At 68.8% G+C, this 55,070-nt stretch carries 55 protein-coding genes (2 of these 55 cut by a window edge); 36 read left to right on the top strand and 19 right to left on the bottom strand.

The features are described from left to right. The 3 genes from DFO45_RS22095 to DFO45_RS22085 all read left to right on the top strand — a co-directional run. On the top strand, positions 1-273 hold the 3' end of the coding sequence (locus tag DFO45_RS22095) for a nickel-dependent hydrogenase large subunit (RefSeq protein ID WP_133866549.1). Its footprint begins 1,242 nt before the window's first position; the window shows 273 of its 1,515 coding nt (coding positions 1,243-1,515); its start codon lies beyond the left edge, outside the window; the stop codon is at positions 271-273. 10 nt (positions 274-283) lie between these two features. Beyond that, complete coding sequence (locus DFO45_RS22090; protein WP_133866548.1) at positions 284-796, top strand: NADH-quinone oxidoreductase subunit B family protein; 513 nt, start codon at positions 284-286, stop codon at positions 794-796. 228 nt (positions 797-1,024) lie between these two features. Further along, positions 1,025-1,315, top strand: a complete 291-nt coding sequence (locus DFO45_RS22085) for a hypothetical protein (protein WP_043879752.1) — start codon at positions 1,025-1,027, stop codon at positions 1,313-1,315. Positions 1,316-1,369: 54 nt separating this feature from the next. Here the strand turns inward: DFO45_RS22085 and DFO45_RS22080 are convergent, their stop codons facing one another. Both DFO45_RS22080 and DFO45_RS22075 read right to left on the bottom strand, forming a co-directional pair. Next, complete coding sequence (locus DFO45_RS22080; protein WP_133866547.1) at positions 1,370-1,642, bottom strand: hypothetical protein; 273 nt, start codon at positions 1,640-1,642, stop codon at positions 1,370-1,372. A gap of 3 nt (positions 1,643-1,645) precedes the next feature. Further along, positions 1,646-2,245, bottom strand: coding sequence for a hypothetical protein (locus DFO45_RS22075; protein ID WP_133866546.1), 600 nt, complete (start codon positions 2,243-2,245; stop codon positions 1,646-1,648). A gap of 260 nt (positions 2,246-2,505) precedes the next feature. Between DFO45_RS22075 and htpG the strand changes: the two genes are divergently transcribed. The 6 genes from htpG (at position 2,506) to DFO45_RS22045 (ending at position 8,855) form a co-directional block, all read left to right on the top strand. Continuing rightward, positions 2,506-4,413, top strand: a complete 1,908-nt coding sequence (htpG, locus tag DFO45_RS22070; RefSeq protein WP_133866545.1) for a molecular chaperone HtpG — start codon at positions 2,506-2,508, stop codon at positions 4,411-4,413. Between the two features lie 83 nt (positions 4,414-4,496). Further along, on the top strand, positions 4,497-5,348 hold the full coding sequence (locus tag DFO45_RS22065; protein ID WP_166657224.1) for a transglutaminase family protein: 852 nt from the start codon (positions 4,497-4,499) through the stop codon (positions 5,346-5,348). 124 nt (positions 5,349-5,472) lie between these two features. Beyond that, positions 5,473-6,642, top strand: coding sequence for a tRNA 2-thiouridine(34) synthase MnmA (gene mnmA, locus DFO45_RS22060; RefSeq protein ID WP_280960293.1), 1,170 nt, complete (start codon positions 5,473-5,475; stop codon positions 6,640-6,642). A 106-nt stretch (positions 6,643-6,748) separates the two neighbouring features. Then, entirely contained in the window at positions 6,749-7,390 is a 642-nt protein-coding gene (locus DFO45_RS22055) for a class I SAM-dependent methyltransferase (RefSeq protein WP_133866543.1), read from the top strand. 109 nt (positions 7,391-7,499) lie between these two features. Next, complete coding sequence (gene gshB / locus DFO45_RS22050; protein WP_012172868.1) at positions 7,500-8,444, top strand: glutathione synthase; 945 nt, start codon at positions 7,500-7,502, stop codon at positions 8,442-8,444. A 99-nt stretch (positions 8,445-8,543) separates the two neighbouring features. Beyond that, complete coding sequence (locus DFO45_RS22045) at positions 8,544-8,855, top strand: polyhydroxyalkanoic acid system family protein (protein ID WP_133866542.1); 312 nt, start codon at positions 8,544-8,546, stop codon at positions 8,853-8,855. Positions 8,856-8,937: 82 nt separating this feature from the next. Here DFO45_RS22045 and DFO45_RS22040 read toward each other — a convergent pair whose 3' ends face one another. Then, entirely contained in the window at positions 8,938-9,732 is a 795-nt protein-coding gene (locus DFO45_RS22040) for a class I SAM-dependent methyltransferase (RefSeq protein ID WP_133866541.1), read from the bottom strand. Between the two features lie 162 nt (positions 9,733-9,894). Here DFO45_RS22040 and DFO45_RS22035 point away from each other — a divergent pair, with 162 nt between their 5' ends. Continuing rightward, positions 9,895-10,743 carry a helix-turn-helix transcriptional regulator gene (locus DFO45_RS22035; RefSeq protein WP_133866540.1) on the top strand — a complete coding sequence of 283 codons (849 nt, stop codon included), beginning with the start codon at positions 9,895-9,897 and terminating at the stop codon, positions 10,741-10,743. Between the two features lie 73 nt (positions 10,744-10,816). After that, a complete protein-coding gene (locus tag DFO45_RS22030; RefSeq protein WP_043880628.1) occupies positions 10,817-11,161 on the top strand; it encodes a phosphopantetheine-binding protein in 345 nt (114 codons plus the stop codon). Between the two features lie 3 nt (positions 11,162-11,164). Here the strand turns inward: DFO45_RS22030 and DFO45_RS25015 are convergent, their stop codons facing one another. Continuing rightward, positions 11,165-11,332, bottom strand: coding sequence for a hypothetical protein (locus DFO45_RS25015; protein WP_166657223.1), 168 nt, complete (start codon positions 11,330-11,332; stop codon positions 11,165-11,167). A gap of 172 nt (positions 11,333-11,504) precedes the next feature. On the opposite strand from DFO45_RS25015, the gene DFO45_RS22025 reads away from it, so the two are divergent. Further along, the gene (locus DFO45_RS22025) at positions 11,505-13,037 is read left to right on the top strand and encodes a YifB family Mg chelatase-like AAA ATPase (RefSeq protein WP_133866539.1); all 1,533 of its coding nucleotides are present in this window, start codon (positions 11,505-11,507) and stop codon (positions 13,035-13,037) included. Between the two features lie 84 nt (positions 13,038-13,121). Here DFO45_RS22025 and metH read toward each other — a convergent pair whose 3' ends face one another. The 3 genes from metH to DFO45_RS22010 form a co-directional block, all read right to left on the bottom strand. Beyond that, positions 13,122-16,868, bottom strand: coding sequence for a methionine synthase (gene metH / locus DFO45_RS22020; RefSeq protein ID WP_133866538.1), 3,747 nt, complete (start codon positions 16,866-16,868; stop codon positions 13,122-13,124). Positions 16,869-16,955: 87 nt separating this feature from the next. Continuing rightward, the gene (metF, locus tag DFO45_RS22015; protein WP_133866537.1) at positions 16,956-17,870 is read right to left on the bottom strand and encodes a methylenetetrahydrofolate reductase [NAD(P)H]; all 915 of its coding nucleotides are present in this window, start codon (positions 17,868-17,870) and stop codon (positions 16,956-16,958) included. Continuing rightward, positions 17,870-18,886 carry a metalloregulator ArsR/SmtB family transcription factor gene (locus tag DFO45_RS22010; RefSeq protein WP_133866536.1) on the bottom strand — a complete coding sequence of 339 codons (1,017 nt, stop codon included), beginning with the start codon at positions 18,884-18,886 and terminating at the stop codon, positions 17,870-17,872. The genes metF and DFO45_RS22010 overlap by 1 nt, the downstream gene beginning before the upstream one ends. 280 nt (positions 18,887-19,166) lie before the next feature. Between DFO45_RS22010 and DFO45_RS22005 the strand changes: the two genes are divergently transcribed. Continuing rightward, positions 19,167-20,399, top strand: a complete 1,233-nt coding sequence (locus DFO45_RS22005) for a L,D-transpeptidase (protein WP_245518222.1) — start codon at positions 19,167-19,169, stop codon at positions 20,397-20,399. Positions 20,400-20,491: 92 nt separating this feature from the next. Further along, positions 20,492-20,938 (top strand): GNAT family N-acetyltransferase, encoded by a 447-nt coding sequence (locus tag DFO45_RS22000; RefSeq protein ID WP_166657222.1) that lies wholly within the window; start codon positions 20,492-20,494, stop codon positions 20,936-20,938. A 43-nt stretch (positions 20,939-20,981) separates the two neighbouring features. Here DFO45_RS22000 and DFO45_RS21995 read toward each other — a convergent pair whose 3' ends face one another. The 4 genes from DFO45_RS21995 to guaB all read right to left on the bottom strand — a co-directional run bounded on the left by DFO45_RS21995 (position 20,982) and on the right by guaB (position 25,839). Continuing rightward, positions 20,982-22,481, bottom strand: coding sequence for a tripartite tricarboxylate transporter permease (locus tag DFO45_RS21995; RefSeq protein ID WP_012172856.1), 1,500 nt, complete (start codon positions 22,479-22,481; stop codon positions 20,982-20,984). A 9-nt stretch (positions 22,482-22,490) separates the two neighbouring features. Then, on the bottom strand, positions 22,491-22,961 hold the full coding sequence (locus DFO45_RS21990; protein ID WP_043879746.1) for a tripartite tricarboxylate transporter TctB family protein: 471 nt from the start codon (positions 22,959-22,961) through the stop codon (positions 22,491-22,493). Positions 22,962-23,109: 148 nt separating this feature from the next. Further along, positions 23,110-23,982, bottom strand: coding sequence for a tripartite tricarboxylate transporter substrate-binding protein (locus tag DFO45_RS21985; RefSeq protein WP_245518226.1), 873 nt, complete (start codon positions 23,980-23,982; stop codon positions 23,110-23,112). A 354-nt stretch (positions 23,983-24,336) separates the two neighbouring features. Beyond that, positions 24,337-25,839 carry an IMP dehydrogenase gene (gene guaB, locus DFO45_RS21980; protein WP_043879744.1) on the bottom strand — a complete coding sequence of 501 codons (1,503 nt, stop codon included), beginning with the start codon at positions 25,837-25,839 and terminating at the stop codon, positions 24,337-24,339. A gap of 321 nt (positions 25,840-26,160) precedes the next feature. Here guaB and DFO45_RS21975 point away from each other — a divergent pair, with 321 nt between their 5' ends. The 14 genes from DFO45_RS21975 to DFO45_RS21910 all read left to right on the top strand — a co-directional run bounded on the left by DFO45_RS21975 (position 26,161) and on the right by DFO45_RS21910 (position 41,373). Next, on the top strand, positions 26,161-26,730 hold the full coding sequence (locus DFO45_RS21975) for an NnrU family protein (protein ID WP_043879743.1): 570 nt from the start codon (positions 26,161-26,163) through the stop codon (positions 26,728-26,730). Between the two features lie 30 nt (positions 26,731-26,760). Next, positions 26,761-27,591: a 3-methyl-2-oxobutanoate hydroxymethyltransferase gene (panB, locus tag DFO45_RS21970; RefSeq protein WP_043879742.1), complete on the top strand. Its 831-nt coding sequence runs from the start codon at positions 26,761-26,763 to the stop codon at positions 27,589-27,591. 128 nt (positions 27,592-27,719) lie between these two features. Next, on the top strand, positions 27,720-28,436 hold the full coding sequence (locus DFO45_RS21965) for a tetratricopeptide repeat protein (RefSeq protein WP_133866534.1): 717 nt from the start codon (positions 27,720-27,722) through the stop codon (positions 28,434-28,436). An 11-nt stretch (positions 28,437-28,447) separates the two neighbouring features. Continuing rightward, a complete protein-coding gene (locus DFO45_RS21960; RefSeq protein ID WP_043879741.1) occupies positions 28,448-28,678 on the top strand; it encodes a hypothetical protein in 231 nt (76 codons plus the stop codon). 119 nt (positions 28,679-28,797) lie between these two features. Next, complete coding sequence (gene der / locus DFO45_RS21955; protein WP_133866533.1) at positions 28,798-30,159, top strand: ribosome biogenesis GTPase Der; 1,362 nt, start codon at positions 28,798-28,800, stop codon at positions 30,157-30,159. Between the two features lie 68 nt (positions 30,160-30,227). Further along, positions 30,228-31,223 carry a L,D-transpeptidase gene (locus DFO45_RS21950; RefSeq protein ID WP_012172847.1) on the top strand — a complete coding sequence of 332 codons (996 nt, stop codon included), beginning with the start codon at positions 30,228-30,230 and terminating at the stop codon, positions 31,221-31,223. After that, positions 31,223-32,143: a penicillin-insensitive murein endopeptidase gene (gene mepA / locus DFO45_RS21945; RefSeq protein WP_133866532.1), complete on the top strand. Its 921-nt coding sequence runs from the start codon at positions 31,223-31,225 to the stop codon at positions 32,141-32,143. The genes DFO45_RS21950 and mepA overlap by 1 nt, the downstream gene beginning before the upstream one ends. 177 nt (positions 32,144-32,320) lie before the next feature. Further along, entirely contained in the window at positions 32,321-33,484 is a 1,164-nt protein-coding gene (gene lptF / locus DFO45_RS21940; RefSeq protein ID WP_012172845.1) for an LPS export ABC transporter permease LptF, read from the top strand. A 6-nt stretch (positions 33,485-33,490) separates the two neighbouring features. Then, positions 33,491-34,582 carry an LPS export ABC transporter permease LptG gene (gene lptG / locus DFO45_RS21935; RefSeq protein WP_012172844.1) on the top strand — a complete coding sequence of 364 codons (1,092 nt, stop codon included), beginning with the start codon at positions 33,491-33,493 and terminating at the stop codon, positions 34,580-34,582. Continuing rightward, entirely contained in the window at positions 34,579-37,056 is a 2,478-nt protein-coding gene (locus tag DFO45_RS21930) for an LPS-assembly protein LptD (protein ID WP_012172843.1), read from the top strand. The genes lptG and DFO45_RS21930 overlap by 4 nt, the downstream gene beginning before the upstream one ends. A gap of 160 nt (positions 37,057-37,216) precedes the next feature. Beyond that, positions 37,217-38,125 carry a peptidylprolyl isomerase gene (locus DFO45_RS21925; RefSeq protein ID WP_012172842.1) on the top strand — a complete coding sequence of 303 codons (909 nt, stop codon included), beginning with the start codon at positions 37,217-37,219 and terminating at the stop codon, positions 38,123-38,125. After that, positions 38,125-39,132 (top strand): 4-hydroxythreonine-4-phosphate dehydrogenase PdxA, encoded by a 1,008-nt coding sequence (pdxA, locus tag DFO45_RS21920; RefSeq protein WP_133866531.1) that lies wholly within the window; start codon positions 38,125-38,127, stop codon positions 39,130-39,132. Before DFO45_RS21925 ends, pdxA begins: the two co-directional genes overlap by 1 nt. Before the next feature lie 83 nt (positions 39,133-39,215). Then, on the top strand, positions 39,216-40,067 hold the full coding sequence (gene rsmA, locus DFO45_RS21915) for a 16S rRNA (adenine(1518)-N(6)/adenine(1519)-N(6))-dimethyltransferase RsmA (protein ID WP_133866530.1): 852 nt from the start codon (positions 39,216-39,218) through the stop codon (positions 40,065-40,067). 79 nt (positions 40,068-40,146) lie between these two features. Continuing rightward, on the top strand, positions 40,147-41,373 hold the full coding sequence (locus DFO45_RS21910; RefSeq protein ID WP_133866529.1) for a histidine-type phosphatase: 1,227 nt from the start codon (positions 40,147-40,149) through the stop codon (positions 41,371-41,373). A 36-nt stretch (positions 41,374-41,409) separates the two neighbouring features. Here the strand turns inward: DFO45_RS21910 and gmk are convergent, their stop codons facing one another. The 7 genes from gmk to fabD all read right to left on the bottom strand — a co-directional run bounded on the left by gmk (position 41,410) and on the right by fabD (position 48,071). After that, positions 41,410-42,096 (bottom strand): guanylate kinase, encoded by a 687-nt coding sequence (gene gmk / locus DFO45_RS21905; RefSeq protein WP_133866528.1) that lies wholly within the window; start codon positions 42,094-42,096, stop codon positions 41,410-41,412. A gap of 11 nt (positions 42,097-42,107) precedes the next feature. Beyond that, the gene (locus DFO45_RS21900) at positions 42,108-42,995 is read right to left on the bottom strand and encodes a YicC/YloC family endoribonuclease (protein WP_133866527.1); all 888 of its coding nucleotides are present in this window, start codon (positions 42,993-42,995) and stop codon (positions 42,108-42,110) included. Positions 42,996-43,049: 54 nt separating this feature from the next. Beyond that, the gene (gene mltG, locus DFO45_RS21895) at positions 43,050-44,246 is read right to left on the bottom strand and encodes an endolytic transglycosylase MltG (RefSeq protein WP_133866526.1); all 1,197 of its coding nucleotides are present in this window, start codon (positions 44,244-44,246) and stop codon (positions 43,050-43,052) included. Positions 44,247-44,402: 156 nt separating this feature from the next. Then, entirely contained in the window at positions 44,403-45,665 is a 1,263-nt protein-coding gene (gene fabF, locus DFO45_RS21890) for a beta-ketoacyl-ACP synthase II (RefSeq protein WP_012172835.1), read from the bottom strand. A 76-nt stretch (positions 45,666-45,741) separates the two neighbouring features. Continuing rightward, entirely contained in the window at positions 45,742-45,978 is a 237-nt protein-coding gene (locus DFO45_RS21885; protein ID WP_012172834.1) for an acyl carrier protein, read from the bottom strand. Positions 45,979-46,323: 345 nt separating this feature from the next. Next, the gene (gene fabG / locus DFO45_RS21880; RefSeq protein ID WP_012172833.1) at positions 46,324-47,061 is read right to left on the bottom strand and encodes a 3-oxoacyl-[acyl-carrier-protein] reductase; all 738 of its coding nucleotides are present in this window, start codon (positions 47,059-47,061) and stop codon (positions 46,324-46,326) included. Between the two features lie 53 nt (positions 47,062-47,114). Further along, a complete protein-coding gene (gene fabD / locus DFO45_RS21875; protein ID WP_133866525.1) occupies positions 47,115-48,071 on the bottom strand; it encodes an ACP S-malonyltransferase in 957 nt (318 codons plus the stop codon). Between the two features lie 186 nt (positions 48,072-48,257). Between fabD and DFO45_RS21870 the strand changes: the two genes are divergently transcribed. Together DFO45_RS21870 and DFO45_RS21865 are read left to right on the top strand one after the other, a co-directional pair. Further along, the gene (locus DFO45_RS21870) at positions 48,258-48,647 is read left to right on the top strand and encodes an MbcA/ParS/Xre antitoxin family protein (protein ID WP_133866524.1); all 390 of its coding nucleotides are present in this window, start codon (positions 48,258-48,260) and stop codon (positions 48,645-48,647) included. Then, on the top strand, positions 48,607-49,374 hold the full coding sequence (locus DFO45_RS21865) for an RES family NAD+ phosphorylase (protein ID WP_133866523.1): 768 nt from the start codon (positions 48,607-48,609) through the stop codon (positions 49,372-49,374). Before DFO45_RS21870 ends, DFO45_RS21865 begins: the two co-directional genes overlap by 41 nt. Position 49,375: 1 nt before the next feature. Here DFO45_RS21865 and DFO45_RS21860 read toward each other — a convergent pair whose 3' ends face one another. Beyond that, a complete protein-coding gene (locus DFO45_RS21860) occupies positions 49,376-50,416 on the bottom strand; it encodes a hypothetical protein (RefSeq protein WP_133866522.1) in 1,041 nt (346 codons plus the stop codon). A gap of 427 nt (positions 50,417-50,843) precedes the next feature. Here DFO45_RS21860 and rpsF point away from each other — a divergent pair, with 427 nt between their 5' ends. The 6 genes from rpsF to DFO45_RS21830 all read left to right on the top strand — a co-directional run. Next, positions 50,844-51,296, top strand: coding sequence for a 30S ribosomal protein S6 (gene rpsF, locus DFO45_RS21855; RefSeq protein WP_012172828.1), 453 nt, complete (start codon positions 50,844-50,846; stop codon positions 51,294-51,296). After that, positions 51,296-51,553, top strand: coding sequence for a 30S ribosomal protein S18 (gene rpsR / locus DFO45_RS21850; RefSeq protein WP_012172827.1), 258 nt, complete (start codon positions 51,296-51,298; stop codon positions 51,551-51,553). The genes rpsF and rpsR overlap by 1 nt, the downstream gene beginning before the upstream one ends. 144 nt (positions 51,554-51,697) lie before the next feature. Beyond that, positions 51,698-52,654 (top strand): DUF2232 domain-containing protein, encoded by a 957-nt coding sequence (locus DFO45_RS21845; protein ID WP_133866521.1) that lies wholly within the window; start codon positions 51,698-51,700, stop codon positions 52,652-52,654. Between the two features lie 55 nt (positions 52,655-52,709). Continuing rightward, complete coding sequence (gene rplI, locus DFO45_RS21840; protein WP_133866520.1) at positions 52,710-53,273, top strand: 50S ribosomal protein L9; 564 nt, start codon at positions 52,710-52,712, stop codon at positions 53,271-53,273. A gap of 156 nt (positions 53,274-53,429) precedes the next feature. Then, a complete protein-coding gene (locus DFO45_RS21835; RefSeq protein ID WP_166657221.1) occupies positions 53,430-54,953 on the top strand; it encodes a lipid II flippase MurJ in 1,524 nt (507 codons plus the stop codon). A 5-nt stretch (positions 54,954-54,958) separates the two neighbouring features. After that, positions 54,959-55,070 carry the 5' portion of an alpha/beta hydrolase gene (locus tag DFO45_RS21830; protein WP_133866518.1) on the top strand. It continues 752 nt past the right edge of the window, so 112 of the gene's 864 nt are visible here — the first part of the coding sequence; its start codon is at positions 54,959-54,961; its stop codon lies beyond the right edge, outside the window.

Below are 55,070 nucleotides of genomic sequence, written 5' to 3'. Positions count from 1 at the left end.
CTCAGCAATATGCCCGACGGGGGCGACCTGTCTTCGCCGCTGCCGCAGTCCGGCGCGGCGCGCGAGGGCGTGGCACTGGTGGAAGGGTTCCGGGGCGACGTCTTCGCCTTTGTGCGGCTGGATGCGGCCGGGCGCGTCGCCCATGCCCATCTGCGCGATCCCTCCTGGTTCCAGTGGCCGGTTCTGGAGGCGGTCATCGAAGGCAATATCATCGCCGATTTCCCCCTCTGCAACAAATCCTTCAACTGCTCCTATGCGGGGCACGACCTGTGAGGCGGCGCGGATGCGGACACTCCTGATCGATGCCCTGCTGAAAGGCCCGCTGACCGAGCCGGCGCCGGCGGCGGATGATGCGGAGCTGCTGGCCTTCGGCGCGCAGCTCGAAGGGGCGGCGCGGCGCAGGCTCGGCCGTGGTCTTACCATCCGGCAGGTGGATGCGGGCTCCTGCAACGGCTGCGAACTCGAAATCCATGCCCTCTCCAACGCCTATTACGATCTGGAGCGCTTCGGTCTGCGTTTCGTCGCATCGCCCCGCCATGCGGACGTCCTGCTGGTTACGGGGCCGGTGACGACCAACATGCGGGAGGCGCTGGTGCGGACCTATGAGGCGACGCCCGGCCCGAAATGGGTGGTCGCGGCCGGAAGTTGCGCCTGTGACGGTGGCCTGTTCGCGCAGAGCTATGCCTGCGCCGGGGCGCTGGAGAATGTCATTCCGGTCGATCTGCGTATCCCCGGCTGCCCGCCTGCCCCGCTCAGCCTGCTCAAGGGCCTGATCGCCCTTCTGCAAAGGGATTAGCCAACACGTCCCGGTGCATTTCCGCGCACGGGCTCCAGTCTTGTTCCGGGATCTGGAAGATGTGGTTAAGCGCCTCGTCGAGGCCGCACAGTCACGCCATCATACAACTTGGTCACGGCTGTGAAATGCCCTGAAATCTCGCGATCCGAAGCGTGGAGGAATGCTCGGGCGGAACCGGATGTTGAGGAAAGGGGTTGTTCAGGCAAGACGGAAAGACAGGAGTCATCCATGATGAAGCCCTTTGCCGCCCTTCTTGCCGCGGCAACCCTTTCGGCGCCCCTCATCGCGATGCCGCTCTCGACGGCCTCGGCCGATAGCTGGCGCCAGATCACCATCGACCGCAGGGCGCCCCATCACCCGCCGGCCTATCGTCCCCAGGCCCGCAGTCATCAGTATCGCCACTATGTGGCGCCGCGTCACGCTCCGCCGCGCCATTACGGCTGGCGCGAACGCCACGAGTGGCGGGAGCGGAACGCCATGCGGGGCGCTCCGGGTTACGGCTGGGGTTATTATCGATAAGCTCAAGCAGACGGCGGCCGGAAGGCCGCCGTGTCTGTATGGTCTGGCGCGCGTTCAGCGCCGCTCGGGGCGGACGAGGCCGCGGGCCTCCAGCACGCTCAGGATGGCATCTGCGCTGGCATAGGCCGACGACCGGCCACTCGTGCTGGCATCTCCCCAGATCAGGTCCGGAAAGAAACGCTCATAGACGAGGGCGGCGACTTCCTCACGCAGGTCGTCCGGAGCCGTGTCATGGGCACTCATATCGGCCCGCACCGGCCTGTCGTCATGGCTGAAGCGCCGGGTGAAAGGCCACATGGGCGTGTCGCGCGCGATGGAGAGCGACATGCCTCAATGCTCCGGCGTGATGGCGCCCAGCACCGCCGCCTGCACGGTGGAGACGGCGGCGGCCGTGGTGTCGATGGCGCCGCTCACCATGCGCCGGCCGTCATCCACCCAACCGAGCAGCATCGGCTTCTGCGGGGCAGCGACCGCTTGCGGCGCAGGCGACGACGCGGGCGCCGAGGCGAGCACCACGGCGGCGGTCTTTGCGCCCGTCAGCGCCGGATCTCGGCTTTCGCAGGCGCTGGTGCAGCGATCGTAGCGCTCCACGCCGGCCACGGTGCTCCAGCGGCTGGGGCTGCTGCTCACGACGCGTGGCCGCGCGGTCGGCAAGGGCGCGGCGGGCTCCGCGGTGGCAACCGCAAGCTTGGGCGCCTCGGCTGCGGCCTGCGCCTTCGGCGGCAGCTGCGGCCCGAAATCGAAGGCCGGCGCATCGGCGAGAGCGATGGTTCGGGCGGGTGCCGGAGTTTCCTGGGGCATCAGGTGGCCGGCGGCGAGGGCGCCGATGCCGAGGCTGAGGCCGATACCGGCGCGAAGGGCGATCCGCTTCAGGGCCGGGGTGGTCGAGGGGGACTGGGGCATCCGGGGCAGGCGCGTGAAGGGGGGCATCACCAACTCCGCTTTCGTTCTGACGGCGACTAAAGCGGAGCATTGGGGCGGACCTCGGACCGAACGGTGTCCGCGGCGTTTCCGTCGTCCTGAAATTTGTAACCGGGTATGTCCGCGCCCGCGTTATTGCGGCAAACCTGTGCCGAAGCGCGGGCCTTGAAAAGGCGGGCGCGCGGGTCCATCTCCTGCGCCATCGGGTTACCGGGCCGCGTGCCCGGTCCCGAATCCCTTCCTTCGACAAGACGTGAGACGGACCCCGCATGACGACCGCCGAAGCCGCCGCCCCCGAAAGCCGCACCTTCGAGGCCGATGTCGCCAAGCTCCTGCATCTGATGGTGCACTCGGTCTATTCCGACAAGGACGTGTTCCTGCGCGAGCTGATCTCGAACGCCGCCGATGCGTGCGAGAAGCTGCGTTACGAGGCCATCACCACTCCGGCCCTGCTGGGCGAGGACGCCCGCCCGCGCATAACGCTGGCTATCGATGCCGAGGGCGGCCGCCTGACCGTGGAAGACAATGGCATCGGCATGAGCCGCGACGAGATGGTCGAGGCGCTCGGCACCATCGCCCGCTCCGGCACCAAGGCCTTCATGGAGCGCATTGAGGCGGCCGCCGGCGGCGAGAAGGCCGAACTCATCGGCCAGTTCGGCGTCGGCTTCTATTCCGCCTTCATGGTCGCGGAGAAGGTGGATGTCATCTCCCGGCGCGCCGGTGCCGATACGGCCAACATCTGGTCTTCTGATGGCAAGGGCGCCTATACGGTCGGCGAGATCGACGTGGCGCAGGCCCCCGCGCGCGGCACCCGCGTTGTGCTGCACCTCAATGAGGACGGCAAGGCCTATGCGGATCGCTTCCGGCTGGAGCGCATCGTCAAGGAGCAGTCCGGCCACGTGCCGGTTCCGATCTATATCGTCGAGAAGCTGGACGCCGAGCCCGAGGAGATCGCCGATGGCGTCGCCCTCTGGACCAAGTCGAAGAGCGACATTTCGGCCGAGGACTATGCGGATTTCTACCGCTCCGTCGCCGGCCAGTTCGACCAGCCGGCGCTGACGGTCCATTTCCGCGCCGAGGGCCGGCACGAATACACCGCCCTCGTCTTCGTGCCCTCCACCAAGCCGTTCGACCTGTTCGAGCCCGAGCGCACCGGCCGGGTGAAGCTCTATGTGAAGCGAGTCTTCATCACCGATGACGCGGAGCTTCTGCCCCGCTACCTGCGCTTCGTGCGCGGCGTCGTGGACAGCGCCGACCTGCCGCTCAACCTGTCGCGCGAGATGCTGCAGGACAGCGCCATCCTCGCCGCCATCCGAAAGGGCGTGACCGGGCGTGTTCTGACCGAGTTGGAGAAGCTCGCCCAGAGCGATGCCGAGGCCTATGCGGGCATCTGGTCCAATTTCGGCGCGGTGCTGAAGGAAGGCCTGTACGAGGATTACGAGCGGCGCGCCCAGCTCCTGAACCTCGCGCGCTTCAAGACCACCACCAGCGGCACGGCCGCCGATAGCGGCTGGCGCACGCTGAAGGACTATCTGGCTGATCTGAAGGAAAACCAGACCGCCATCTATTACATCACCGGCGACCTCGCCCGCGTGGAACATGCCCCGCAGCTGGAAGGCTTCCGCGCCCGTGGCGTGGAGGTGCTGCTGCTGCCCGATCAGGTGGACAGCTTCTGGGTAACGGCGGGCGTCGATTACGAGGGCAAGCCCTTCAAATCGGTGACGCAGGGCGCCGCCGACCTCTCCCTCATCCCGCTGCCGAAGTCGGATGAGGCGGAGACGCCGGAGCCTGAGGCGAAAGATACGGGCGACTTCATCGCCTTCGTGAAGGAGACGCTGGGCGATCAGGTGGCGGATGTGCGCGCCTCGGACCGCCTCACCACCTCCGCCGTGTGCCTCGTGGCGCCGGAGAGCGGCATCGACCGGCGGCTGGAGAAGCTGCTGGCGAGTGCCGGCCGGCTCGGTGATGCGGCCAAGCCCGTGCTGGAGATCAATCCGCGCCATCCGCTGGTGGCGGCGCTGGCGGCGCATGGGGCCTCGGACAGCGATTTCCGCGCCGATGCCGCCCACCTCCTGCTCGATCAGGCCCGCGTGCTTGATGGCGACCAGCCGTCCGACCCGCAGGCCTTCGCCGAGCGTCTGATGCGGGTGATGCAGCGCGGCCTGCCGGCCGCCTGAGCCGGCGCGGCACACGGCCCGGCGTCCACGGCGTTTGACAGCCGGGCCTTGGCCATGCGCCGATGGGCGGAATGGAGCGTGGCATGCGCGTCTGGATCTCCCATCGGACCAGTTACTTCTACCATCAGCCGGTGGCGCTCGGTCTCCACCGGCTGATGCTGCGTCCGCGGGAGGACCGCGAGCATCGTTTGCTCGCCTTCACGCTGGACATTACCCCCGATTGCCGGGTCGCCTGGGCGACCGATGTCTATGGAAACGCCGTGGCCACGGCCGCCTTCGAGGGCGAGACGCCCGTCCTGGTGGTGGAAAGCCGCGCGGAACTGAAGCTCGTGGGCGCCCCCGGCGACGTGCCGCAGCTCGATCCCTTCGCCCAGACCTATCCCTTCGCTTATTCCGGCCCCGATTGGACGGTGGCCGATCCTTTTGCCTTGCCGGTCTATTTCGATCCGCAGGCCCGGCTCGCGGCCTGGGTCGGGGCCATCGTAATGGGGCCGGCGGTGCCCACCCTCGCGCTTCTTCAGGACATCAACACCGCCGTGCAGCGGTCCGCCCGCTATGAGGTGCGCGCGCAAGGTGGCACGCAGGGGCCGCTGGATACGCTCGACCGGGGCATCGCCTCCTGCCGGGATTTCGCCGTGCTGTTCGCGGAAGCCGTGCGCACGCTTGGTTTCGCCGCGCGGCTTGTCTCGGGCTATCTCGCCAATCCGGGCGGTAGCGCGCCGGGCACGGCCTCGACCCATGCCTGGGTGGAGGTGTTTCTGCCCGGTGCCGGCTGGGTGGCGTTTGATCCCACCCACGGGACCATGGGCGGGCACAATCTGGTGGGCGTTGCCGCCGGCCGTACCATGGAGGAGACGACGCCGGTCTCCGGCACCTATGCGGGCCGCTCCGATGCGCTCCGCCAGATGCTGGTGGAGGTGGAGGTCACCGCCTGACGCAGAGGTGGGCGGCGTGGTCTGAATTGCGCCGCACGGTTGCCTTTCTATATTAGTCACGCCTGACAGCGGGCATGGAGCGCCGGAGCGCCCTGCCGCCGTGACCGAGAGATGAACCATCGTGCTGCCTGACCTCACCGACATCGGGACCGATCCCGCCTCCACCCGCGTGGTGGTGGCCATGTCGGGCGGCGTGGATTCCTCGGTGGTCGCGGGGCTTCTGGCGCGGGCGGGCTTCGACGTGGTGGGCGTGACGCTCCAGCTCTACGATCAGGGCGAGGCGGCGCGCCGCAAGGGCGCCTGCTGCGCCGGGCAGGATATTTACGACGCCCGCGACGTCGCCGACCGCCTCGGCATTCCCCATTACGTGCTCGACTATGAAAGCCGCTTCCGCGAGGAGGTCATCGAGCGCTTCGCGGACAGCTATGCCGCCGGCTTCACCCCCATTCCCTGCGTCGACTGCAACCGCACGGTGAAGTTCCGCGATCTGCTGGCCACCGCCGAGGACCTCGGCGCCTCCGTCCTCGCCACCGGCCATTATGTGGCGAGCCGCGCGCTGCCCGACGGCCGGCGGGGCCTGTTCCGCGCGGCGGAAGAGAATCGCGACCAGAGCTATTTCCTCTATGCGACGACGCAGGCGCAGGCGACCAAGCTGCGCTTTCCGCTCGGTGGCATGAGGAAGAGCGACGTGCGGGCGCTGGCGGCCGAACTCGGCCTCCCGGTGGCGGACAAGCCGGACAGCCAGGACATCTGCTTCGTGCCGGGCGGCGATTATGCCGAGGTGGTGGAGCGGCTGCGCCCCGAGGCGGGGGAGGCGGGCGACATTGTCCATCTGGACGGGCGCGTGCTCGGCCGGCACCGGGGCGTGATGCATTACACCGTCGGCCAGCGGAAGGGCCTCGGTATCTCGACGCCCGAGCCGCTCTATGTGGTCGCCATCGACGCCGCGCGCCGCGAAGTGCGCGTCGGCCCGCGCGAGGCGCTGGCGGTGCGCTCCATCGGCCTCACGGACATCAACTGGCTGGGCGACGTGCCGCTGCTCGACGCCTGCGCGGCGGAGCAGGACATCTATGTGAAGGTGCGCTCCACCCGCCCGCCGACGCCGGCCCGCCTCCTGCGCGACGCCGACGGTGCGCCGTCGGTGGAGCTCCTGGCGGGCGAAGAGGGAGTTGCGCCGGGACAGGCTTGCGTCTTCTATGACGCTGCGTCCGGTGCCGCCCGCCTGCTCGGCGGGGGCACCATCGTGCGTGCGGAACGGGCCGGGCGTCATCTGGCCGCCGCGCAGGTGGCGTAAGCGAACCTATCGAATCGCAACCGGCTGCGGTTGCCGGGGTTATAAGGGTGGCTGGAGGCGGGCCGGCAGGTTTCGGTCGCCCCCGCAAAGCTGAAGGATGTGCGGGATGGCGGTTCAATACGATCTTGAAGGGCAGAAGCGCGCCTATGCGAAATGGGCGCCCATCTATGACAAGGTCTATGTGAAGCTGCTGGCCGATGCGCAGCGCAAGGCGGCGACCGCCGCCGCCGCCTGCGGCTCGGACATTCTGGAAGTGGGCGTCGGCACTGGCCTCGTCCTGCCTTATTACCCCGCCCACTGCCGGGTGACCGGCATCGACCTCTCGTTCGACATGCTGGAAAAGGCGATGGAGAAGAAGGTCGACCGCAAGCTCTCCCATGTGGGGCTGCTCGCCTCCATGGATGCCTGTGCGCTCGGCTTTCCCGATGCCCGCTTCGATGCCATCACCGTGCCCTTTGTCATCACGCTCGTGCCTAACCCGGAGAAGGCGCTCGACGAGATGCGCCGTGTGCTGAAGCCGGGCGGCGAGATCATCATCGCCTCCAAGCTTGGCGCGGATGCGGGGCCGACCATGCATGTGGAGAGCATGCTGGCGCCGATGATGAAGAAGGTGGGCTGGAGCATCGCCTTCAAGGCCAGCCGCCTGCGCAACTGGGCAGCCACCCACCCGGACATGAGCGTCATCGACATCTCGCCGGTGTTCCCGGTGGGCTTCTTCAAGATGGTGCGCATCAAGAAGGCGCGTTGAGCCGTCCGGCGGGGCAGGGCGCTGCAAAGCGCCGCCCTGCTCTGGCGGTCAGGGCCTCGGGCCTATAGATAGGGTTCATCCCTGCCCGGGCCTTTCGCCGGAGCCTTTCATGAGCCTTCAGGTTGCGGTCCAGATGGACCATATCGCCCACATCAACATTGCGGGCGACTCCACCTTTGCCCTGCTGCTGGAAGCCCAGCGCCGTGGTCATCGCCTCGTCCACTACACGCCCGACCGCCTCGCCATGCGCGACGGAGCGGTGTTCGCCACCGTCGAGGATCTGACGGTCGCCGACGAGGCCGGCAAGCACTTCACCCTTGGCGAGAAGCGCCGGGTGAAGCTGTCGGACTATGACGTGGTGCTGCTGCGGCAGGACCCGCCGTTCGACATGGCCTATGTCACGACCACCCATCTTCTGGAGCGGATCCACCCCAAGACGCTGGTGGTGAATGATCCGGCCCATGTGCGAAACGCGCCGGAGAAGATCTTCGTCACCGAATTCCCCGAGCTGATGCCGCCGACGCTCATCACCCGCGACCTCGAGGAGATCAAGGCGTTCCGGGCCGAGTTCAAGGATGTCGTCATGAAGCCGCTTTACGGCAATGGCGGCGCGGCGGTATTCCGCATGGCCGAGGGCGACCTCAATTTCGGCTCGCTCTACGACCTGTTCTCCACCACCTTCCGCGAGCCCTGGGTGATCCAGCGCTTCCTCCCCGAGGTGAAGCACGGCGACAAGCGCATCATCCTCGTGGACGGCGAGGCGGCGGGTGCCGTGAACCGCGTGCCGAGCGAGGGCGACCTGCGCTCCAACATGGTGCGCGGCGGCGCGGCCCGGCCCACGGACCTCACGGACCGCGAGCAGGAAATCTGCGCCCGCATCGGCCCTTCGCTGCGCAAGATGGGTCTGATCTTCGTGGGTATCGACGTGATCGACGGCAATCTCACCGAGATCAACGTCACCTCGCCCACGGGCCTGCGCGCCATCAAGCGCCTCGGCGGCCCCGATATCGCCGCCCAGATCTGGGACAAGATCGAGGAGAAGCGGCGCGCCTGAGCGCGATCCGAGCGGATTGAATCAATCCGCTCGGTAAATCGCTCTCTAAACTCAAGGAAGAGCACGCGCCCTTCGATTGCCAAGAGACAAGGACCACGCATGGCCCCGCCGCTGACTGTATCCGTTCCCCACAAGCTCGGCCGCGAGGAAGCCGTGCGCCGCCTCCAGCAGGGCACGAGCCTGCTGCGGGAGAAGTTCGGCAATCAGGTGCAGATCCTCGAAGAGACCTGGGTCGACTCCAACCTCGATTTCCGCATCGCCGCCATGGGCCAGCAGGCCTCCGGCAAGATCGAGGTGGCGGACGATCAGGTGCATCTGGCGGTGGAACTGCCCTATCTGCTCCACCTCGCCGGCACCAAGATCAAGGAAATGGTCCAGAAGCAGGGAGCGCTGCTGCTGGAGAAGAAGTAAGCGCCTCGGGCGGCAGCGCGCGGCAGGCCTCTTTTCAGCCTGCCGCGTCTCCTTTGTAGCCTCTTCAGCTGTGCGCCCGCTCTCAGAGCGGCCGGAACACCAGCGTCGCGGTATCGAGGGTGAAGGTGCCGTCGGGCTCGATCTCGAAATAGGCCCGCACTTCCTTCGGCGCGCCTTCTTCCAGCGCCCGGATGGCGTCGGCGAGCACAGGCGGCGTGCGCATGCGCGCGATCCAGGAGGCGAATTCCAGCCGCAGGCGGCGGGTCTCCATCCCTTCCAGCACCAGCCCGGCCTTTTCGGCGGCGCTCACCCATTCCGGCACCGAATAGTCGCGCACATGGGACGTGTCGCGCAGCAGCTCGATGCTCTGGACGAAGGTGTCGAAAAGCGGATGGGGCGGGGCGACCACATCCATGAAGATCACCTTGCCCTGCGGCTTCACCACGCGCCGCGCCTGCCGCAGGCCCGCCCCGAGATCATGCCAGTGGTGGGCGCTGTAGCGCGAGACCACCCAGTCGAAGCTCGCGTCCGCGAAGGGCAGGTCCTCGGCGCGGCCCTGCTCGGTGGCGATATTGTCGAGCCCGCGTCCCTGCGCCTCGTCGACCACGGCCTGCAGCATGGAGCTCGAGAGATCGTAGGCCATGACGTGCCGCACCAGGGGGGCCGCCGTGAAGCTTACATGGCCGCCGCCGCAGCCCAGATCCAGAAGGCGATCGACGCCTGCGCCGGAGAGACGGGCGGCGAGATCGGTAAGGTCCGCGCCCTTGGCATGCACTTCGCTCGCCACATAGGCCTGCGCCTGCGGGCTGAAGTGCGCCGAAACGAGACCCTCGTGGCCCTGAGGGGCGGGGTGGCTGGCGGCGGAGGAAGCGGTCATGGGGCATGTCCTGATAGGGGCAGCAGCTTGCCACCCAACGGTCTAGCACGGCTCGCCCCGCCACATCCCGCGACATGGCGCGGAGGCGTGACGAGCGCCGCAAAGCTGGAACGCTTCTGAAACCGGTGCCAGAGGGAAAATTATACTGGTATAAAAACCACCATGCCGCATGCCTCAGACGCCGCCCGCCGCCGCGCCCTCGCCGATTTCGTCCGCACCCGGCGCGAGAAACTGGACCCTGCGGCCCATGGCTTCACGGACCTCCGGCGGCGGCGGACGCCGGGCCTCCGCCGCGAGGAGATGGCGCAGGTCGCCGGCCTCTCCGCCACTTGGTACAGCTGGATCGAGCAGGCGCGCGAGATGGCGCTTTCCGCCTCGGCCGTCTCCCGCCTCGCGCAGGCGCTCGGCCTGTCGCCCGCCGAACGGGCCTATCTGTTCGATCTGGCCGGCCGCGAGGACCCGCACCCGCCGGCGCCTGATGCCTTCCCGCCCCACGGCGCGCTCGCCCGCCTCGTCGCCGGCATGACGGAGCCTGCCTATGTGCTGGACGGAACATGGACGGCGCAGGTGTGGAACGCTGCGGCCGCCGACCTCTTCCGGGGCTGGCTTGATGGGGCGGCGGAGCGCAACCTGCTGCGCTTCCTCTTCCTCGATCCCGCCGCCGTGGCGCTGATCCCCGACCATGCGGAGCGCACGCGCCGGGTGCTGGCGGAATTCCGCGCCGATACGTCGCGCCACCTCGCCGAACCCGCACTCGCGGGACTGGTGGCGGGCCTGATGGCAGACTCTCCGCTCTTTGCCCGCCTGTGGCATGCGCAGGGCGTGCTGGGACGGGAAGGCGGCCTGCGCACCTTCTGCGCATCGGACGGTGCCATCCGCAGTTTCGAACAGGTCACCCTCGCGGCGCTGCCGGGCGGGCGCACCAAGCTCGTGATGCTCGCCCCTGCCGTTGCGGACGGCGGCTTAGAGCCTGTGGCGGCTCCATTTTTCGGGCCTTCGGAGTCAGCCTGAACCAAGGTTCGGGTGGTACGGCCACAGGAGCATCGTTTGCCCTGTTCATCGATGCTTGATGCGCGGGGAAGGCATGCGCGGCTCCGAAGAGGTCAAGAACTGGATGAACATGTTCCGCTGGATCGTAAAACTGATCCGCGACGAATATGGGATTCCCGAGGACCAGCTCACCCGTCATGCCAGCATCGAGAAGGATCTCGGGCTCGATCAGGAGCAGGTCGAGCAGGTGATGGAAACGGTGAGCGAGGCGTTCGAGATCCGCTTTCCCGACGATTCCCTTGATGAGCTGGTGAAGCTGGAGGAGCTGTGCCTGCTGGCCAGCTGGCTGGCCGGCTTCTACAAGCAGCCCCCGTTCCTTGATGGCGAGTTCGTGGTGCGCGCCATGGCGATGAACCCGCGCGCCACGGCTGAGGCCTGAAGCTCAGGCGAACGCCGCATAGCGCAACGCAAAGGCCGCAATCACCAGCGGTGCCAGGACCGCGATCTTCAGCAGCATGCGCGTGAGCGGGCCGGGAAGGCCGGCGGGTGCGTGGCGTGCGGCAGCGATGAAGAGCCGGGCGGCGGCGGTGGCGGGCGCATGATAGGTCATGGCGGTGTCCTTTCCCCGCCCTTGTCGCGCCGATCGCCATAAGCGGGCCATCGGGAAGCCGGCCCTTGCGGATAAAGGCCCCATCAAGCGTTGTTCGCAATCTGTTCTTGTCTCATGCAATCCGCCCGTCTAGGCTTGCAACCTTGAGGTTGGCTTGTGAGGGGGCGCAAGCGTGATCCAACGCGTCGCAACCGTCGCCTTCGAGGGCGTCGAGGCCCGGCCCGTGGACGTTCAGGTCCATGTGGCGGCGGGGTTGCCGGCCTTCACCATCGTCGGGCTGCCGGACAAGGCCGTGACCGAGGCCAAGGAGCGGGTGCGCGCCGCGCTCATCGCCTCCGGCCTCGCGCTGCCCGCCCGGCGCATCACCGTGAACCTCGCCCCCGCCGACCTGCCCAAGGAAGGCTCCCATTACGATTTGCCCATCGTGCTCGGCCTGATGGCCGCCATCGGCGCCATTCCGAGCGATGCGCTGAATGGCTTTACCGTGGTGGGGGAACTGGGCCTCGACGGCTCCATCGCTTCGGTGGCGGGCGTGCTGCCAGCGGCCATCGGCGCCAATGCCCGCGGCCACGGCCTCATCTGCCCGGCGGCCTGCGGTGCGGAAGCGGCCTGGGCGAGCCCGGAGATGGAGATCCTCGCGCCATCCTCCCTCATCCAGCTCGCCAATCACGTCACCGGGCGGCAGGTGCTGGCGCGGCCCGATCCAAGGCTGCGCGACGCCCGCTCAGGAGGGCTCGACCTTCGGGACGTGAAGGGACAGGAGACGGCCAAGCGGGCGCTGGAGGTGGCGGCGGCCGGCGGGCACAATCTGCTTTATGTGGGGCCGCCGGGCTCGGGCAAGTCCATGCTGGCGCAGCGCCTGCCCTCCATCCTGCCGCCGCTGGTGCCGGGTGAAATGCTGGCGGTGTCCATGATCGCCTCGGTGGCCGGCAGCATCGAGGACGGCGCGCTGATCGACCGGCGCCCCTTCCGCGCGCCGCATCATTCCGCCTCCATGGCCGCCATGGTGGGCGGCGGGCTCAAGGCGCGGCCGGGCGAGGTTTCGCTCGCCCATCTGGGCGTCCTGTTCCTCGATGAACTGCCGGAATTCTCAGCCCAGGTGCTGGACAGCCTGCGCCAGCCGCTGGAGAGCGGCGAGGTGATGATCGCCCGCGCCAACAACCGCGTCTCCTATCCCGCCCGTTTCCAGCTCGTCGCCGCCATGAACCCTTGCAAGTGCGGGCGGGCGGGGGAGCCGGGCTTCACCTGCAAGCGCGGACCGCGCTGCGCTGAGGAGTATCAGGCGCGTCTTTCCGGCCCCTTCCTCGACCGTATCGACATCCATCTGGAAGTACCGGCGGTGAGCGCGGCCGATCTGGTGCTGCCGGCGCCCGTGGAGGGCTCGGCCGAGGTGGCCGCGCGCGTCGCCGCCGCCCGTGCCCTCCAGCGCGAGCGCTATGCGGCCCTTGGCCGACCCGACATCGCCACCAATGCGGAAGCCACCGGCACGCTGCTGGACGAGGTGGCCCGCCCCGACGCGGCCGGTGCGGCACTTTTGCGGGACGCGGCGGACGCCATGCGCCTCTCCGCCCGTGGCTATCACCGCGTGCTCAAGGTCGCCCGCACGCTCGCCGACCTCGCCGGGGCCGAGACGCTCGGCCGCGCGCATCTGGCGGAGGCGCTCGCCTATCGGGCCCTGGCGGACCGACCGAGGGCGGCAGCGTAGCGAAGCGGGAGAGGTTCACTTCGCTCAAACAAAAGGGGCGGCGATCGCGTGATCACCGCCCCTTCGTCTTGCCTCAGCCCCTGCTCACTCCGCCGCAGCGCGGCGGGTGGGGTCGTAGTTCAGGATGGGGGCGAGCCAGCGCTCCGCCTGTTCCACCGTCCAGCCCTTGCGCGCGGCATAGTCTTCCACTTGATCGCGCTCGATGCGGCCGACGCCGAAATAGGCGCTTTCCGGATGCGCGAAATAGAGGCCGGAAACCGCCGCGCCCGGCCACATGGCGAAGCTCTCCGTGAGCTCCAGCCCGATCTTGTCGGTGGCGTCCAGAAGGGTGAAGAGCGTACCCTTCTCCGTGTGGTCGGGCTGAGCCGGATAGCCCGGCGCCGGGCGGATGCCGCGATACTTCTCGGCGATCAGATCCTCATTGCTGAGGCCCTCATCGTCGGCGTAGCCCCAGAATTCCTTGCGCACCCGCTGGTGCATCCGCTCGGCGAAGGCTTCCGCGAGGCGGTCGCACAGGGCCTTGAGCAGAATGGCGGAATAGTCGTCATTGGCGGCCTTGAAGGCGGCCGTGCGCTCCTCTTCGCCGATGCCGGCGGTGACGGCGAAGCCGCCCACATAATCATGCACACCGCTTTCCACCGGCGCCACGAAGTCGGCCAGCGCGAGGTTCGAGCGGCCCTCGCGGCGGGCGAGCTGCTGGCGCAGCGTGTGCAGCGTGGCCAGCGGCGCCATGCGGCCCTCGTCGCGGAACAGCAGGATGTCGTCGCCTACCGCATTGGCCGGCCAGAAGCCGACCACGGCCTTCGCCGTGACCCACTTCTCGTCGATGATCTTCTTCAGCATCGCCTGCGCGTCGCTGAAGAGATTGCGGGCGGCCTCGCCCACGGTCTCGTCCTGGAGAATCTGCGGATACTTGCCCGTCAGTTCCCAGGAGGCGAAGAAGGGCGACCAGTCGATGAAGGGCACGAGGTCGGCGAGGTCGTAATCCTCGAACACCTTGGTGCCGAGGAAGGACGGCTTCACCGGTGTGCTGGCCTTGAAGTCGAGCTTGAGGGCGTTGTCGCGGGCGCTCTTCAGTGGCACGCGCTGCTTGTTGGCGTCGGCGCGGGCGTGGGCTTCCGCGAGCTTGGAATATTCCGCCCGGATGTCCGCCACATAGGTCTCGCGCGTGTCGGGGCTGAGCAGGTTCGAAACCACGCCCACGGCACGGCTGGCGTCGGTCACATAGACCGCCTGCCCACGATGATACTGCGGCGCGATCTTCACCGCCGTGTGGACGCGCGAGGTGGTGGCGCCGCCGATGAGCAGCGGCACATGGAAGCCCTCGCGCTCCATCTCGGAGGCGACCGTCACCATCTCGTCCAGTGAAGGCGTGATGAGGCCGGAAAGGCCGATCACGTCCACCTTCTCGGCCTTGGCGACTTCGAGGATCTTCGCCGCCGGCACCATGACGCCGAGGTCGATCACCTCGTAATTGTTGCACTGGAGCACGACGCCGACGATGTTCTTGCCGATGTCGTGCACGTCGCCCTTCACCGTGGCCATGAGGATCTTGCCCGCGGCGGACGCCTCGGTGAGTCCCATCTCCTGCTTTTCCTTCTCCATGAAGGGCATGAGATAGGCCACCGCCTGCTTCATCACGCGGGCGGACTTCACCACCTGCGGCAGGAACATCTTGCCGGCGCCGAACAGGTCGCCGACGATGTTCATGCCGGCCATCAGCGGGCCTTCGATCACATGCAGCGGGCGCGCGGCGGCGGCTCTCGCCTCCTCGGTGTCGGCCTCCACATATTCGGTGATGCCGTTGATGAGGGCGTGGGCGAGGCGCTTGTCCACGTCCCACGTGCGCCACGTCAGGTCCGCCTCGCGCTTCTCCTTGCCTGCGCCGCCCTTGAAGCCTTCGGCGAGGCTGAGCAGGCGCTCGGTGGCGTCCGCATTGCGGTTCAGCACCACGTCCTCGCAGGCCTCGCGCAGCTCGGCTGGAATCTCGTCATAGACGGCGAGCTGGCCGGCATTGACGATGCCCATATCCATGCCCGCCTGGATGGCGTGATAGAGGAACACCGCGTGCATGGCCTCGCGCACGGGCTCGTTGCCGCGGAACGAGAAGGAGAGGTTGGACACGCCGCCCGAGATGTGGGCGTGGGGCAGGTTCTGCCGGATCCAGCGCGTGGCCTCGATGAAGTTCACGCCATAGGGCGCGTGCTCCTCGATGCCGGTCGCCACCGCGAAGACGTTGGGATCGAAGATGATGTCTTCCGGCGGGAAGCCGATCTCTTCCGTGAGGATCTTGTAGGCGCGGGCGCAGATCTCGATCTTGCGCTCATAGGTGTCGGCCTGGCCCTTCTCGTCGAAGGCCATCACCACCACGGCGGCGCCATAGCGGCGCACGAGGCGCGCATAGTGGCGGAAGGCGTCCTCCCCCTCCTTCATGGAGATGGAGTTCACGATGCCCTTGCCCTGGATGCACTTGAGGCCGGCCTCGATGATGTCCCACTTGGAGCTGTCCACCATCACCGGCACGCGGGCGATGTCGGGCTCGGCGGCGACGAGGTTGAGGAAGTTCACCATAGCCGCGTGGCTGTCGAGCAGGCCCTCGTCCATGTTGACGTCGATCACCTGCGCGCCGCTCTCCACCTGATCGCGCGCCACATCGAGGGCGGCGGTGAAGTCGCCATTGGTGATGAGCTTGCGGAAGCGGGCGGAGCCGGTGACGTTGGTGCGCTCGCCGACGTTCACGAACGGGATTTCGCGGGTCAGCTCGAAGGGCTCGAGGCCGGAGAGGCGCAGGCGCGGCTCAAGGGTCGGGATGGCGCGCGGCGCCTTGCCGGCCACCGCCTTGGCGATGGCGCCGATATGGTCGGGCGTGGTGCCGCAGCAGCCGCCGACGATGTTCACAAGGCCCGAGGCGGCGAACTCGCCCACCAGCTCCGCCATGGCCTCCGGGCTCTCGTCATAGAGGCCGAATTCATTGGGCAGGCCGGCATTGGGGTAAGCGCAGACGAAGGTGTCCGCCACCCGGCCGAGCTCGGCGATGTGAGCGCGCATCTCCTTGGCGCCCAGCGCGCAGTTGAGGCCGATGGAGAAGGGCTGGGCGTGGCGCAGCGAATACCAGAAGGCGCTCGGCGTCTGGCCCGACAGGGTGCGGCCGGAGAGGTCGGTGATGGTGCCGGAGATCATCACCGGCAGGCGGCGGCCGATTTCCTCGAACACCGTCTCGGCCGCGAACACGGCCGCCTTGGCGTTCAGCGTGTCGAAGATGGTCTCGATGAGGATGATGTCGGAGCCGCCGGCGATGAGGCCGCGCGTCTGCTCCGCATAGGCGGTGGCCAGCTCGTCGAACGAGGTGGCGCGGAAGCCGGGATTGTTCACGTCCGGCGAGATGGAGGCGGTGCGGTTCGTCGGGCCGATGGCGCCGGCGACAAAGCGCGGCCGCCCGTCCTGCCTCTCCGCTTCGATGGCGGCTTCCTTGGCGAGGCGGGCGCCCGCCACGTTCAGCTCATAGGCCAGCGCCTCCATGGCGTAGTCCGCCTGGGCGATGGTGGTGGAGGAGAAGGTGTTGGTCTCGACGATGTCGGCGCCGGCGAGGAAGTACTTGAGGTGGATCGCCCGCACGTCGTCCGGGCGGGTGAGGTTCAGGATGTCGTTATTGCCCTTGATGTCCTGCGGCCAGTCGGCGAAGCGGGCGCCGCGATAGCCCGCCTCGTCGAGCTTGAGGCCCTGGATCATCGTGCCCATGGCGCCGTCGAGCACGAGGATGCGGTCGCGCGCGGCGGCGAGGAGGGCGGAGCGGGTCTCGGTCTGGCCGGTCTTGGCAGGGGCGGTGGTCATCGGAACCTCGTGGCTCGGCGGGGCCGAGAACGGCGGAATGCGGAATGAAGTGAGCGGCGCTATTCGGACAGGATCAGACGTCACGCATCATGCGGCTGTCGCCGGTGCTGCCGCCGCCTGCGCGCGCAGGCCCAGAAGATGGCAGACAGCATAGACGAGGTCGGCACGGTTGAGCGTATAGAAATGGATATCCGTGGCGCCGCGATCAACCAGATCCATCACCTGCTCGGCGGCCACTGCTGCGGCGATGAGCTTGCGGGTCTCCGGGTCGTCGTCCAGCCCCTCGAAGCGGGCGGCGAACCAGTCCGGCACGCTGGCGCCGGTGGCGGCGGCAAAGCGGGCTGCCTGCTTGAAGTTCGTCACCGGCAGGATGCCGGGCACGATCGGAATGTCGATGCCGCGCGCCCGCACCTTGTCGAGATAGCGGAAGTAGACGTCGTTATCGAAGAAGAACTGGGTGATGGCCCGGTTCGCTCCGGCGTCCACCTTGCGGGCCAGCACATCGATGTCGGCGTCCGCGTCCGGGCTTTCCGGATGCCGCTCGGGATAAGCGGAGACGGACACCTCGAAATCGCCCAGCTTCTTGATGCCGGCCACAAGGTCTGCGGCATAGGCGTAGCCGCCGGGGTGAGGCTCGTACTTGGTGCCGACGCCGGTGGTGGGGTCGCCGCGCAGGGCAACGATGTGCTTCACGCCGGCATCCGCATAGGAGCGCACCACCTCGTCGATCTCCGCGCGGGTGGCGGCGACGCAGGTGAGGTGGGCGGCCGGGGCGAGGGTCGTTTCCTTCACGATGCGCGCGACGGTCGAATGGGTGCGCTCGCGGGTGGAGCCGCCCGCGCCGTAGGTGACGGACACGAAATTGGGGCAGAGCGGGGCCAGCCGGTCGATGGAGGCCCAGAGCGTGCGCTCCATCTCCTCGGTCTTGGGCGGAAAGAACTCAAACGACACGGAAACCGGGGCCTTGCCCAGTTCGCGGCTCGCCCTGACGGGGCCCGACATCACGCAACCTCCCTTTGTGCCCCGGCCACCGCGCGCGGGTCGCGGCCGAGCCAGAGCGATACGATGAGCCGCCCCTCGCCATTGCGGTCGGGGAGCAGCGCCTTATGGGCTTCGGGCTGAAGGCCCGCCTGCGCCATCCAGCCGGCCACCGTCTCCGGCGAAAAGCCGAGGCGGCGGTGGGCATGGGCCTCGCGCAGGAATTCGAGATCGTGGGGCGCAAAATCCACCACCAGCAGGCGGCCGCCGGGCTTCACCATGCGGGCGGCCTCGCGCACGGCGCGGGCGCCGTCGTCGATGAAGTGCAGCACCTGGTGGATGATGACCACGTCGAAGCTCTCGCGCGGCAGCGCGAGGTTGAAGATGTCGCCCTGCCGGACCGAGCAGTGGCGCAGTCCCGCGCGCTCGAGATTGGCGCGGGCGATGGCCAGCATGTCGGGTGAGAGGTCGAGGCCGAGGCCGCGCTCGATGTCCGGGCCGAAGACTTCCAGCATCCGCCCCGTGCCCGTGCCGAGGTCCAGCAGGCTCTCCATGGGCTGGCCGGCGAGGATGTCGCGCACCGCCGCTTCCACGTCGGCCTCGGGCACATGGAGACCGCGGATGCGGTCCCATTCGTCCGCATGGGCGCGGAAATAGGCCTGGGCGGCGGCGGCGCGTGCGGCGCGCACGTCCGAGAGGCGCTCGCGGTCGCGCTGGAGCACGTCGTCGCCCGGCGCGAGGAGATCCAGCAGGCGGGCGGCGAGCACGCTGCCCGGCCCCTCGGTGGCGCGGCGATAGAACACCCAACTCGCCTCGCGGTGGCGCTCCACGAGGCCGGCTTCCGCCAGGAGCTTGAGGTGGCGGGAAATGCGGGGCTGGGACTGGCCCATGATGTCGGTGAGATCGGAGACCGTGAGATCCGCCTCGCTCAGCACCGAGAGCAGCCGCAGGCGCGTGTCCTCGCCGGCGGCCTTGAGGCCGTCGAGCAGGGTGGCGAAGGGGACGCGGGGTGCGTCGCTGTGGCTGCCGTCAAAAGACATAAAGATATCTTTATATTCTATTTCTGGCCCGCGCAAGGCGGTCGAAGGGAGCGGGCAGGTGTTGCTGCGACGCCGCAGCTTGCGTGAAGCCTTCACATTTGTTTGTCGGGTCCAAATGCCGGATTGCACGGGTCCGGGTGCAGGTCTACAGACCGAAGGACGGAACCAAACTCAACCTTGTGTCCTTGAGGTCACAGCCTGCATCGATGCTCCAGAACGGGACAAAGATTCAGGAGGGCGTTTCCAATTTCGACACAGTTTCGGGGTTACAACCGATCCCATGACGCTGCGCAAAACTTTCCTCCTGTCTCTCGGCGTGTCGCTGCTGGCCGTGTCGGCCCACGCGCAGTCCGTGCCGAGCGTTTATTATGTCCCGGCCTCGGACGACGAGACCGGCTCCATCACGTCCGAAGCCCCTCCGGCCGCCGTGCCGCAGCAGGGACCGGCGGGTTCCGTCCCCGGCTATGACGATCCGTATGCGCGCCCGGTGCGGCGCAGCTACGACAGCGTCGAGAGCGCGCCTCTGTCCGCGCCTCCGGGGGCCGCGCAGGCCAGCTATCCCACCTCCCAGCAGCCCGTGCAGCAGCCGGGATACCAGCAGGGTTATGCCCAGCCGGCCGCGCCGCAGGGCACCCAGCCCATGTCCATCGCGCCGCAGGGTGGCTATGCCCAGCAGCAGGGCGGCGGTTACCAGACCCAGCAGGGTGGCTACCAGCAGCAGCCCCAGGGCGGCTATGCCTCCCAGGCTCCGGCGACCGCCTACGGCCAGCCCGCGCCCGGCCAGCAGCGCGTCTATATCCAGGGCCCGAACGGTGCCCAGGCCGTTGCGGCTCCGGCCCCCGCGCCGGGCTATGCCCCGCCGCAGAGCTATGAGCAGCAGCAGTCCATGCGCGCAAACGCCTCCGCTGGCTATGTGGTGCCGGCGAGCGTGCCGCAGGGTGGCGCTTATGCGTCCAACGCCGCTGTGGTGCCCGGCACCAACGAGGCACCGTCCGGCCCGCGCATCGAGGACGTGGATCCCAGCGAGCCCGTTCCGGATCGCTTCCGCCGCCAGACGGTGGATTATGTGACCAGCCAGCCGGCCGGCACGATCGTGATCGATACGCCGAACACCTACCTCTATTACGTGCTGGGTGGCGGCAAGGCGATCCGCTACGGAATCGGCGTGGGCCGCGACGGCTTCACCTGGGCCGGTACGGAAAAGATCACCCGCAAGGCGGAATGGGCCGACTGGCGCCCGCCGGCGGAGATGATCCAGCGCCAGCCCTACCTGCCGCGCTTCATGGCCGGCGGCCCGGGCAACCCGCTCGGCGCCCGCACGCTGTATCTCGGCGGCACGGTGTACCGCATCCACGGCACCAACGAGCCGCAGACCATCGGCAAGTTCGTGTCGTCGGGCTGCTTCCGCATGCTCAACAACGACGTGGAAGACCTCTACACCCGCGTGAACGTGGGCACCAAGGTGGTCATCCTGCCGAAGAGCGGCGGCGCGCAGGCCAACGCCCAGCGCTGAGCCGGCCGGTTCGACGTTGCATCAAAGGCGCGCCCCGGTGGCGCGCCTTTTTCGTTTGGGCGTCCGCTGGGCGGCGCGGGGGAGGGCAGGTCATGTCGGTGGTGGTGCGGGCGCCCGAGGCGGCGGACGAAGCGGCATGGCGCCAGCTCTGGGCGGGCTATAACGACTTCTACAATGCCGACGTCCCGGAAGAGGTGACGGCCCATACCTGGAAGCGGGTGCTCGATCCCGCCTCGCCCGTCTTCGGTCTCCTCGCGGAAGAGGATGGCCGGTTGGTCGGCATGGCGCTCTGCGTCCATCACGAGGGCACCTGGAGCCTCAACGGCGTGTGCTACCTCGAAGACCTGTATGTGGACCCGGCGGCCCGCGGCGGCGGCGTCGGCCGCGCCATCCTCGATCATCTGGTGGCCCATTGCCGCGCGCAGGGCTGGAGCGACCTCTACTGGCACACCCGCGACACCAACACGACCGCCCGCCGCCTCTATGACAGCTATGTCGCGGTGGACGACCATGTGCGCTACCGCATGGAACTGGACTGAGATCCGCCGATGCCGGCCGTGGCCGGCATCGCTGACGTAAGTGTCAGTCCTCGTTTGCCTTGAAGCGGTCGAGGCCCTTCAGCACGAAGGGGGCGATGAGGGCGAGGAGGGCCACCACCAGAAGGGTCGCGGAGATGGGGCTCTCCACCAGCACCATGGGATCGCCGAGGCTGATGGAGAGCGCGCGGCGCAATTGCGCCTCCGCCACCGGACCGAGGATCAGGCCCACCACCACCGGCGCGACGGGATAGTCGAACCGCCGCATGAGATAGCCCAGCACGCCGAAGACGGTGAGCATGCCGAGCTCGGCCACGGAGGGCTTGGCGGCGATGGTGCCCATGGTCGCGAAGACGAGGATGCCCGCATAGAGCCAGGGCTGGGGAATGGCCAACAGCCGCACCCACAGGCCCACCAGCGGCAGGTTCAGCACCAGCAGCATCACATTGGCGATATAGAGCGAGGCGATCAGTCCCCACACCAGTTGCGGATGATCCGCGAACAGCAGCGGGCCGGGATTGAGGCCATATTGCTGGAAGCCGGCCAGCATCATGGCGGCGGTGGCGGAGGTGGGCAGGCCCAGCGTCAGCAGGGGCACCAGCGTGCCCGCCGCCGAAGCATTGTTGGCGGCCTCGGGACCGGCGACGCCCTCGATCGCCCCCTTGCCGAATTCCTCCGGATGCTTGGTCAGCCTGCGCTCCACCGCATAGGAAAGGAAGGTCGGGATTTCCGCTCCACCCGCCGGCAGGGCGCCGATGGGAAAGCCGAGGAATGTGCCGCGCAGCCATGGCTTCCAGGAGCGGCGCCAGTCATCGAGGCTCATCCAGAGCGAGCCGCGCACCGGCTCCACCTGCTCGGGCGCCGCATGGCGGCGGGAGGCGATGAACAGCGCTTCGCCGATGGCAAAGAGGCCCACGGCCAGCGTGGTCACCTCCACGCCGTCCAGCAGCTCCGGCACGCCGAAGCCGAGCCGTGCCTGTCCGGTGAGCTTGTCGATACCGACGAGGCCGAGCGCCAGCCCGATGAACAGGCTGGTGAGGCCACGTACGGGCGAGTCCCCGAAGGTGGCCGAGACGGTGACGAAAGCCACGCACATCAGCGCGAAATAATCCTCCGGGCCGAACTGGACCGCGATCTCCACCAGCGTCGGTGCGAGAAAGGTGAGGCCCAGCGTCGCGATGGTGCCGGCGACGAAGGAGCCGATGGCAGAGGTGGCGAGCGCCGGCCCGCCCCGGCCGGCCTTCGCCATCTTGTTGCCCTCCAAAGCGGTCGCCATGGAGGCGCTCTCGCCGGGCGTGTTGATGAGGATGGCGGTGGTGGAGCCGCCATACATGCCGCCGTAATAGATGCCCGCGAACATGATGAGCGAGCCGGCGGGATCGAGCTTGTAGGTGACGGGCAGCAGCAGCGCGACGGTGAGTGCCGGGCCGATGCCCGGCAGCACGCCGACCGCCGTGCCGAGCAGCACGCCGATGAGCGCGAACAGCAGGTTGGTCGGGGCGATGGCGACCGAGAGACCGGTGAGGAGCGAGCCGAAGGTGTCCATGGGGCCTCCTCAGAGCAACCGTTCCAGCGGCCCCATGGGCAGCGACAAGGTGAGCAGCTTGGCGAACATGAGATAGGCGAGGAGGCCGATCACGAAGCCGATGCCGAGGTCCGCCAGCAGCGCCCGCCGGCCGAAGGCGCGGGCGGTCGCGGCGAACAGGATGGCGGTGGCGGGAATGAAGCCGCCGTCGAAGGCGATGAGGGCAATCAGCACCAGCAGGCCGCCGACGATCCAGGCGATCGCCCCGAAGTCGCCAGCCTCGCGATGGGGCAGGGCGCCGCGCCAGGCGGTGATAAAGTTCGCCACCGCCAGAAGGGCGAGGCCGCCGGCCACCACCTTGGGGGCGGCGTCCGGCCCGAGGCCATAGGGAGAGCCCAGCGTGAGGCGGGTGGCGTCCCACCAGATGACGGCGGCGAGCGCCGCGAGGCCGAGGGCGATGGCGATGCCCGCCATGTCCGGCCGGTTCAGCTTGCGATCCATGGAGCCTCCTGAGGCGGCCGGAAAGGGGCGCCGGCGGCGCCCCCGCTGGAGCCATTCCCGCAGACGTGTGCGGTTCTGCGAAAGGAATTGCGTGAAACCAAGAATTGGGTCATTTCCGCGTTTCCCTGAAATGCGGAAATGACCCCGGTCAGGGCTTCACCAGCCCCACGGACTTCAGGATGTCGGTGGTGGTGGCGTTCTCCTGCTTCAGGAAGGCGGCGAAGGCTTCGCCCGTGAGCAAGGCGTCGTCCCAGCCCTTCTGTTTCAGCACCTCGGCCCAGGCGGGCGACTTCGCCATCTTCTCGACCGTCGCGGTGAGGGTCTTCACCTGCTCCGGATTGAGGCCGGGCGGGGCGACGACGCCGCGCCAGTTGGTGATCTTCAGCTTGAGGCCGGCTTCGGTGAGGGTCGGGGCATCGACGCCCTCCACCCGCTCGCCGGCGGTGACGGCGAGGATGCGCAGCTTGCCCGCCTTCACCTGGCTCTCGAACTCGCCATAGCCGGAGATGCCGGCGGTCACCTTGCCGCCGAGCACGGCGGCCAGCGCCTCACCGCCGCCGGAGAAGGGGATGTAGTTGATCTTGGAGGGATCAGCGCCGGCCGCCTGCGCAAACAGGGCGGCGGCGATATGGTCCACGCCGCCCGCCGAACCGCCGGCCCAGGTCACCTTGGCCGGGTTGGCCTTGATGGCCTCGGCCAGCTCCTGCACGGTCTTGATGGGCGAGGCCGCCGGCACGGCGATGGCCTCGGTCTCCTCGGTGAGGCGGGCGATGGGCGTCACCTGATCGAGGGTGACGGGCGCCTTGTTGGTGAGGATGGCGCCCACCATCACATAGCCCATGACCATGAGCTGGTTGGGATCGCCCTTCGCGCCATTGACGAACTGGGCGATGCCGATGGTGCCGCCGGCGCCCGCCACGTTGGTCACCTGCACGCTGCGGGCAGCGCCCGCCGCCACGAGGGCCTGCTGCATGGAGCGCGCGGTCTGGTCCCAGCCGCCGCCGGGGGCGGCGGGCGCCATGATCCGGAGATCGGCCACTTGAGCGCGGGCAGGCAGAGCGGCGAGCGGGGCCGCCAGCAGGGCGAGGCCCAGCGCGGCGACGGCGCGGCGGGAGGGGCGAGCGGACAGGGCGCGGGGGCCGTGTGAGAACTGCGGCATGATTTCCTTCCCGTGACGGACGTGAGGTCCTGATCTCCGCTTCACCGGCAGGCGGCGGATGTTGGGGAAAGAATTGACCGCTTCCGTTGCGAAAGGAAGCGGGCGGAGCACCGGAATGCCGGATTTCGCCCCTTCATGCACATGCCGTAAGGGAATGCTGCGGGCAAAGAAAACGCCCGGCGGTGAGACCGCCGGGCGTGATCCGGAGACGACCGGTCAGAGGCTGCTGGGATAGTTCGGGCTCTCGCGGGTGATGGTCACGTCGTGCACGTGGCTCTCGCGCAGGCCGGCGGAGGAGATGCGCACGAAGCGCGCCTTCTCGCGGAACTCCGGCAGGGTGGCGCCGCCCACATAGCCCATGGCGGCGCGCAGGCCGCCGGCGAGCTGATGCAGCACGTTGCTCGCCGGGCCCTTGTAGGCCACCTGACCCTCGACGCCTTCCGGCACCAGCTTCAGCGCGTCGCGCACTTCCGCCTGGAAGTAGCGGTCCGCCGAGCCGCGGGACATGGCGCCCACCGAGCCCATGCCGCGATAGGCCTTGTAGGAGCGGCCCTGATAGAGGAACACCTCGCCCGGGCTCTCCTCGGTGCCGGCGAGCAGCGAGCCGACCATGGCGACGGAGGCGCCGGCGGCGAGCGCCTTGGCGAGATCACCCGAAAACTTGATGCCGCCGTCCGCGACGATGGGCGTGTTGGTGGCGGCCGCGGCTTCCACCGCGTCCATCACGGCGGTGAGCTGGGGCACGCCCACGCCTGCGACGATGCGGGTGGTGCAGATGGAGCCGGGGCCGATGCCCACCTTGATGGCGTCGGCGCCGGCATCGATCAGCGCCTTGGTGGCGTCGGCGGTGGCGACATTGCCGGCGAGGATCTGCGTGGCGTTGGACAGCTTCTTGATGCGGGCCACCTGGTCGATGACCTTCCGAGAATGGCCGTGCGCGGTGTCCACCACCACGAGATCCACGCCCGCGTCGATCAGGCGCTCCGTGCGCTCGTAGCCGTCATCGCCGACCGTGGTGGCGGCGGCGACGCGCAGGCGGCCCTGCTCGTCCTTGGCGGCGTTCGGATTGGCGACCGCCTTCTCGATGTCCTTCACGGTGATCAGGCCGACGCAGTGGTAGTTGGCGTCCACCACCAGCAGCTTCTCGATGCGGTACTGGTGGAGCAGCTTCTTGGCCTCGGCCTGGCTGACGTTCTCCGTGACGGTGATGAGCCTGTCCTTGGTCATCAGCTCGGAGACGGGCTGGTCCGGATTGGTGGCGAAGCGCACGTCGCGGTTGGTGAGGATGCCCACCAGCTTGCCGCCGCGCCCGTTGCCGCGCTCCACCACCGGAATGCCGGAGATGCCGAAGCGCTTCATCAGGTCGAGGGCATATTGCAGCGTCTCGTCCGGGTGGATGGTGACCGGGTTCACCACCATGCCGCTCTCGAACTTCTTCACCTGCCGCACATGCTCGGCCTGGATCTCCGGCGTGAGGTTGCGGTGGATGACGCCGATGCCGCCGGCCTGCGCCATGGCGATGGCCATGCGGGCTTCCGTCACCGTGTCCATGGCGGCGGAGAGGATGGGCAGGTTGAGGCTGATGGTGTTGGTGAGGCGGGTGGCGAGGTTGACCCCGCCCGGCATCACTTCCGAGGCGCCGGGAACCAGCAGCACGTCGTCGAACGTGAGCGCCTCGCGGAAGGGCGAGCCGTTAAGGGAGGAAAGTGGGTTCGACATCGCCAACTCCTGATCGGGCCCGCCGGTCTGGCAGCCCGCAGTATGAGGATCGAAGCGCCCGGCTGCAGCCGTTTCGGTGTGGAGCCGCGCTTCGAGTTGGCAGTGGCCGATACCATGGCCGCACGACGATTAGAAGACCTTGCCCCCGCTTTCGTCATGCGCCCGGCGCAGGCCCGCGCCGCGTGGAAAGCTGTAGCATGGACGGGGACCTGACGGTGCCCTCATCCGCCGGCTGGAACTGGTGGACTTCCAAGCGGCGGCGGACCGCTCTAGGTTCCGGCCGGTCCGGCGGTTCCGGACGCCGTGCAACGGGGCCCTTCCATGTTCATGATGCTGCTCGGTCTGGTGATCTTCATCGGCACCCATCTCGTCTCGACGCGCCCGGCGCTGCGCGCCAGCCTCGTGGGGCAGGTGGGAGAGGGGCCATACAAGGGCTTCTACTCGCTGCTGGCGCTGAGCGGCCTCCTGCTCACCGGCTATGGCTACGGCCTGTGGCGCGCGGCGGGGCCCGCCATCCTCTGGACACCGCCCTATCAGCTGCGCCACCTCACCATGGGGCTGATGCTGATCGCCGCCATCTGCCTCGTCGCCGCTTATGTGCCGAGCCACATCAAGGCGTGGCTGAAGCACCCCATGCTGGTGGGTGTGAAGGTGTGGGCGCTGGCGCACTTTCTTGTGAAGGGCGATGCCGCCTCCATGACGCTGTTCGCGGTGGTGCTCGCCTGGGCGGTCTATGACCGCATCTCCGTGAAGCGGCGCGGCCTGCCGCTGCCCGTGGCGCCCTCAGGGTGGACCGGCGATCTCGCGGCGGTGGCCGGCGGGGTCGTCCTCTATCTGTTCCTCGTCTTCGTCTTCCATCCCTATGTGGTGGGCGTGCCCGTCATGGGCTGACCGAACCCGACAAGAATCCAAGGAAACGCCATGTCCATCCAGTCTGAGGCGCGCCGCACGACGGCGCCGGAGATTCGTGCCCGCAAGGGCGGCACGCCCATCGTCAGCCTCACCTCCTACCATGCCCACACCGCCCAGCTTCTGGACGCCCATGTGGATGTGATCCTGGTGGGCGACAGCCTCGGCATGGTGATGCACGGGCTGGAGACCACCGTTCCGGTCACCGTCGAGATGATGATCGTGCATGGCCGGGCGGTGGTGCGCGGCACGAAGCGCGCCCTCATCGTCGTGGACCTGCCCTTCGGCAGCTATGAGGCGAGCCCGGTCGAGGCCTTCCATACCGCGGCGCGGGTGCTGAAGGAGACCGGCGCCGGCGCGGTGAAGCTGGAGGGCGGCGTGCGCATGGCCGAGACCGTGCGCTTCCTCGTGGACCGCGGCATTCCGGTGATGGGCCATGTGGGTCTCACCCCGCAGGCCATCAACACGCTCGGCTCCTTCAAGGCGCGCGGCCGGGACGAGACCGAGGCCGGGCAGATATTCGAGGATGCGGTGGCGATCTCCCATGCGGGCGCCTTCTCCATCGTGCTGGAGGCCATCGCCGAGCCGCTCGCCCGCCGCATCACGCAGGAGGTGGCCCCGCCCACCATCGGCATCGGCGGCAGCGCGGCCTGCGACGGGCAGATCCTCGTCCTGGAGGACATGCTGGGCCTCGCGCCCCGCGTGCCGAAGTTCGTGAAGAAATATGCCGAGCTCGGCCCCGCCATCGAGGCGGCCGTCTCCTCCTATGCGGAGGAGGTGCGGGCCCGCACCTTCCCCGGCCCGGAGCATGTCTATGCGCCGAAGGCCCCCAAGGCGGGCTGACCGGAAAAGATCAAAAAACGGCGAAATCGGGCCCGTTTGCCACAAACGGGCCGCATGAGTACCTTACCGGCCCTTTTGCCCGCCCGCCGGCCTCCGGCGGGATGGGCCTTCGCGCGCTTGGACTTTGAATGACCGACATTTTTGACGAGATCGACGAGGATCTGCGCCGCGAGCGCCTGAGCCGGCTGTGGAACCGCTTCGGCATCTACGTGATCCTCTTCGTGGTGGCGGTGATCGCCGGGACCGCCGCCTACAGCGGCTGGCGCTGGTGGCAGCAGCGCGAGGCCCAGGCGACCAGCGTGCGCTTCGAGGCCGCCGTGAAGCTGGCTGACGAGGGCAAGCATCAGGAGGCGGAAGCCGCGTTCAATGCGCTCGCCAAGGATGCGCCCGCTGGTTATCGCGCGCTTGCCCGCTTCCGCGCCGCGACCGAACTTGCCACCCGCGACAAGGCCGCCGCCGTCGCCGCCTTCGATACGCTGGCCGCCGATACCGGCCTCACCGCCGCCGAGCGGGATCTGGCGCGCATCCGCGCCGCCATGATCCTCGTGGACACGGGCGCGGTGGGCGACGTGAAGCAGCGCGTGCAGGCGCTGGCCGACGGCACGAGCCCGCTGCGGCATTCCGCCCGCGAACTGATCGCCCTTTCCCAGTACAAGGCCGGCGACCTCAAGGGCGCCAACACCACCGCGAACCTGATCCTGGAAGATCAGGAAACGCCCAATGGCGTGCGTTCGCGGGCCGAGCTGATCCGCTCCCTCACCGCCCCGGCGCCGGCCAAGGCGGGCGAGGCGGCCCCGGCTCCCGCTTCCGCACCGGCCCCCGCCGCTCCCTCCGCCAAACCATGAGGACCCCCAGCATGCTGCGCGGACGCATCCGTATCGCCTTCGCCCTGGCTCTCGCTTTCGGCGTCTCGGGCTGCGAGAGCCTGGAAAAGCTCAACATCTTCGACACCAAGAAGCCGTTGCCGGGCCAGCGCCAGCAGGTCTTCCCGGGCGGCGTGCCCGGCGTCGAAGACAAGGCGCCGCTGGTGCAGCCGAGCAATTCCAACGTGTCGCTCGGCGCTGCGCCGACCCTCAAGCCGGAGTGAGGCCGCGCCGGCGCGGGTCTGTTGACCGCGCGGCATGACCGCTCCTGCCAAACCTATGCTAGAGAACGGGCGGGGCTTCCAGCCGGAGGCCCCGTTCCGTCGTTTTAGGCCCATTGTTCATGTCCTTCACCCTGGCCATCGTCGGCCGTCCCAATGTCGGCAAGTCCACCCTCTTCAACCGTCTCGTCGGCAAGAGGCTCGCGCTCGTTGACGACCGCCCCGGCGTGACCCGCGACCGGCGGGAAGGGGACGCGCGCCTCGGCGACCTCGCCTTCCGCATTGTCGATACGGCGGGCCTCGAGGAAGCCGATGCGGATAGCCTCGAAGGGCGCATGCGCGCGCAGACCGAGACCGCCATCGGCGACGCGGACGCGCTGCTGTTCCTGATCGACGCCCGCGTGGGGCTGACGCCCACCGACCGGGCCTTCGCGTCGCTCGCCCGCCGCTCGGGCAAGCCGACCATCCTCGTGGCCAACAAGAGCGAGGGCCGCGGCGGCGAGGCGGGGGCCATGGAGGCCTATGAACTCGGCCTCGGCTCACCGGTGCCGCTGTCCGCCGAGCACGGCGAGGGCCTCTCCGATCTCTATGACGCCATCTGCGAGGCTTTGCCGGCCCAGACCGCGCCGCAGGAGGAGGATGAGGAGACCGAGGAGGCGGAGGCCAATCCCAACCGCCCCATCAAGGTGGCGGTGATCGGCCGCCCCAATGCTGGCAAGTCCACCCTCATCAACCGCCTGCTGGGCGAGGACCGCCTGCTGACCGGCCCGGAGGCCGGCATCACCCGCGATTCCATCTCCGTGGAAGTGACGTGGAACGGGCGGGCACTGGAAGTGTTCGATACCGCCGGCCTGCGCAAGCGTGCGCGCATCGAGGACAAGCTGGAGAAGCTCTCCGCTGCCGATGCCCTGCGCGCCATGAAGTTCGCCGAAGTGGTGGTGGTGCTCATGGATGCCACCAAGCCCTTCGAGGAACAGGACCTGCGCATCGCAGACCTTGTGGTGCGCGAGGGCCGGGCCCTGGTCCTCGGCTACAACAAGTCGGATCTTGTCGGCCCCGCCGCCTTTTCCCGTCTGCGGGAAGAAGCGGACCACTGGCTGCCGCAGGTGAAGGGCGTGCCCATCGTGCCGCTGTCCGGCCTCACCGGGCGCGGCCTCGACAAGCTGGTGGAGGCCATCGCCGCCACCTATGCGGTGTGGAACACCCGCATCCCGACCAATCCGCTGAACCGCTACCTGCAGGAAGCGACCGATTCGCATCCGCCGCCGGCAGTGTCCGGACGCAGGGTGAAGATTCGCTACATGACGCAGCCCAAGGCCCGCCCGCCGAGCTTCGTCCTGTTCTGCTCGCGCCCCGAGGCGCTGCCCGAAAGCTATCTGCGCTACATCACCAACGGTTTGCGCGAGGCGTTCAGCCTGCCCGGCGTGCCGATCCGCCTCACCCTGCGCGAGAAGGGCAACCCTTACGCGGACAAGGACAAGTAGGACGCCGCGCCTCAACCTCGCATTTACCCTGCGCGCGCATTGTCGCGGGCGGTGGAGAGGGGAAGGCGATGTCCGGCACGGCAGGAATGGATCGGCGGCAGCTTCTGAGGCGGACGTGTCTGCTCGGCGGCAGCGTGGCGCTTCTTGCGCTCTCCCCCGTACGGGCGGCCGAGGATCCTGAAGAGACTGCCATCCGCTCTCTGAAGCCCGGCGAATACGTCTGGCATCCGGAGCGCGCGCCGGAAGGTCCGGTGGCCATCGTGGTCAACCTGCCGGAGCAGCGCTGCTTCGTGTATCGCGACGGCGTGCGCATCGGCGTCTCCACCGTCTCCACCGGCAAGGAAGGGCATCTGACACCCACCGGGGTCTTCACCATTCTCGCGAAGGACGTGGACCACCATTCCTCGCTCTATCACGAAGCCTCCATGCCCTATTCCGAGCGGCTGACATGGTCCGGCGTGGCGCTGCATGCGGGCGGCCTGCCGGGCTATCCGTCCTCGCACGGCTGCGTCCACCTGCCGCTCGCTTTCTCCAAATTGCTTTACGGCATCACGTCCGTCGGCACGCCGGTCATCATCTCGGACGGTCACAATGCGCCGCAGGATGTGCTCGACCCCGGCCTTGTGCTGCCGGCTGACGTGACGGCCTCCATTGCGGCCGGTGCGGACCAGAAGGTGCCGGACGGCAGCCGTGGCCCGGCCTGCGTCGTGGCGAGCGGGGCGGACCGCCGCCTCGTCGTGCTGCGCGACGGGGTGGAGGTTCTGAGCGGCGCCCTGACGGTGAAGGATCCCACCCAGCCGCTGGGCAACGTGGTCTATGTGCTGCGCCCGCAGCAGGACGGAAAGCCGCCGCGCTGGAGCGCGGTCAGCTATGAGGGCAACGGAGCCAGGGCCGGTGCGGCGCAGGACGCGCTGGCCCGCCTGATGGTGGAGCCGGCGGTGAACGCGCGCCTCGTCGCGCTGCTGACGCCGGGCGCCACCATGCTGGTGACTGATCTCCCGGCCGATTCGGGCACCCGCAGCGGACCCGATCTCGTCATCCTCGATCAACGCGGCAGCGTCTGATGCGGGCCGCCCGTGGTCTTGTGGGCGCGCTCGTCGCCGTCTCGCTGCTGTCCGGCACGCTACCGGCCTCCGCGCAGGACGGCGGGCCGCCGGCGAAGGAACTGTTCGGCGCGGCGAAGACCGCCGCCCCGCTCGCCACCCGCTCCATCGGCTTCTATTCGCGCGGCTGCCTCGCGGGCGCGAGCGAGCTTCCGGCCAACGGGCCGGCGGCGACGGCCGTGCGGCAAGGCGCGCAGGGGCCGCTCTGGCAGGCCATGCGCCCCTCCCGTGACCGCGCCTGGGGGCATCCGGCCCTCATCGATTTCCTGGAGCGATTCGCCGCCAGCGTGCCGCAGGTCTCCCGCTGGCCCGGCATCCTCGTGGGCGACATGTCGCAGCCGCGCGGCGGGCCCATGCGCACCGGCCATGCCTCCCACCAGGTGGGGCTCGATGCCGATATCTGGCTCACCCCCAGCCCCGGCCGCGCCTTCACGCCGCAGGAGCGCGAGAGCGTCTCCGCCACAATGATCGTGCGGCCCGACCGGCTGGATGTGGATCGCAAGGTGTGGACGGCGGATCATCTCGCCGTGATCCGCGCCGCTGCACAGGATGCCAATGTGGAGCGCATCTTCGTGAATGCGGCCATCAAGAAGGCGCTGTGCCGCGATGCGCAGGGCGACCGCGCCTGGCTCGCCAAGGTCCGGCCCTACTGGGGGCACGACTACCACATGCACGTGCGGCTGTTCTGCCCGAAGGACAGTCCCGACTGCCGGCCGCAGGAGCCCCCACCGGTCGGTGACGGCTGCGGCAGCGAACTCGCCTGGTGGTTCACCGACGAGGTGCTGCACCCCAAACCCTCGCCCACGCCCCAGAAGCCGAAGCCGCCGCTGACGCTCGCAGATCTGCCCGCCGCCTGTACGGCGGTGCTCGACGCGCGTTGAGGATCAAGGGATGCAAGCGCGGCCGTCGGCACGCCTGAGGCGTGCAAGCCACAGGCGATATGATTGTGGAGGTAGTATGCGGGCTGGGTTTGCACGAAGCCCGGCTTGCCGCTATCTGTTTGCGCGGTTTCCAAAGTGCGCGTCGGGGCGGCGAGTGCGCACAAGGCGCGGGTCTTGATGGGCCGTCTCGATCGTTACATCTTTTCCACCTCGGCTGTGGCCTTCGTCGGCGTCACGCTCGTACTCACGGGCATGATCTGGGCGACGCAGGCGTTGCGCCAGCTCGACCTCGTGACGAGCCAGGGCCAGACGATCCTTGCCTTCCTCGCCATCACCTCGCTGACCCTGCCGACGCTGATCATGGTCATCGCCCCGGCGGCGCTGTTCATCGCGACGTCCTACACGCTGCTCAAGCTCAACGGCGACAGCGAGATCGTGGTCATGGCGGCGGCCGGCATGAGCCCGTGGCGCGTCCTGCGCTCGCTGATGCTGCTGGCGGTGCTGGCCTCGGTCTTCTGCTCGGCCCTCTCCATCCACATCGTGCCGGCCAGCCTGCGGTCTTTCCGCGATCAGGTGTCGCGGGTGCGCGCGGACGTGGTGTCCTTCGTCGCCCAGCCCGGCCGTTTCGTGAATCTAGCGCCCGGCCTCGTCTTCCATGTGCGCGACAGGGCGAAGAACGGCGTCATGAGCGGCGTCTTCATCAATGACGCCCGCGAGAAGGAAGTCTCCACCTACGTGGCCGACCGCGGCCAGATCGTGGAGGCGGACAACGGCATCTTCCTCGTCCTGGAAAACGGCTCCATCCACCGCCGCGTGCCGGGTGCCGCCAGCAACGGCTCGGTGGTCGAATTCCAGCGCTATGCCTTCGACCTCTCGGCCCTGACGCCGGGCGGCAGCCAGAGCGGCGCGGACATCCGCCCCAACGAGCGGTCCTTCGCCTATATCTCGAACCCGCCCAAGGATGATCCCTACATGATCGTCCAGCCGGGCCGGTTCCGGGAGGAGTACCACAAGCGCCTGTCCGCCGGTCTCTATCCGCTGGCCTTCTTCGCCATCGCCGCCGCCGCCATGGCCCGCCCGCGCACCACGCGCGAGAGCCGGGGCCTCGCGCTTGCGGCGATCGTGCCCATCATGACGGCACTCCAGATCGCCAATTTCGCCGTCGCCGGCCAGCTGCGCACCGCCGCCTGGGCGGTACCGGCCATCTATCTCATTCCGCTCCTCACCATCATCGTCTCGGCGCTGGTGCTGCAGGGCTGGATCACCTTCACCCTGCCGGCCCCGGTGGCGCGCGTGATGCACGCGCTCTCCACGCGGGTGACCCGCCTTTCGGCCTCGTGAGGCGGCATGATCGGCAGGACGCTCGGCTTCTATTTCGCACGGCGCTTCTTCGCGTCCGTGACGATGATCTTCTTCTCCTGCGTCGGCCTCATCATGCTGGTCGACTTCCTGGAGATGGCGCGCCGCACCGCTGACCGTGACACGGTCTCGGCGGTCACCGTCGCATTGCTCACCATCTACCGCACGCCGGCCTTCACCGAGCAGTTGCTGCCCTTCGCGGTGCTGTTCGGCGGCATGGCTACCTTCGTCACCCTCTCGCGCAAGCTGGAGCTGGTGGTGGCGCGCGCGGTCGGCCTCTCGGTCTGGCAGTTCACCTCGCCGGCCCTGCTGGTGGCCTTCCTCATCGGCGTCTTCGCGACCTGCGTGTTCAATCCCGTCTCCGCCGATTTCAAGGAGCGGGCGAACCGCATGGAGGCGGAGATCTTCAACACCGCCTCGGGCGTGTTCACGCAGGGCACGTCTGGCTTCTGGATCCGCCAGCAGAGCGTGGACGGGCAGGCGATCATCCAGGCGGCGGCCTCCCAGCAGGGTGGGCGGCAACTCACGGGCGTGACGGTCTTCGAGTTCGACCGGAACGGGAAGCTGACCGACCGCGTCGAGGCCAAGAGCGCGATCCTGGGCGACGGCTACTGGACGATGAAGGAGGCGCGGGTGCTGGTGCCGGGCTCCGACCAGCAGACCTTCGAGACCTACCTGCTCGCCACCAAGCTCGATCCGAAGCAGATCCAGGAGTCGCTGGTCTCCCCCGAAACCGTGTCCTTTTGGCAACTGCCCGACGCCATCAGCAATGCCGAGCAGTCGGGCTTCGGTGCGGCGAGATACCGCCTTCAGCTTCAGAGTCTTTTGGCCCGGCCGTTCTTGCTGGTGGCCATGGTGTTAATAGCCGCTGTGGTTGGCTTAAGGGTGTTTCGCTTCGGCGGTGTAGGACAAACGATTCTCGGTGGCGTGCTCGCGGGGTTTCTGCTTTATCTGGGAACCAAGCTCGCCGAGGATCTTGGTGACGCTGGTGTTGTGCATCCCATTGCTGCTGCATGGTTTCCCGCACTCGCCGGCATTTTCATGGGGGTATTGATCCTGTTGCACCGGGAGGACGGATGACGGTCGGGTCGAGCCCCTTTCAGGCCTTGGCCGTGATGGGCCCGCGCAGTGTGCTGCGCGGGATGGGGACGGCGTTTGTCGCCGGCCTCCTCCTTCTGGGAGCATCCGCCGGTGCCGTGACGCCTGCCCGTGCCCAGTCCGGGCCGGCCGGTCTTGGCGTGGCCACGCCCAAGACCGATCCCAATGCCAAGATGCTCGTGACCGCCGACCAGCTGGTCTACGACTACAAGAACGATACCGTCTCCGCCGTCGGCAACGTGCAGATGTACTATGACGGCTCGTCCGTCGAGGCGAAGCGCGTCACCTACAACCGCAAGACCAACAAGGTCATCGCGGAGGGCAACGTCCGTCTGAAGCAGAAGGACGGCAAGATCGTCACGGCCGAGAATCTCGAGCTATCGCAGGACTATTCCGAAGGCTTCATCAACAGCCTCAGGGTGGACACGCCCGACAAGACCCATTTCGCCGCCACCCGCGCCGACCGCGCGGAGGGCAACATCACCGTCTTCCAGAATGGCGTCTACACGGCCTGCGAGCCGTGCAAGGACACGCCGCAGAAGCCGCCCCTGTGGCAGATCAAGGCTGCGCGGATCATCCATAACGAAGACGAGAAGATGATCTATTACCAGGATGCGACGATGGAATTCTTCGGAATGCCCATCGCGTATTTCCCGTATTTCTCGTCGCCCGACCCGACGGTGAAGCGCAAGACCGGCTTCCTGTTCCCGGAGTTCTACAGCTCCGGCAACACGGGCTATGGCGTCTCCGTGCCCTTCTTCTGGAACATCGCGCCCGATCGGGACGTGACGTTCGACCCCATGTTCTTCAGCAAGCAGGGCGTCCTGCTGCGCGGCGAATGGCGCCAGCGCCTGGAGAACGGCTCCTACAGCCTGCGCGCCGCCGGCATCGACCAGCTCGACAAGGGCACGTTCGTCTCCAACGGCACGCCGCTGCCGGGCTATCGCGACCAGCGCGGCATGGTAGAAAGCCATGGCCAGTTCGCGCTGAACAACTACTGGACCTTCGGCTGGGACGGCACCGTCGTCTCTGACCGCATGTTCCTGCGCGACTACGGCTTCGTGTCCTCGGACATCATCGATCGCACCTCGCAGGTCTATTTGCAGGGGCAGGGCGACCGCAGCTACTTCGACCTGCGCGGCCTCTACTTCCTCGGCATGGCCACCACGGACAACCAGAACAAGCTGCCTGTGGTGGGCAACCTCGATTACAACTACGTCTTCGGCAAGCCCGTGCTCGGCGGCGAGGCCGGCGTCAACGTGAACTTCACCACGCTGTCGCGCGATCAGGCGGACTTCATCTCCACCAATGCGCTCACCGCCAATGCCGCCAATATCGGCGTGCTGGGCGGCTCGTGCGCCCTCAGCAACCCGAACCCCACGCAGTGCCTGCTGCGCGGCGCGCCGGGCGATTACACCCGCCTTTCGGCTGAGCTGTACTGGAAGCGCACGCTGGTCGACAGCGCCGGCCAGATGTGGACGCCGTTTGCGCAGATGCGCGTGGACGTGGCCCAGGCCAACGTCTCGGCCCTGCCCACCAGCTATTCCAGCGGCCCGACCCTGCCGGGGCAGAATCCGCTGCAGTCGGGTGACGAGAGCCTGATCCGCGCCATGCCGGTGATCGGCCTCGATTACCGCTATCCCTTCATCTCGGTGCAGAGCTGGGGCACGCAGACGATCGAGCCGCGCGTGCAGCTCATCGCCCGCCCCAACGAGACCGGGATCGGCAAGCTGCCGAACGAGGATGCGCAGAGCCTGGTGTTCGACGACACCAACCTGTTCTCCATCAACAAATACTCGGGCTATGACCGGGTGGAGGGCGGCGGCCGCGCCAATGTGGGCGTGTCCTACACGGCGGCGCTCAATCAGGGCGGCGTGATCACCGCGCTCGTCGGCCAGTCCTACCACCTGTTCGGCCTGAACTCGTACGCTCAGGGCGACATGGCGAACACCGGCCTGCAGTCGGGTCTCGACACCAACGTGTCCGACTACATCGCCCGCTTCAGCTACTCGCCGACCGACAAGTTCGAGGTCATCAGCCGCTTCCGCTTCGCCGAGGACAATGCGTCCCTGCAGCGGTTCGAACTGGAAGGCCGCACCCAGATCGACAAGCTCGGCATCAACGTCATCTATGGACGTTATGCGCCGCAGCCGCTGCTCGGCTATTATGAGGAGCGCGAGGGTGTCTTCACCTCGGCCTCCTACAAGCTGAGCGAGAACTGGAGCCTGAACGGCGCCGTGCGCTACAACATCGCCCAGTCGGCGTTCGACTACACCCAGCTCGGCGTCTCCTACATGGACGACTGCTTCACGCTGGCCCTGAACTACATCTCCGACTACACGGTGAACGGCACCACCAACTCGTCCAACAACAGCATCCTCCTGCGCATCGGCCTCAGGACGCTGGGTGAGACGAATATCAAGTCGGGCCTTGGCAGTTCCTCCAGCTCCAATTAGTGAAGACCGGTCGGCGGGTTGAGATCACACCCGCTTGAGGCTTCCGCCCCGTGACGCCGTCACGGGGTAGTGGCCCCATTGCCGCCACAGGCGCAGGCAAGATGAACGCACGTCCATTCCGACGACCGTTGCGGTGGTCGGGGCCTGACCGGGATGAACGATGACCTCTGCTTTTCGACGCTTCCTGCTCGTTTGCGCGCTCGCTTTGCCGGTGCTCGCTCCCGGTGTCGCGCTGGCGCAGGTGCTGGTGATGGTGTCCGGCCAGCCGATCACGTCCAATGACGTCGCCCAGCGCATGAAGCTGCACCAGCTCATCGAGAACAAGTCGCCGCCGCAGAAGCAGGTGCTCGAAGAGCTGATCGACGAGAAGATCAAGGTGCTCCAGGCCGCCCGCTTCTCCATCGAGGCGGACGAGGACGACGTGAACCGGATGTTCTCGAACATCGCCGAGCGCTCGGGCCGCACCGCAGATCAGCTCACCGCGAGCTTTGCCCAGTCGGGCCTCAAGGTTCAGACCTTCAAGGACAAGCTGCGCGCCGACTATGTGTGGGGCCAGTATGTCCGCGCCCGCGCCCCGGTGGTGAACATCCGCGATTCGGACGTGATCGCCGCCCTCAACAAGCAGGGCAACGCGGACGCCTTCACCGCCACCGAGTATGTGCTGCGCCCCATCATCCTGGTGGTGGGCGGCGGCAGCAATGCCTACGGCTCCCGCCTCGCCGAGGCCAATGCGCTGCGCGCCAAGTTCAATGGCTGCGATGCCGGCCTCCAGATGATCAAGGGCATGAAGGAGACGGTGGTGCGCTCGCCCATCAACCGCCTTTCTTCCGAGATCCCCGAGAAGATGCGTGCCGTCCTCGACAAGACCGAGGTCGGCCGCCTGACGCCGCCGGAAGTGTCCCAGTCGGGTGTCGAGACCTTCGCAGTGTGCGAGAAGCGCACCGTGAAGGGCGAGAGCTCGAAGAAGCGCGACATCAAGGACGAGCTCTCCAACGCGCAGTTCCAGGAGCAGTCGAAGCGCATGATGGCCGAGCTGCGCAAGACCATGCTCATCCAGTACATGCGCTGATGACCGCGGCGCTCGCGCTCAGCCTCGGCGAGCCCGCCGGCATCGGGCCGGACGTGGTGCTCGCCGCCTGGCGGGCGCGCGAGGCGGCGGGCCTGCCTGCCTTCTTCGTGGTGGGTGATCCCGCCTGTCTGGCCGCGCGGGCCCGGCTTCTCGGCCTTTCCGTCCCCATCGAGATCGTCGAGCCCGGCACGGCCGCATCCGCCTTTCGCGAGGCGCTGCCGGTGGTGCCGGCGGGCCCCCGTGCCACCGCCGAGCCGGGGCGGCCCGACGGGACCAGCGCCCGTGCCGTGGTGGAGAGCCTCGACCGGGCGGTCGATCTCGTGCAGGCGGGCGCGGCCGCAGGCCTTGTGACCGCCCCTCTCGCCAAGGCCGTGGTCTATGAGGCCGGCTTCCGCTTTCCTGGCCACACCGAATATCTCGCCGCCCGCTGCACCCCGCCCGGCGGAGTGGCGCCGCGCCCGGTGATGATGATCTGGTCGCAGGCCCTCGCGGTGGTGCCGGCCACCATCCACATTCCGCTTGCCCAGGTATCCGCCGCCGTCACCGCCGACCTGCTGGTGGAGACCGGCCGCATCGTCGCCCGCGACATGGTGCGCCGCTTCGGTCTGCCGCGCCCGCGTCTCGCCTTCGCCGGCCTCAATCCCCATGCGGGGGAGGCGGGGACCATCGGGCGCGAGGACGAGACTGTGGTGCGCCCTGCCATCGAGCGGCTGCGCGCCGAGGGCATCGAGGCGACCGGGCCGTTCCCCGCCGACACGCTGTTCCATGCCGAGGCGCGCGAGGCCTATGACGTGGTGATCGGCATGTATCACGATCAGGTGCTGATCCCGGCCAAGACGCTGGCCTTCCATGATGGTGTGAACGCCACGCTCGGCCTGCCGCTGGTGCGCACCTCGCCCGATCACGGCACCGCCTTCGCCATCGCCGGGACCGGCCGGGCCAACCCGTCGAGCCTCATGGCGGCGCTGCGGCTCGCGCGCCGCTTCGCGGATGCCGACGCCGCCTGAGGGCGTGCAACTGCAGATCGCGATTCCCTCGGGCCGGATCGTGCTCTAAGACACGGCCTCTTCCTCTCAGGAGTTCCGGTCCCTTGAGCGCCATCGACGATCTGCCTCCGCTGCGCGAGGTCATCCGCGCGCACGGCCTTTCGGCGCAGAAATCGCTGGGCCAGAACTTCCTGCTCGATCTCAACCTCACCGCCCGCATCGCGCGGGGCTCCGGCCCGTTGGAAGGCGCGACGGTGGTGGAGGTCGGCCCCGGTCCCGGCGGTCTCACCCGCGCGCTTCTGGCCTTGGGCGCCCGCAAGGTCATCGCCATCGAGCGGGACCACCGCTGCATCGCGGCCCTCAACGAGATCGCCGCCGTCTATCCGGGCAGGCTGGAGATCATCGAGGGCGACGCGCTGAAGGTGGATGTGCGCCCCCATCTCGACGGCGCCGAGGCGCGGGTGGTGGCGAACCTGCCCTATAATGTGGGCACGCAGCTTCTGGTGGGCTGGCTTTCCACCGATCCCTGGCCGCCGTGGTTCTCTTCGCTGACGCTCATGTTCCAGCGCGAGGTGGCCGAGCGCATCGTCGCGGGGCCGGACAGCAAGGCCTATGGGCGTCTCGCTGTGCTCACCGGCTGGCGCGCGCAGGCGCGCATCCTGTTCGATGTGGCGCCCTCGGCCTTCGTGCCGCCACCCAAGGTCACGTCCTCGGTCATCCATGTGGTGCCGCGTGCGGAGCCGGTGCCCTGTGCCCTGCGGGATCTGGAGCGCGTGACAGAGGCGGCCTTCGGCCAGCGCCGCAAGATGCTGCGCCAGTCGCTGAAATCGCTGGGCGTCGATCCGCTGGCCCTGCTGTCGGAGACGGGCATCGACGAGACGGCGCGGGCGGAGGAGATCGATGTCGCCGGTTTCCTCGCCCTCGCCAATGCCTTCGGGCGTGCGCGCGGCGGCTGAGCCGGGGATGCGGCGGGGCGTGACTTGCCCGCGCAATCTTCCGGCAGTGTAGTGTCCTACCGTTGACCGGAGCCCCTGCATGCGTCGCCCATTGCTCTCCACCGCCGTCAAATCAGCAGCCCTTGCCGGCGTCTTCTGCCTGGCGAGCCTTCCGGCGCTGGCGGACATGGTGCTGGAGCGTGTGGTTCTGGTGCAGCGCCACGGCGTGCGCGCGCCCACCCAGTCGCCGGAGGCGCTGGCGAGCTGGACCGCGCGGCAATGGCCGTCCTGGCCGGTGGGGCGGGGCGAACTGACCCCGCGTGGCGCGCAGGTGGTGGGCCTGATGGCGGATGGCATCCGCGCCGGATATGTGGCGCAGGGCCTCCTGCCGGCCACCGGCTGCCCCGGCGACAGCCTTGTCATCTGGGCGGACGGCGCCGACGAGCGGACCCGTGACAGCGGGCGCATGCTGGCGGACCGTCTGGCGCCCGGCTGCGCCGCGCCGCTGGGGCACGGCCCCGATGGCCAGAAGGACAAGGTGTTCGACTCCACCGGCGGCGCCTGCCGGCTGGAGGACAAGGCCGCCCGGAAGGCGATTGCCGCGTTCACCGGCAACAAGGGCATCGTGGACCCCGCCGCTGCCGAGGCGATCCGGCGCGTATGGTCCATCCTGAAGCCCGGCGAGGCTCCCGGCCCCTCCAGCTTCAAGGTGACGCCGGGCGGCATCACCATCAGCGGCGCGCTCTCGGTGGCCGCGCAGGCCTCCGAAATCTTCCTGCTCCAGTATGCCGAAAACATGCCCGTGGCGGATGTGGGCTGGGGCGCGGCTGCCGATCCGGCCGTCCTCGCCGTGCTGCTGCCGGCCCGCGACCGGCTGGCGGACCTGTCCCGCCGTCTGCCCTATCTGGCGCGCCGGCAGGGCGCGGGCATGGCCCGTATCATGCTTGCGACACTCGCCGGCGAGACCCGCGCCGCCGCACCCGCCATCGGGCCGGGCGTGAAGATGCTCGCCTTCGCCGGGCATGATGACGACATTTCCAATATGGCCGGCATCTTTGGCGTGAACTGGAGCTTGCCACGGCAGCCGGACACGGCGCCGCCGGCCGCTGCCTTTGCGCTGGAGCGCTGGCGCGACACTACGACGGGCGCGGTTCTGGTGGGCGCCACCGTCTGGTATGCGGAACTGGAGGGTATGCGGGCGCTCGATCCCGCGCGGGTGCGCAGCCTCAAGGTGCCGCTGCCCGGATGCGGCGAAAGCGGCCTCTGCCCGCTCGATGCGCTGCGCGCGCAGACCCTGAAGGACATTCCAGCCGCGTGCGGCGGCTGAGCCGGACGAGAGGCGGGGCGGCGCCCCGCCGCTCCCTCAGAGCGCGTCGCGCAGTCCCTTCACGAAGCCGGCGAGGCCGGTGAGGCGGCGGCGCTTCAGGCGCTCGGCCTGGAGGATGGCCTTCAGCTTGGCGAGGCTGTCCTCCACGTCCTGATTGATCAGGATGTAGTCATATTCGGTGAAGTGGCTGATCTCGTCCGACGCCTTGGACATGCGCTGGCGCACCACGTCGTCCGTGTCCTGCGCGCGGGTGCGCAGGCGCTTCTCCAGATCCTCGGCGGTCGGCGGCAGGAGAAACACCTTCACCAGATCCTGCTCGGCGCTCTGGTCGAGCTGCTGGGTGCCCTGCCAGTCGATGTCGAACAGCACGTCGCGGCCGGCGCTCAGGGCATCCTCCACCGCCTGGCGGGGCGTGCCGTAGAGATTGCTGAACACGGTCGCATGCTCCAGCAGCGCGCCGGTGTCGCGCAATTCCTCGAACCGCTCCTTCGAGACGAAGAAATAGTCCTTGCCATCCACCTCGCCCGGACGGGGCGGGCGGGTCGTCACCGACACCGACATGGTGATGCGGTCGTCCTCGGCCAGCAAGCGGCGGGAGAGGGTGGTCTTGCCCGCGCCCGAGGGTGAGGAGAGCACCAGCATGAGGCCACGGCGGGCGAGGCCAGAGCGGGAGCCCGGCTTCCAGCCCGGCAGCGAGAAATGGGACGTGGCGGGAGCGGCCATGCGGGAGGTCTTTATTCCACGTTTGCGATCTGCTCGCGGAACTGATCCACCAGAAGCTTCAGGTCAAGCCCGATCTGTGTCAGGGCCACCGCATTGGACTTGGAACACAGCGTATTGGCCTCGCGGTTGAACTCCTGCGCGAGGAAATCGAGGCGCCGGCCCACCGGCCCGCCTTGCGTCAGCAGCTCGCGGGCGGCGGCGATATGGGCGGCGAGGCGGTCGAGTTCCTCCCGCACGTCCGCCTTGGTGGCCAGCAGCACCGCCTCCTGATGCAGCCGCTCGGGATCGAGGCCCGCATGGGCCTCCGAGAGCGCGCGCACCTGATCGGCCAGACGTGCCTTGATGGCCTCAAGCTGGCGCTCGGGCAGGCTCTCGGCGGCGGCGACGAGCCGCGCGATGCCGTCGAGGCGGTCCATGAGAATTGCTCTGAGCGCCGCGCCTTCCGCGATCCGCATGCGCGCGAGGTCCGCCAGCGCGTCCTCGAAGCCGGCGAGGGCATCCCGTGTGACGGCCGCGCGGTCCTCGTCCGAGAGATCGGCTTCCACCACTTCGACGATGCCGCGCACGGCGAGCAGGGCATCGAGCGTGGGCGGGGCGGCGCCGAGCACGGCTGCGGCCTCCTTGAGGGCGGTGTAGAGGGTGCGCAGGGCCGGCTGGTTCAGCGACACCGCCGCCGTCTCGCCCTCGCGTGCCAGCGTCAGCGTGCCGGAGACGGAACCGCGCGAGAGCGCCTTGGTGGCGGCGGCACGCGCGCCGGCATCGAGGGCATCGAAGCCGCCCGGCAGGCGCAGGCGCAGGTCGAGGCCCTTGGAATTGACCGAGCGCACCTCCCAGGTCCAGCGCCACGCGCCGGTGAGGCCGTGGGTGCGGGCAAAGCCGGTCATGCTGGCGAGGGACATGGGGAAGACCTTCTCGAAACGACGATGCCGGCAGAGCCGGCATCGGAACAGGTGTCAGTTGGCGGGCTTGGGCGCGCTTGTCCCAGTGCCGCGCTGCGGGGGCGTCGGCGCGGCCTCGGGCGCCGGGGCCGGCGTGCCGGCGCCGTTCGCGGGCGCCGACGTGCCCGAGGAGGGAGCGGCCGCCGGGGGCGCGGCGGGAGGCTGGGCCGCCGCCTTGGCCTTCATCTCCGCCTCGATCTCGCGCCAGCGGGCGACGTTGCGATTGTGCTGCTCCAGCGTCTCCGCGAAGACGTGGCCGCCAGTGCCGTCGGCGACAAAATAGAGGTCCTTGGTCTTGGCCGGATTGGCCACGGCCACCAGCGAGGCCTTGCCCGGATTGCCGATGGGGCCGGGCGGCAGGCCGTCGATGGCATAGGTGTTGTAGGGCGTGGGCGTCGAGATGTCGGTGCGGCTGATGGGCCGGCCGAGCGTGCCCTTGCCGCCGACGATGCCGTAGATGATCGTCGGGTCCGACTGGAGCTTCATCTTCTTCGTCAGGCGGTTGACGAAGACCGCCGCCACGCGCGGGCGCTCGTCGGCCTTGGAGGTCTCCTTCTCCACGATGGAGGCGAGGATGATCATCTCTTCCGGCGACTTGAGCGGCAGGTCCGGCGCGCGCTTGGCCCAGAGGTCCGCCACCAGCTTCTGCTGGTCGGCGCTCATGCGCTTGAGGACTTCCTGCCGGGTCATGCCGCGCACGATGGCATAGGTCTCGGGCAGCAGCGTGCCTTCCAGCGGCACGCGGGGTGTGCCGGTGAGGAGCGGATTGTCGTTGAGGCGGTCCACCACCTGCTGGCTGGTGAGGCCCTCAGGGACGGTGATCTGGTGCTGGACCACATGGCCCGCGACCATCGTGTCCACCACGTCGGCCATGGTCACGCCGGGCTTGAAGGCGTATTCGCCCGCATGGAGCGACTCGCCCCGGTGGGTGAACTGGTGGCCGGCGATGAAGACCATCCAGTTGCGGATGATGCCTTCGCGTTCCAGCAGGTCGGCGATGTCGCGCAGGCCGGAGCCGCGCGGGACGACCACGTTCTTTTCGGTGGCGAGCGGCCCGGCCTCGTTATAGGCGCGCTGGCCGTACCAGCCGACGAGCCCGCCGCCCACGGTGAGGAAGAGAAGCAGGGTGAAAACGGCGCTGCCGACGACGACGGCGGGGTGGTTTGCCCCCCGGGACCGCCTCTTCTTCGGCTTCTGCTCGGGCTGCTCCATGGCGGATGCTCCTCGAAAGTGGCGGGGTCCGCTGAAATTCGCGGGGCAGCCGGCAGTCCCGCAAGGTCACGCGGAGGCCGACACAGTGCCGGAGGCTAGCGCTAATTATGGCGACATGGCGTCCCGGCACCGCGAAGGGTGCGGGACGCCGGAGGCTCAGGCCGCGTAGCGGCGCAGGACCAGCGAGGCGTTGGTCCCGCCGAAGCCGAAGGAGTTGGAGAGGGCCACGTCGATCTTGCGGGCGCGCGGCTTGAGCGGCACCAGATCGATCGGGGTCTCCACCGACGGATTTTCGAGGTTCAGCGTCGGCGGCGCGATCTGGTCGCGGATGGCGAGGATGGAGAAGATCGCCTCCACCGCACCGGCAGCGCCCAGCAGATGGCCGATGGACGACTTGGTGGACGACATGGAGACGTTGGCCGCCGCATTGCCCAGCAGCCGCTCCACCGCCTTCAGCTCGATCTCGTCCGCCATGGTCGAGGTGCCGTGGGCGTTGATGTAGTCCACCTCGCCCGGCGAGATGCCGGCCCGCTTCAGCGCCGCCGTCATGCAGCGGAAGGCGCCGTCGCCGTCCGGGGTCGGGGCGGTGATGTGGAAGGCGTCGCCCGAGAGGCCGTAGCCGATGACCTCGGCATAGATCTTCGCGCCGCGGGCCTTGGCGTGCTCCAGTTCCTCGAGCACCACAATGCCGGCGCCCTCGCCCATGAGGAAGCCGTCGCGGTCGCGGTCATAGGGACGCGAGGCGCGGGTGGGCTCGTCATTGAAGGCGGTGACCAGCGCCTTGCAGGCGGCGAAGCCGGCGAGCGCGAGGCGGTTCACGGGTGATTCGGTGCCGCCGGCGACCATCACGTCCGCATCGCCGAAGGCGATCAGGCGGGCAGCATCACCGATGGCGTGGGAGCCGGTGGAGCAGGCGGTGACCACGGCATGGTTCGGACCCTTGAGGCCGTGCTCGATGGACACGTATCCGCCGGCGAGGTTGATGAGGCGGCCGGGAATGAAGAAGGGGGAGACGCGGCGCGGCCCCTTTTCCTTGAGGGTCAGCGCGGTATCCGCAATGCCCTCGATGCCGCCGATGCCGGAGCCGATCAGCACGCCGCTGGCGATCTGATCCTCATAGGCCGTGGGATGCCAGTCGGCATCGTCCAGAGCCTGCTTGGCGGCAGCCATGGCATAGACGATGAACTCGTCGACCTTGCGCTGCTCCTTAGGCTCCATCCACTGGTCGGGATTGTAGCTGCCGTCGCTGCCGTCCCCGCGCGGAATGACCGCCGCAATCTTGCAGGGGAGATCGGACACGTCGAAAGTGTCGACGCGCTTGGCGCCGCTTTCGCCGGCGAGCAGCCGCCGCCAGGTCGGCTCGACACCGCATCCGAGCGGCGTCACCATGCCGAGGCCCGTGACGACAACACGTCTCATGTGGACAACTCCGGTACCGTCATGACAACGGCCGCGGACACGCGGTGCCGCGGCCGTGCTGTCGAAAAGGCCAGGCTCAGCCGGCGTTCTTTTCCAGGAACTTGATGGCGTCGCCCACCGTCAGGATGGTCTCGGCCGCGTCGTCCGGGATCTCGGTGTTGAAGGCCTCTTCGAAGGCCATCACGAGTTCCACGGTGTCGAGGCTGTCGGCGCCGAGATCGTCGATGAAGCTGGCGTTCTCAGTCACCTTCTCGGGCTCAACCCCGAGATGCTCCGCGACAATCTTCTTCACCCGCTCGGCGATGTCACTCATCGATGCACCCTCGTTGTCTGAAATAAAATGGCCATCCGGCAGCAGCAGTTCGGCGTGATACCGCTCAGCCGCCGCTCCCGGCCCACCCACGCGATGCGAGAAACCCGCGCAACTGGGCCGTTTCTTGAGAGATCCAATCCACCGCTCGGACCGGTTCGAGCGGCTCGTTAACATACTTCCCGAGCCATTGCCAGCAGGCCGACCCTGCGGCCAAACCCTTGGAAACGGCGGAACCCCGCCCCATGACCGGAGGCGGAGATGCCCGGGCATCCGCCGTCCGAAACGCCCATGGGCGGGCGGGCCTCACACGGGCGCAGCGGGCCTGTGCCCGGCGCACCCCGTGGCTCAGATCATCGCCATGCCGCCGTTCACGTGCAAGGTCTGGCCCGTCACGTAGGCGGCTTCATCCGACGCCAGATAGACGCAGGCGGCCGCGATGTCCTCCGGCGTGCCGAGACGGGCGGCCGGAACGGACTTCAGGATGGCCTCGCGCTGCTTGTCGTTGAGCGCGTCGGTCATGGGGGTGGCGATGAAGCCGGGGGCGATGCAGTTCACCGTCACGCCGCGGCTCGCCACTTCCTGGGCGAGGGCCTTGGACATGCCGATCATGCCCGCCTTGGCGGCGGCATAGTTGCCCTGGCCCGCATTGCCGGTGACGCCGACGATGGAGGTGATGGAGATGATGCGGCCGGTGCGCCGGCGCATCATGGCGCGCACCGCCGCCCGCGACAGGCGGAAGGCGGAGGTGAGGTTCACGTTGAGAACCTGCTCCCACGCCTCGTCGGTGAGGCGCATGAAGATGTTGTCGCGGGTGATGCCGGCGTTGTTGACGAGGATGTCTACGACGCCCATGGCCGCTTCCGCGTCCGGCACCAGCTTCTCCACCTCCTCGGCGACACCGAGGTTGCAGGGCAGAACGTGCACCCGGTCCTTCAGCTCGCCGGCCAGCGCGTCGAGCGCCTCGCGGCGGGTGCCGGAGATGGCGACCGTCGCGCCCTGGGCATGGAGGGCCTTGGCGATGGCGCCGCCGAGACCGCCGGTGGCGCCGGTGACGAGGGCGGTCTTGCCGCTCAGATCGAACATGGATCGTCCTTCGGATGACGCAGCGCCGGAGGCGGCGCTGCGGGAAAGGGGCTTCAGGCCGCCGGGGCGGCCTTGGCGGCGATGAAGGCGGCGACGTCCTCGGGCGTGCCGACCGCCGACACCTGGATCTCCTTGGCGATGCGGCGGACGAGGCCGGAGAGCACCTTGCCGGCGCCCACCTCGACCGCGCGGTTGACGCCCGCGCCAGCCATATACACCACCGATTCGCGCCAGCGCACCGTGCCCGTCACCTGTTCGACCAGGAGGCGGACGATTTCGGCCGGATCGGTGACCGGTGAGGCGCGCACGTTGGAGATGACCGGCACCACGGGGGCCTTCACGTCCACCTCGGCGAGCGCGGCGGCCATGGCCTCGGCGGCGGGCTCCATCAGGCGGCAGTGGAAGGGGGCGGACACGGGCAGCAGGATGGCGCGGGAGGCGCCCTTGGCCTTGGCGATCTCAATGGCGCGCTCCACCGCCTTGAGGCTGCCGGAAACCACCACCTGTCCGCCGGCATTGTCATTGGCGGCTTCGCAGACGTCGTCACCGGCGGCCTCGGCGGCGACCGCGACGGCCTGCTCGTAATCAAGGCCGAGCAGCGCGGCCATGGCGCCGGCGCCGGCCGGCACCGCGTCCTGCATGGCGCGGCCACGGATGCGCAGCAGGCGGGCGGCGTCGGAGATGGTGAAGGTGCCGGCGGCGGCCAGCGCCGAATATTCGCCCAGCGAATGGCCGGCCACGAAGGCGGCGTCGCGGGCAAGGTTCAGGCCCGCCTCGGCTTCCAGTACGCGCAGGGCGGCGAGCGAGGTGGCCATGAGGGCCGGCTGGGCGTTGGCGGTAAGGGTCAGTTCGTCCGCCGGGCCTTCCCACATGATGCGGGTGAGGTGTTCGCCAAGTGCCGCATCGACTTCGGTGAAGACGTCGCGGGCGGCGGCGAAGTTTTCGGCCAGCGCCTTGCCCATGCCGACGGCCTGGCTGCCCTGTCCGGGGAAGATGAAGGCTGTGCTCATGGGGCGCTCCCTGCCGCTTTAAATTTGGCGGCGCAGAGACACCGCGCAGGGGGCGAAGTCAAGGACGAGCCCGAGTGTTTTCGGGCTCTTGCGCTGCATCATGGCCGCGAGTTCCGTGCATGGGTGGTATCTTTAGAAAGAAGATGATATTTTCCTTTCCATGGAAAGCAGGGAGGCTGCCGGTTGATGCCGATGTCCCATCCGCTTCCCGGCGCGGGTCCGCGGCCCGAGGCCGGAGCCGTCGTCACCAAGGCGGTGGTGCGCGCCGCCGACGCCCTCGGCCTCACCGCCCGGCGGCTCGGCGAGGTGATCGGCGTCTCGGAGGCCACCGTCTCGCGCATGCGCAAGGCCGGCTACATTCTGGAGAACGGCGGCAAGCCCTTTGAACTCGCGGTGCTTTTCGTCCGCCTGTTCCGGGGGCTCGACGCCATCGTCGGCGGCGATGCGCTCGCCGCCCGGGCCTGGATGCAGGCGGAGAACAGCGCGCTCGGCGGCATACCGGCCGAGCGCATCCGCAGCGTGACCGGACTTCTCGATGTCATCGCCTATCTGGACGCCCGCCGCGCTCGCGTCTGAGGCGCAGCCCTATGAGGGGCGCGTCTGGCGGCTGGTGGAGGCGCAGCACCGCGTCTCGACCCTCAAGCTTGTGGATACGCTGGACGAGCAGGCCCTGCTTGAAGAGCTGATCGAGGAGACCAAGCCGCTGCTGCCGCCCGAATGCACGCGGCTGCCCTATCTTCTCGCTTCGCCCTTCCGTTATGCGCCGCCCTATCCGCACGGCTCCCGCTTCCGCCGGGCCGGGCGCACGCCGGGCGTCTACTACGCCGCCGAGACGCCGCAGACAGCGGTCGCGGAAATGGCCTTCTACCGGCTGCTCTTCTTCGCCGAATCCCCCGGCACACCGTGGCCGCGCAATGCCGCCGACTACACCGCCTTCGCCACCGGCATCGCCACCGAGCGGGCGCTCGATCTCACCGTGCCGCCGCTCGATGGGGACAGGGCCGCCTGGACGCACCTGACCGACTATGAGGCCTGCCAGGCGCTGGCGGAGATCGCGCGGGAGGCCGGACTGCTGCTACTGCGCTATGCCTCCGTCCGCGACCCGGATCGCGGGCGCAACGTGGCGGTGCTCTCCTGCACCGCCTTCGCGGACGGGCGCATCGGCGAGCGGCAGACATGGCGGCTGCGCCTCTCGCCCTCGGGCGTGCAGGCCATCTGCGACTTTCCTGATCTAAGGCTCGACTTTCCCCCTGCCGTCTTCAGCGCCGATCCGCGCCTGTCGACGCTGCACTGGCGGCGGTGACTCAGCGGTAGCCGCTCATGTCCTGTCCCATCCAGCGGCCCAGATTGTCCGGGCAGAAGCGGACGAACAGGAAGGCGTCGCTGCGCTGGGAGGGATAGATCTCCATGTAGCGGCAGGGCGGCGGCCCGCTGCGCAGGCGGGCCCGGACCACATCGCCGCTCGGGCGGTCCTCGATGACCGGCGTCTCGTTCGGCTGGGTATCGAGCGCATGCACGAGAATCGCGAGCGTCCGCCCGTCCAGCCAGCGCACCTGCTGTATCACGCTGGTCGGCACGCCCATGCGCTGGGCGGGCGGTAGGTTTGAGCGCGGCGGCTGCATGGGGATGGAGGCGGGCGGGCGTCCGCCGTTCCACGGATAGGGACCGTTCTGCGGCGGTGGCGCGGCCTGTGCCTGCTGCTGGGGTGGGACCGGCATCAGGCCCTGCGGCTGCGGGGCGACCTGAAGCGGCGCGCCGCCCGCATCGGCGGTGACGGGATCGGGAACCTGCGGCCGCGGCACGGGCAGGGGCGCATTGTCGGCGAGTGCGGGCTCCGCCGGTGCGGTCTGCGGCTGCGCGGTCTGGGGCTGTGCGGCGCCGGGCGGCGCGCTCGGCTCAGGCGGCGGAATGGGTGTGGGCTTGGGCGCATCGGCCAGCGCCTGCGCGGTGGACTGCGCCGCCGCTGGGGGCTGGGCGGGTGCGGCCGGCGCGGCGGCCGTGGCCTTGGGCGGCTGCGGCGCGGCAGGTCCCGGCGGACGATCCGAGGTGCGGAAGATGAGCGTCCACGCGATGCCGACCAGGATCAGCGCCGCAGTGCCGGCAATGACATTGAACAGGAACAGCGCGGAGCCGCGTCGGCGCGGCTCGACCGGATCGGCGAGGCGTTCCTCGGCGGAGGCCTTGAGATCGGCGGCCGCGCTGGCGCCGGCCGAGGCCTTCAGGTCTTCGGCGGCGGAGCAGAAGGGGCAGGGGCCCGGCTCGTGATAATGGCCGTTCGGGCAGCGCACGAGGCTGACCGCGTCGGTATTGGCTCTGGGCTCTGGCACGTTCATGGCTGTCGCCATCTGGCTCCTGATCCTTCCCGTCCTGCCACGAAACACCACCGGCATGGAAGCGAACCTTCGGCCCATCCACCCCGTGGGCGGAGTACCTTCGGCTCCGGCTTGTTTCTTCTCCCCGTTCGTGGCCCGTTTGAGGCCCAAAGCGGGAGCGCTTGGGGCGCGGCCCCGGTTTCTTTGGGCCGGCGGCCCCGCGCGAATCAGGGGCGCTGCCCCGCCCGCGACCCTTGCCTTTGGGCCAGAAGCTGCTATACGCCCCGCTTCCGTTGCCCCGGCCGGGGGCTGAACGGACGGTCTTTCTCGTTCTCAGGAACGGGGAGGGCAGGGCCGAAAGGTCCGTCGTCCCGTGTTCCCGCCTTCCGAGCAAGCGAGCCTTTCCCAAGGTTCGAAAGGGCTTGGCGCCGGGGGCGGAGCAACAGAAAGGCACAGACACATGTCGCTCTATGAGCACGTGTTCCTCGTGCGCCAGGACGTTACGGCGCAACAGGTCGAGGAACTGGCCGCCCGTTTCAAGGGCGTGATCGAAGCGAACGGGGGCACTGTCTCCAAGGTCGAAGCGTGGGGCGTGAAGTCCCTGACCTATCGCATCAAGAAGAACCGCAAGGCCCACTTCACCCTCTTCAACATCGACGCCCCGGCGGCGGCGGTGCAGGAGATGGAGCGTCAGATGGGCATCGATGAGGACGTGCTGCGCTTCCTCACCATCCGCGTCGACGAGCTGGAGGAAGGCCCGTCCGCCATGCTCCAGAAGCGTGACCGCGATGACCGTGGCGAGCGCGGCGAGCGTGGCTTCGGTGGTGGTGGTTTCGGCGGCGGCCGTGACCGCGAGGATCGCCCGCGCCGTGGGCGCGACCGTGAGGAAGCCGCGACCGAGGAGACCTTCTGATGGCGTTCGCTCAAGCTGGTGGTGGCGGCGGTCAGCGCCGTCCGTTCTTCCGTCGTCGCAAGACCTGCCCGTTCTCCGGCCCGAATGCGCCGAAGATCGACTACAAGGACGTGCGTCTCCTGCAGCGCTACATCTCCGAGCGCGGCAAGATCGTCCCGAGCCGCATCACGGCGGTCTCCGCCAAGAAGCAGCGCGAGCTGTCGGCCGCCATCAAGCGCGCCCGCTTCCTCGGCCTGCTGCCCTTCGTGATCCGCTGAGCCTTTCAAGGTCAGCCTGACATTCCGCCCGCCCTCCCGAGGGCGGGCCATTTTCTGAGAGACGCGCCGCCGGGATCGGCCCTGCGGCGTCTGCTGGGGTGGACGGTGATCCTCCCCTAACCGCGTGGCGGGACAGCAAGTCGGATGGGATTTCTTCTGCTCATAGGCATCGCGGCGGGCCTTGCGTCCGCACTTCTCGTCGCCGGCGTGGCGTCGGGATCGATGCTGGCCGTCCCGCTGTTCTACCTCGCGCCTCTGCCGCTGATGGTGAGCGGGCTCGCCTTCTCCCACATCTCCGCCGCCATCGGCGTTGCGGCTGCCGCCATCGGCCTCGGTCTGCTCTACGGCACCACCTTCCTCATCGCCTATCTCATGGGCATCGGTATTCCCGCCTGGGCGCTCGCCTATTGCGCGCTGCTGGCGCGGCCGGACCCGGCCGCCCGCGACGGCATGGTGTGGTTTCCCATCGGCGGGGTGATGGTGGTGGGCGCGGGCTTCGCCACGCTCAGCGTCACCGTGGCGCTGTTTTCCATGTCCGGCGATTACGAGACCTACCGTCGCGCCATCGCCGCCGCCTTCCAGGCCTTCGTGGCCGCGCAGGGCGCTGCTGGCGGCAGCGGCATGTCCAATGTGGCGGCCGTGGCCGAGACGGTGGCGATCATCCTGCCGCCGACCGCCGCCACCCTCATGCTGGCGACGCAACTCGGCTGCCTCTATCTCGCCGGCCGCACAGCCCGCGTCTCCGGCCGGCTGAACCGGCCCTGGCCGGACCTCGCGGCGCTCCGCCTGCCGGGCCTCACCCCCATCGTGCTGGCGGTCCTCGTGGCGCTCGCCATGACGCCGGGCCTGATGGGCCTGTGCGCGGCGGCGGGGGCTGCGGCGCTCATCGTCTGCTACACGGCGAGCGGCTTTGCGGTGCTGCACTTCCTGACCCGGGGCCGCGCGGCGCGCCCCTTCCTGCTTGCCGGGGCGTGGGTGATGACCCTCGCCCTCGGCTGGCCGGCGCTGGTGATGGCGCTCGTCGGGGTTGCCGACGCGCTGTTTGACCTGCGCCGGCGGATCGGCACCGGCGGCGCGCCGCCGGCGGCCAACGATCGCTGAACTTCGTGAACCCGAAAATCCTGAAATCGAACCTGAGAACCGAGGAGTAAAGACAATGGAAGTCATCCTGCTGGAGCGCGTCGCCAAGCTCGGCCAGATCGGCGATGTGGTGCGCGTGCGTGACGGCTACGGCCGCAATTTCCTCCTGCCCAACGGCAAGGCCCTGCGCGCCACCAAGGAAAACCGCGCCCGCTTCGAGAAAATGAAGTCGCAGCTTGAGGCCCGCAACCTCGAGCTCAAGACCGAGGCGTCCGCCGTCGCCGCCAAGCTCGACGGCCAGAAGGTCGTGATCCTGCGCCAGGCGGGCGAGACCGGCCAGCTCTACGGCTCCGTCTCCACCCGCGACATCGCCGGCGCCTTCACCGCCGACGGCTTCACCGTGGACCGCCAGCAGATCGTGCTGAACCACCCGATCAAGACCATCGGCCTGCACGTCCTGCCCGTGACCCTGCACCCGGAAGTCGAGGTGAAGGTGAATGTGGTCGTCGCCCGCAGCGCCGACGAGGCCGAGCGCCTCGCCCGCGGCGAGGAAATCCGTCGCCCCGGCGACGAGGACGAGGATGAGGTCGAGGAGGTCGCCGCCGAGGCCGAAGAGGCCGAGGAAACCACCGAGGCCTGATCCGCGACACTTCGCGTTCTGAATTGCGCAAGGCCCCGCCGGTCCGTCCGGCGGGGCCTTCGTGTTTTCGGCGCCATGTCTGGGCCGGCTCCGGCATCGACAGCCCCGCCCGCCCTTGCCATAAGGGCGCGGAACCGCCCATGGCTCTCCCGCCGGATGTCTCTTTCCACCCGCCGCGCCTCCATCGTCTCCGCCGCGACCCTCGGCTCGCGGGTGCTCGGCTTTGCGCGGGATGCCGGCACAGCGGCCGTGCTCGGCGCCGGGCCGCTGGCGGACGCACTCATGGCCGCGCTCGCCCTGCCGCTGCTGGCCCGGCGCCTTTTGGCGGACGGGGCCTTCAATGCGGCGCTGATCCCCGCGCTGGTGCGGGCGCAGGCGCGGGACGGGCATGAGGGCGCGCGGCGGCTGGTGCTCGCCGTGCTGCTGGCCCTCTTCGCCCTCCTGCTCGCCTTCGCGCTCGCCGGCGCCGTCTTCATGCCGGCGCTGATCCGGGCGCTCGCGCCGGGCTTCGAGGCCGGCGGCGAGCGCGCGGACCTCGCCATCGCCTGCGGGCGCATCGCCCTTCTCTATCTGCCGCTCGCCGCCGCCGCTGCCGTCTATGGCGGCCTCGCCAATGGCGGTGGGCGCGTCGCGCTGCCCGCGCTCGCGCCCATGCTGGCCAATGTGGTGGCGCTGGCGGCCATTGTTTATGTGGCGCTGGAAGGGCTGATCGGCACCGCCGCCGCCGCCCGCGCCATGGCGGCGGCCACTGTCGCGGCGGGCGTGGCCCAGCTCGCCCTCATGATGCTGGCCACCCGGGGCCTGCCCAGCCGGCCTGCCGTCGTGCGTCCCGACTGGCGAGGGGCGGGGCGTGTGCTGCGGGCGAGCACGCCGGCCCTGCTGTTTGCGGGCCTGCCGCTGCTGCGCCTGTTCCTCGTCGCCGCGGTGGTCTCGGCCACGCCCGGCGCCGTGTCGGCCCTGAACTATGCCCAGCGCCTCATGGACCTGCCCCTCGGCCTTGTGGGGGCGAGCGCGGGGGCGGTGCTGGTGCCGCTGCTCGCCATGGGCGGAAAGTCGGCGGGGCGGGAAGCGTCGGGAGCACTGCTGGCGGCGCTTGGGCTCGCCCTCCCGGCGGGGCTCGGCCTCTGTCTGCTCGCCCCGCCCATCGTAGGCGTGCTCTATCAGCGCGGTGGCTTTACGGCCGAGGATGCGGCGGCCACCGCGCAGTTCCTCGCCATCCTCGCGCTCGCCCTGCCGGCGCAGGGCGTCGAGCGCGTGCTGGCGGCAACGGCGCTGACCCATGGCGTCATCGGTTCCGCCGAGCGCATCGGCGCCGGCTCGCTCCTCGCCTGCCTGTTGCTGGCCCTCGGCGCGAACGCCTTCGCCGGGCCGGTGGCGGCGGCAGGCGCCATCGCGCTGTGTGCCACGGCAAGCGTCTTGCTGCTCGGCGGCCTCTTGGCCCGCCGGGGCCTCTTGGCGGTGGACCGCACGCTGCTGCGGCAGGGCCTTGCGATCCTCTGCGCCGGCGCGCTCATGGGCGCCGCCGTGGACGGGGCGGCGCGCTTCTGGACGCCGCCCGCGCCGCAGTCGCTGGAGGGGCTGCTGCGCCTTGCCGCCCTCGTCGGTCTCGGCATGATCATCTATGGCGTGACGCTGCTCGCCCTGCGACCCCGGCGGGCGAGATCGCAACGGGAGACCTGAGGACCATGCCGGACTTCTTCGCCTTTCCGAGCACCGATGGCCTCGCCTTGCTGGCGCGCATCTGGGGCCAGCCCACGGAGCGCTTGCCCCTAGTCGTGCTGCCCGGCCTTACCCGCA

Origin of the sequence: Azorhizobium sp. AG788 (genome assembly GCF_004364705.1) — a bacterium.
Classification (GTDB): Bacteria; Pseudomonadota; Alphaproteobacteria; order Rhizobiales; family Xanthobacteraceae; genus Azorhizobium; species Azorhizobium caulinodans.
The sequence above is the reverse complement of the archived record's forward strand: the minus strand, read 5'-3'. Positions and strand labels throughout refer to the sequence as shown.

Bases quoted from the DNA above. Each gene is read 5' to 3' on its own strand.
- DFO45_RS22075 (WP_133866546.1), bottom strand. From the start codon at position 2,245: ATGCCCCCCTTCACGCGCCTGCCCCGGATGCCCCAGTCCCCCTCGACC.
- DFO45_RS22080 (WP_133866547.1), bottom strand. From the start codon at position 1,642: ATGTCGCTCTCCATCGCGCGCGACACGCCCATGTGGCCTTTCACCCGG.
- guaB (WP_043879744.1), bottom strand. From the start codon at position 25,839: ATGTCGAACCCACTTTCCTCCCTTAACGGCTCGCCCTTCCGCGAGGCG.
- DFO45_RS21990 (WP_043879746.1), bottom strand. From the start codon at position 22,961: ATGGATCGCAAGCTGAACCGGCCGGACATGGCGGGCATCGCCATCGCC.
- fabD (WP_133866525.1), bottom strand. From the start codon at position 48,071: ATGAGCACAGCCTTCATCTTCCCCGGACAGGGCAGCCAGGCCGTCGGC.
- DFO45_RS21925 (WP_012172842.1), top strand. From the start codon at position 37,217: ATGACCTCTGCTTTTCGACGCTTCCTGCTCGTTTGCGCGCTCGCTTTG.
- DFO45_RS22045 (WP_133866542.1), top strand. From the start codon at position 8,544: ATGGCCCCGCCGCTGACTGTATCCGTTCCCCACAAGCTCGGCCGCGAG.
- DFO45_RS22040 (WP_133866541.1), bottom strand. From the start codon at position 9,732: ATGACCGCTTCCTCCGCCGCCAGCCACCCCGCCCCTCAGGGCCACGAG.
- DFO45_RS22090 (WP_133866548.1), top strand. From the start codon at position 284: ATGCGGACACTCCTGATCGATGCCCTGCTGAAAGGCCCGCTGACCGAG.
- pdxA (WP_133866531.1), top strand. From the start codon at position 38,125: ATGACCGCGGCGCTCGCGCTCAGCCTCGGCGAGCCCGCCGGCATCGGG.
- DFO45_RS21995 (WP_012172856.1), bottom strand. From the start codon at position 22,481: ATGGACACCTTCGGCTCGCTCCTCACCGGTCTCTCGGTCGCCATCGCC.
- DFO45_RS21835 (WP_166657221.1), top strand. From the start codon at position 53,430: ATGTCTCTTTCCACCCGCCGCGCCTCCATCGTCTCCGCCGCGACCCTC.
- DFO45_RS22055 (WP_133866543.1), top strand. From the start codon at position 6,749: ATGGCGGTTCAATACGATCTTGAAGGGCAGAAGCGCGCCTATGCGAAA.
- DFO45_RS21870 (WP_133866524.1), top strand. From the start codon at position 48,258: ATGCCGATGTCCCATCCGCTTCCCGGCGCGGGTCCGCGGCCCGAGGCC.
- htpG (WP_133866545.1), top strand. From the start codon at position 2,506: ATGACGACCGCCGAAGCCGCCGCCCCCGAAAGCCGCACCTTCGAGGCC.
- mepA (WP_133866532.1), top strand. From the start codon at position 31,223: ATGCGGGCCGCCCGTGGTCTTGTGGGCGCGCTCGTCGCCGTCTCGCTG.
- der (WP_133866533.1), top strand. From the start codon at position 28,798: ATGTCCTTCACCCTGGCCATCGTCGGCCGTCCCAATGTCGGCAAGTCC.
- DFO45_RS21865 (WP_133866523.1), top strand. From the start codon at position 48,607: ATGTCATCGCCTATCTGGACGCCCGCCGCGCTCGCGTCTGAGGCGCAG.
- DFO45_RS22085 (WP_043879752.1), top strand. From the start codon at position 1,025: ATGATGAAGCCCTTTGCCGCCCTTCTTGCCGCGGCAACCCTTTCGGCG.
- DFO45_RS21910 (WP_133866529.1), top strand. From the start codon at position 40,147: ATGCGTCGCCCATTGCTCTCCACCGCCGTCAAATCAGCAGCCCTTGCC.
- rplI (WP_133866520.1), top strand. From the start codon at position 52,710: ATGGAAGTCATCCTGCTGGAGCGCGTCGCCAAGCTCGGCCAGATCGGC.
- rpsF (WP_012172828.1), top strand. From the start codon at position 50,844: ATGTCGCTCTATGAGCACGTGTTCCTCGTGCGCCAGGACGTTACGGCG.
- panB (WP_043879742.1), top strand. From the start codon at position 26,761: ATGTCCATCCAGTCTGAGGCGCGCCGCACGACGGCGCCGGAGATTCGT.
- DFO45_RS22010 (WP_133866536.1), bottom strand. From the start codon at position 18,886: ATGTCTTTTGACGGCAGCCACAGCGACGCACCCCGCGTCCCCTTCGCC.
- DFO45_RS21975 (WP_043879743.1), top strand. From the start codon at position 26,161: ATGTTCATGATGCTGCTCGGTCTGGTGATCTTCATCGGCACCCATCTC.
- metF (WP_133866537.1), bottom strand. From the start codon at position 17,870: ATGTCGGGCCCCGTCAGGGCGAGCCGCGAACTGGGCAAGGCCCCGGTT.
- lptF (WP_012172845.1), top strand. From the start codon at position 32,321: ATGGGCCGTCTCGATCGTTACATCTTTTCCACCTCGGCTGTGGCCTTC.
- DFO45_RS21950 (WP_012172847.1), top strand. From the start codon at position 30,228: ATGTCCGGCACGGCAGGAATGGATCGGCGGCAGCTTCTGAGGCGGACG.
- DFO45_RS21930 (WP_012172843.1), top strand. From the start codon at position 34,579: ATGACGGTCGGGTCGAGCCCCTTTCAGGCCTTGGCCGTGATGGGCCCG.
- DFO45_RS21860 (WP_133866522.1), bottom strand. From the start codon at position 50,416: ATGGCGACAGCCATGAACGTGCCAGAGCCCAGAGCCAATACCGACGCG.
- gmk (WP_133866528.1), bottom strand. From the start codon at position 42,096: ATGGCCGCTCCCGCCACGTCCCATTTCTCGCTGCCGGGCTGGAAGCCG.
- DFO45_RS21985 (WP_245518226.1), bottom strand. From the start codon at position 23,982: ATGGCGCCCGCCGCCCCCGGCGGCGGCTGGGACCAGACCGCGCGCTCC.
- DFO45_RS22005 (WP_245518222.1), top strand. From the start codon at position 19,167: ATGACGCTGCGCAAAACTTTCCTCCTGTCTCTCGGCGTGTCGCTGCTG.
- lptG (WP_012172844.1), top strand. From the start codon at position 33,491: ATGATCGGCAGGACGCTCGGCTTCTATTTCGCACGGCGCTTCTTCGCG.
- DFO45_RS21900 (WP_133866527.1), bottom strand. From the start codon at position 42,995: ATGTCCCTCGCCAGCATGACCGGCTTTGCCCGCACCCACGGCCTCACC.
- DFO45_RS25015 (WP_166657223.1), bottom strand. From the start codon at position 11,332: ATGACCTATCATGCGCCCGCCACCGCCGCCGCCCGGCTCTTCATCGCT.
- metH (WP_133866538.1), bottom strand. From the start codon at position 16,868: ATGACCACCGCCCCTGCCAAGACCGGCCAGACCGAGACCCGCTCCGCC.
- DFO45_RS22065 (WP_166657224.1), top strand. From the start codon at position 4,497: ATGCGCGTCTGGATCTCCCATCGGACCAGTTACTTCTACCATCAGCCG.
- DFO45_RS22000 (WP_166657222.1), top strand. From the start codon at position 20,492: ATGTCGGTGGTGGTGCGGGCGCCCGAGGCGGCGGACGAAGCGGCATGG.
- DFO45_RS21965 (WP_133866534.1), top strand. From the start codon at position 27,720: ATGACCGACATTTTTGACGAGATCGACGAGGATCTGCGCCGCGAGCGC.
- DFO45_RS21885 (WP_012172834.1), bottom strand. From the start codon at position 45,978: ATGAGTGACATCGCCGAGCGGGTGAAGAAGATTGTCGCGGAGCATCTC.
- DFO45_RS21960 (WP_043879741.1), top strand. From the start codon at position 28,448: ATGCTGCGCGGACGCATCCGTATCGCCTTCGCCCTGGCTCTCGCTTTC.
- mltG (WP_133866526.1), bottom strand. From the start codon at position 44,246: ATGGAGCAGCCCGAGCAGAAGCCGAAGAAGAGGCGGTCCCGGGGGGCA.
- DFO45_RS21845 (WP_133866521.1), top strand. From the start codon at position 51,698: ATGGGATTTCTTCTGCTCATAGGCATCGCGGCGGGCCTTGCGTCCGCA.
- fabG (WP_012172833.1), bottom strand. From the start codon at position 47,061: ATGTTCGATCTGAGCGGCAAGACCGCCCTCGTCACCGGCGCCACCGGC.
- fabF (WP_012172835.1), bottom strand. From the start codon at position 45,665: ATGAGACGTGTTGTCGTCACGGGCCTCGGCATGGTGACGCCGCTCGGA.
- gshB (WP_012172868.1), top strand. From the start codon at position 7,500: ATGAGCCTTCAGGTTGCGGTCCAGATGGACCATATCGCCCACATCAAC.
- DFO45_RS22035 (WP_133866540.1), top strand. From the start codon at position 9,895: ATGCCGCATGCCTCAGACGCCGCCCGCCGCCGCGCCCTCGCCGATTTC.
- DFO45_RS22030 (WP_043880628.1), top strand. From the start codon at position 10,817: ATGCGCGGCTCCGAAGAGGTCAAGAACTGGATGAACATGTTCCGCTGG.
- rpsR (WP_012172827.1), top strand. From the start codon at position 51,296: ATGGCGTTCGCTCAAGCTGGTGGTGGCGGCGGTCAGCGCCGTCCGTTC.